The 43,631-nt window shown below is 56.1% G+C and carries 35 protein-coding genes; 21 read left to right on the top strand and 14 right to left on the bottom strand.

Annotated elements, in window-relative coordinates; genetic code table 11:
* Positions 1-643 precede the first annotated feature (643 nt).
* From IM300_RS21100 to IM300_RS21085, 4 genes are read left to right on the top strand one after another with little or no spacing between them, the layout of a single operon-like run.
* Positions 644-1,225, top strand: coding sequence for a fimbrial protein (locus IM300_RS21100; RefSeq protein WP_107534203.1), 582 nt, complete (start codon positions 644-646; stop codon positions 1,223-1,225).
* A 30-nt stretch (positions 1,226-1,255) separates the two neighbouring features.
* Positions 1,256-1,930, top strand: a complete 675-nt coding sequence (locus IM300_RS21095) for a molecular chaperone (RefSeq protein WP_193038202.1) — start codon at positions 1,256-1,258, stop codon at positions 1,928-1,930.
* Positions 1,887-4,415 carry a fimbria/pilus outer membrane usher protein gene (locus IM300_RS21090; protein ID WP_226842395.1) on the top strand — a complete coding sequence of 843 codons (2,529 nt, stop codon included), beginning with the start codon at positions 1,887-1,889 and terminating at the stop codon, positions 4,413-4,415. Before IM300_RS21095 ends, IM300_RS21090 begins: the two co-directional genes overlap by 44 nt.
* A gap of 9 nt (positions 4,416-4,424) precedes the next feature.
* Positions 4,425-5,519 carry a fimbrial protein gene (locus IM300_RS21085; RefSeq protein ID WP_112792494.1) on the top strand — a complete coding sequence of 365 codons (1,095 nt, stop codon included), beginning with the start codon at positions 4,425-4,427 and terminating at the stop codon, positions 5,517-5,519.
* A gap of 32 nt (positions 5,520-5,551) precedes the next feature.
* Here IM300_RS21085 and IM300_RS21080 read toward each other — a convergent pair whose 3' ends face one another.
* The 4 genes from IM300_RS21080 to IM300_RS21065 form a co-directional block, all read right to left on the bottom strand.
* The gene (locus IM300_RS21080) at positions 5,552-5,914 is read right to left on the bottom strand and encodes a YibL family ribosome-associated protein (protein WP_063449976.1); all 363 of its coding nucleotides are present in this window, start codon (positions 5,912-5,914) and stop codon (positions 5,552-5,554) included.
* A gap of 58 nt (positions 5,915-5,972) precedes the next feature.
* Positions 5,973-6,563, bottom strand: coding sequence for a mannitol operon repressor MtlR (gene mtlR / locus IM300_RS21075; protein WP_063865860.1), 591 nt, complete (start codon positions 6,561-6,563; stop codon positions 5,973-5,975).
* Entirely contained in the window at positions 6,560-7,708 is a 1,149-nt protein-coding gene (mtlD, locus tag IM300_RS21070) for a mannitol-1-phosphate 5-dehydrogenase (protein WP_193033440.1), read from the bottom strand. The genes mtlR and mtlD overlap by 4 nt, the downstream gene beginning before the upstream one ends.
* Positions 7,709-7,810: 102 nt before the next feature.
* Positions 7,811-9,718 carry a PTS mannitol transporter subunit IICBA gene (locus IM300_RS21065; RefSeq protein WP_063865856.1) on the bottom strand — a complete coding sequence of 636 codons (1,908 nt, stop codon included), beginning with the start codon at positions 9,716-9,718 and terminating at the stop codon, positions 7,811-7,813.
* Between the two features lie 436 nt (positions 9,719-10,154).
* Here IM300_RS21065 and IM300_RS21060 point away from each other — a divergent pair, with 436 nt between their 5' ends.
* The 3 genes from IM300_RS21060 to selB all read left to right on the top strand — a co-directional run bounded on the left by IM300_RS21060 (position 10,155) and on the right by selB (position 14,087).
* Positions 10,155-10,763: a glutathione S-transferase gene (locus tag IM300_RS21060; RefSeq protein WP_063449973.1), complete on the top strand. Its 609-nt coding sequence runs from the start codon at positions 10,155-10,157 to the stop codon at positions 10,761-10,763.
* 103 nt (positions 10,764-10,866) lie between these two features.
* The gene (gene selA / locus IM300_RS21055) at positions 10,867-12,252 is read left to right on the top strand and encodes an L-seryl-tRNA(Sec) selenium transferase (RefSeq protein WP_193038200.1); all 1,386 of its coding nucleotides are present in this window, start codon (positions 10,867-10,869) and stop codon (positions 12,250-12,252) included.
* Complete coding sequence (selB, locus tag IM300_RS21050) at positions 12,249-14,087, top strand: selenocysteine-specific translation elongation factor (RefSeq protein WP_193038198.1); 1,839 nt, start codon at positions 12,249-12,251, stop codon at positions 14,085-14,087. The genes selA and selB overlap by 4 nt, the downstream gene beginning before the upstream one ends.
* Positions 14,088-14,090: 3 nt before the next feature.
* Here the strand turns inward: selB and IM300_RS21045 are convergent, their stop codons facing one another.
* Complete coding sequence (locus tag IM300_RS21045; protein ID WP_063865848.1) at positions 14,091-14,975, bottom strand: ROK family protein; 885 nt, start codon at positions 14,973-14,975, stop codon at positions 14,091-14,093.
* A gap of 166 nt (positions 14,976-15,141) precedes the next feature.
* On the opposite strand from IM300_RS21045, the gene aldB reads away from it, so the two are divergent.
* The 4 genes from aldB (at position 15,142) to IM300_RS21025 (ending at position 18,194) form a co-directional block, all read left to right on the top strand.
* Complete coding sequence (gene aldB, locus IM300_RS21040; RefSeq protein WP_193038197.1) at positions 15,142-16,680, top strand: aldehyde dehydrogenase AldB; 1,539 nt, start codon at positions 15,142-15,144, stop codon at positions 16,678-16,680.
* A gap of 244 nt (positions 16,681-16,924) precedes the next feature.
* Positions 16,925-17,110: a type II toxin-antitoxin system HicA family toxin gene (locus IM300_RS21035; protein WP_057979982.1), complete on the top strand. Its 186-nt coding sequence runs from the start codon at positions 16,925-16,927 to the stop codon at positions 17,108-17,110.
* Positions 17,111-17,124: 14 nt separating this feature from the next.
* Positions 17,125-17,529 (top strand): type II toxin-antitoxin system HicB family antitoxin, encoded by a 405-nt coding sequence (locus IM300_RS21030; RefSeq protein WP_193038195.1) that lies wholly within the window; start codon positions 17,125-17,127, stop codon positions 17,527-17,529.
* 209 nt (positions 17,530-17,738) lie between these two features.
* On the top strand, positions 17,739-18,194 hold the full coding sequence (locus IM300_RS21025) for a 4Fe-4S dicluster domain-containing protein (RefSeq protein WP_193038193.1): 456 nt from the start codon (positions 17,739-17,741) through the stop codon (positions 18,192-18,194).
* 7 nt (positions 18,195-18,201) lie between these two features.
* On the opposite strand, the gene avtA is transcribed toward IM300_RS21025, so the two are convergent.
* Entirely contained in the window at positions 18,202-19,455 is a 1,254-nt protein-coding gene (gene avtA, locus IM300_RS21020; RefSeq protein ID WP_193038191.1) for a valine--pyruvate transaminase, read from the bottom strand.
* Between the two features lie 130 nt (positions 19,456-19,585).
* Complete coding sequence (locus IM300_RS21015) at positions 19,586-21,616, bottom strand: alpha-amylase (RefSeq protein ID WP_193038189.1); 2,031 nt, start codon at positions 21,614-21,616, stop codon at positions 19,586-19,588.
* Positions 21,617-21,929: 313 nt separating this feature from the next.
* On the opposite strand from IM300_RS21015, the gene IM300_RS21010 reads away from it, so the two are divergent.
* Positions 21,930-22,754 carry a protein bax gene (locus IM300_RS21010; RefSeq protein WP_193038187.1) on the top strand — a complete coding sequence of 275 codons (825 nt, stop codon included), beginning with the start codon at positions 21,930-21,932 and terminating at the stop codon, positions 22,752-22,754.
* Between the two features lie 35 nt (positions 22,755-22,789).
* Here the strand turns inward: IM300_RS21010 and xylR are convergent, their stop codons facing one another.
* From xylR to xylF, 4 genes are all read right to left on the bottom strand, one after another.
* Entirely contained in the window at positions 22,790-23,968 is a 1,179-nt protein-coding gene (xylR, locus tag IM300_RS21005) for a D-xylose utilization transcriptional activator XylR (protein ID WP_193038185.1), read from the bottom strand.
* A gap of 34 nt (positions 23,969-24,002) precedes the next feature.
* On the bottom strand, positions 24,003-25,184 hold the full coding sequence (gene xylH, locus IM300_RS21000; RefSeq protein WP_003860151.1) for a xylose ABC transporter permease XylH: 1,182 nt from the start codon (positions 25,182-25,184) through the stop codon (positions 24,003-24,005).
* The gene (locus IM300_RS20995; protein ID WP_193038183.1) at positions 25,162-26,703 is read right to left on the bottom strand and encodes a xylose ABC transporter ATP-binding protein; all 1,542 of its coding nucleotides are present in this window, start codon (positions 26,701-26,703) and stop codon (positions 25,162-25,164) included. Before IM300_RS20995 ends, xylH begins: the two co-directional genes overlap by 23 nt.
* Positions 26,704-26,775: 72 nt before the next feature.
* Positions 26,776-27,768: a D-xylose ABC transporter substrate-binding protein gene (xylF, locus tag IM300_RS20990; RefSeq protein WP_063865834.1), complete on the bottom strand. Its 993-nt coding sequence runs from the start codon at positions 27,766-27,768 to the stop codon at positions 26,776-26,778.
* A 371-nt stretch (positions 27,769-28,139) separates the two neighbouring features.
* Here xylF and xylA point away from each other — a divergent pair, with 371 nt between their 5' ends.
* On the top strand, positions 28,140-29,462 hold the full coding sequence (xylA, locus tag IM300_RS20985) for a xylose isomerase (protein ID WP_063449989.1): 1,323 nt from the start codon (positions 28,140-28,142) through the stop codon (positions 29,460-29,462).
* Between the two features lie 66 nt (positions 29,463-29,528).
* A complete protein-coding gene (gene xylB, locus IM300_RS20980; protein ID WP_193038181.1) occupies positions 29,529-30,983 on the top strand; it encodes a xylulokinase in 1,455 nt (484 codons plus the stop codon).
* A 54-nt stretch (positions 30,984-31,037) separates the two neighbouring features.
* Here xylB and IM300_RS20975 read toward each other — a convergent pair whose 3' ends face one another.
* Complete coding sequence (locus IM300_RS20975; RefSeq protein WP_193038179.1) at positions 31,038-32,033, bottom strand: acyltransferase; 996 nt, start codon at positions 32,031-32,033, stop codon at positions 31,038-31,040.
* 184 nt (positions 32,034-32,217) lie between these two features.
* On the opposite strand from IM300_RS20975, the gene IM300_RS20970 reads away from it, so the two are divergent.
* The 3 genes from IM300_RS20970 to glyS all read left to right on the top strand — a co-directional run bounded on the left by IM300_RS20970 (position 32,218) and on the right by glyS (position 35,674).
* Positions 32,218-32,523: a YsaB family lipoprotein gene (locus IM300_RS20970; RefSeq protein WP_193038177.1), complete on the top strand. Its 306-nt coding sequence runs from the start codon at positions 32,218-32,220 to the stop codon at positions 32,521-32,523.
* Positions 32,524-32,683: 160 nt separating this feature from the next.
* Positions 32,684-33,595: a glycine--tRNA ligase subunit alpha gene (gene glyQ, locus IM300_RS20965; protein WP_003860141.1), complete on the top strand. Its 912-nt coding sequence runs from the start codon at positions 32,684-32,686 to the stop codon at positions 33,593-33,595.
* A gap of 9 nt (positions 33,596-33,604) precedes the next feature.
* A complete protein-coding gene (gene glyS, locus IM300_RS20960; RefSeq protein WP_063449957.1) occupies positions 33,605-35,674 on the top strand; it encodes a glycine--tRNA ligase subunit beta in 2,070 nt (689 codons plus the stop codon).
* A 128-nt stretch (positions 35,675-35,802) separates the two neighbouring features.
* On the opposite strand, the gene fadA is transcribed toward glyS, so the two are convergent.
* Entirely contained in the window at positions 35,803-36,966 is a 1,164-nt protein-coding gene (gene fadA / locus IM300_RS20955; protein WP_063865822.1) for an acetyl-CoA C-acyltransferase FadA, read from the bottom strand.
* Positions 36,967-36,975: 9 nt separating this feature from the next.
* Positions 36,976-39,165 carry a fatty acid oxidation complex subunit alpha FadB gene (gene fadB, locus IM300_RS20950; protein ID WP_193038175.1) on the bottom strand — a complete coding sequence of 730 codons (2,190 nt, stop codon included), beginning with the start codon at positions 39,163-39,165 and terminating at the stop codon, positions 36,976-36,978.
* A 190-nt stretch (positions 39,166-39,355) separates the two neighbouring features.
* On the opposite strand from fadB, the gene pepQ reads away from it, so the two are divergent.
* The 4 genes from pepQ to hemG are packed head-to-tail and all read left to right on the top strand — an operon-like array spanning position 39,356 to position 43,350.
* A complete protein-coding gene (pepQ, locus tag IM300_RS20945) occupies positions 39,356-40,687 on the top strand; it encodes a Xaa-Pro dipeptidase (RefSeq protein ID WP_193038204.1) in 1,332 nt (443 codons plus the stop codon).
* A complete protein-coding gene (locus tag IM300_RS20940; protein WP_064910954.1) occupies positions 40,687-41,301 on the top strand; it encodes an IMPACT family protein in 615 nt (204 codons plus the stop codon). The genes pepQ and IM300_RS20940 overlap by 1 nt, the downstream gene beginning before the upstream one ends.
* Before the next feature lie 41 nt (positions 41,302-41,342).
* Complete coding sequence (gene trkH, locus IM300_RS20935) at positions 41,343-42,794, top strand: Trk system potassium transporter TrkH (protein ID WP_063865811.1); 1,452 nt, start codon at positions 41,343-41,345, stop codon at positions 42,792-42,794.
* Positions 42,795-42,804: 10 nt separating this feature from the next.
* Positions 42,805-43,350 (top strand): menaquinone-dependent protoporphyrinogen IX dehydrogenase, encoded by a 546-nt coding sequence (gene hemG, locus IM300_RS20930; protein ID WP_064910952.1) that lies wholly within the window; start codon positions 42,805-42,807, stop codon positions 43,348-43,350.
* Positions 43,351-43,631: the final 281 nt, after the last annotated feature.

Below are 43,631 nucleotides of genomic sequence, written 5' to 3'. Positions count from 1 at the left end.
AATATGTAGCAAAAAATTTTAATTAAGATAAATTTCACATATAGATTTTAACAGCGTATTACAAACGATCAATTGCTGATCAATAAGGAAATATCCTGCGTTTGGCTGATTTCGCAGAATAATGTCTAAGTATGGCATCCTGGTTCAACGTTTCCTTCTAATAATAATCCGAAATAAATTGATCAAACATTGATCAGTCAACTCTTTTTTTAATTTAGAAAGGGGATTAGAAGGACACTAATAGTGTGGTGGGTGAGGAAAACAGGTTAAATTTGTTGTTTTAATGTTAACTTTAAATGAGTTATAAGCGATGCTGCACGCCTTTTGGTGCGTAGACGTTATAAAGCATTTGATTTACTATTTATGAAGATGCTGCGTTACAAAAGAAATGACGTTCTTTTTTAACCTTAATGTATTCATTGTTATTTTCTGCCTGAAGCTATTCCTCTGTTGGGGAATAAATGCGTATGGCTCAAAGAAAATAAATGGATTACCACACCGGGATGGACCCCACGTTATTCTATGAGGTCGCGTCACCACCTCTATTTGTACCCTTTAGTGACGTTTTAATTCCTTATAGCAATGACCGTATTTGGCATGACAATTCTAAATCTGTTTAATGTACAGAGGGGTTTGCTTTCAAATGAAAATCAAAAATGTGGCGCTGGCGATTGCTGCGGCGGGGCTGCTTATTTCGTCTCAGACGGTACTGGCAAGCGGGGATTCAGGCGTTGATACTTCCCTTGATACCGGCGCAGGTACGCAGAGTACAGGCGGGGTGATTAATTTTACTGGAAAAATTACCCTTATTTCCTGTGATATTACTCCTGCCTCAAAAAGCAAAACGGTAGATCTCGGCGCGTGGGCGAAAAGCTACTTCGACGATCACACTGAAACGACGCCGCGTGAGTTCAAAATTAACGTGGAGAACTGCCCGGAGACGGTTGAATCGGTTGCGGTTCTGTTTGACGGAACCAAAGATACGGTGAATGACACGTTGCTACAGGTTACCCCAGGCCAGGGGATGGCGACGGGCGTCGGCGTGAAGCTGTATAACAGCGATCGCAGCACCGCCATTAAGCCGGGTACGGTATCAGAAACAACCGCACCGGATAAGGAAGGTAATGCTGAATTAACTTTCTATGCTGCTCTCAATAAAGATGGAACCGAAATCAACGCGGGCGATGTGAACGCCGTGTCTAACTTCCTGATGGTTTATAACTGATTTCCCTTTCAGCCACCTCCAGAGATAATAATGATGAAACGTTTATCGTATATTATGCTCACTGCATTAATGATTAGCTCTGCTTCAGTTTCCGCTGGCGTTGTAATGGGTGGGACACGGATCGTATACCCGCAAAACAGCAAGGAGGTGGCATTTTCTGTTTCTAATATGGAAAGTGCGGTTCCCTACCTTATTCAGTCGTGGGTTGAAGGCGATGTGCAGGATAAAAATAACGCCGCGCCCTTTATCGTCACGCCACCGCTGTTCAGGCTTGATCCGGAGCAGACCAACACGCTGCGTATTCAATATACCGGCGCACCGCTGCCCACCGATCGTGAATCCGTATTTTGGCTGGATATTAAAGCGATTGCGCCAAAGCCAAAAGAGAGCAATAACGAATTACAGGTTAACGTCAAATCGAAATTTAAAATTTTCTACCGCCCGGAAAACCTGAAAGGGGACGCCGCCACGGCCTGGCAGAAAATAACATTTTCGCGGACGGAAAAAGGGCTTAAGGCCTCCAACCCGACGCCATACTACGTCTCTTTTTATCGGCTGACCGTCGGCGGGCATAAAATTGAGCAGCCAGGCATGATCGGTCCAGGTGAAACCCGCGAATGGCCTGTGGCTGCCTCCGGTGGCGTAAGCTGGTCGGCTATTAATGATTTCGGTGCCATTACCGCCACCCGCTCTCAGCCGCTTTAACACCATGCCTTTTCGCCTGTTTCGTTACGCGCCCCTTTCGGTGCTGCTGCTCAGCTTCAGCCGCGCCGGGATGGCCGAGGATTATTTTGATCCCGCCGCGCTGGAGCTTTCCTCTTCCGAACAGAAAACGGCGGATTTGCACTATTTCTCTGAAAAGGGCGGGCAAATGCCCGGCACCTGGCTCGTAACACTGGAGATTAATGGACGCGAGGAGCGGCATCAGGAAATCACCTTCGTCAATGAGAAAGGCCGCCTGCAACCCGTTTTTAGCCTATCGCTGCTGGAAGCGCTTGGGGTGAACGTGAGTGCGATTCCGGCATTCTCCCGGTTGCACGAGAGAGAGACCTTCACGCATCTCGACGATTTTATACCGGCAGCGCGAACCTCTTATGATTTCAACCAGCAGCGCCTCTTTATCAGCCTGCCGCAGGCGGCGATGAAACACCGCAGCCGCGGCTACGTGCCGCAGTCGCAGTGGGATGATGGTATCCCGGCGGCATTTGTTGATTACAGCCTGTCGGGCGGCCAGGCCCGCCATCAGAGCGGCGTCACGACGTCCAGCTATCTGAGCCTGCGAAATGGCGTCAATCTGGGAGCGTGGCGATTGCGCAACACCTCGGCCTGGAGCCACAGCGACTCGGGTGGGGATCGTTTCCAGTCACAAAGCAGCTGGCTGACCCGGGATATTCGCAGCCTCAACAGCCAGCTGCGGATCGGCGATGCGTGGACCGCAGGCGACGTGTTCGATAGCGTGGCTTTTCGCGGGGTGCAGCTCTCATCAAGCGAGAGCATGTTGCCCGACAGCCAGCGCGGATTTGCCCCCACCATCCGCGGCGTCGCACACAGCTTCGCCAAAGTCTCCGTTTCGCAAAATGGCTATGTGATCTATGAAACCTGGGTGGCCGCCGGGCCATTCATCATTAACGATCTGTTCCCCGGTGCGCAAAGTGGCGATCTACAGGTTACCGTCACGGAAAGTGACGGCTCGACGCGCGTTTTTACCCAACCCTATTCTGCGGTGCCGTTTATGCGACGCCAGGGCAGCCTGAAATACAGCCTCAACGCCGGACGGTTTCATTCCGGCTCCAGCGATGCGCTTTCGCCCGAATTTGTTGAGGGCGCTTTCTTCTACGGTTTGCTCTCCAGGATGACGGTGTATGGCGGCTTTCGTACGGCAAACAACTATCAGGCCGGTGCGATCGGCATAGGCAGAGGGTTTGGCGCATTCGGCTCGCTGGGCATTGACGATACGCTGGCAAAAAGCCGTTTACCCAACGGCAAAAGCGCGATGGGGCAGGCGTGGCGCATTCAGTACCAGAAAGATTTCAGCGCTACCGGCACCGCCTTCAACCTGGCGAGTTATCGCTATGCCTCGCGCAATTACTACGAATTTAACGAACTGAATCAGTCCGACAGCCAGCAGCTGCAACTTAATAATCGCCGTAGCCGCTCGCAGGTCACTTTTTCACAGACGCTGGGTCAGTTCGGCAGCCTCAACGTCTCGGCGTGGATGCAGGATTACTGGCATACGTCCGGCCAGGATAAAACCATCCACATCGGCTGGTACACCAGCTGGCGGGGTATTTCCTGGGGCGCGGGGTATGACTACACCGACTCAGCGCTTGAGCAGCATCCCGATCGCACCGTGTCGTTTAACCTCAATGTTCCGCTAGGCAACTGGCTACCGGGCAGTTCGGTCAGTTACTACGCCAACCACAACAATCGTGGGATGACCACGCAGCAGGTGTCACTCAACGGCAGCGCGCTGGCGAACCGCAACCTGAATTACAGCGTTCAGCAGAGTAAGACCAGTGAGGGAGAGGCCGACAGCACCAGCCTGGCGCTGCAATACAACGGTGGCTACGGCAACGTCAGCCTCGGTTATGACCACAGCCGAAACGGTAGCAACGCCAGTCTTGGACTCGCCGGAGGCGTCATCGCCACGCAGTATGGCGTCACGCTCAGCCAGCCGCTGGGCGATACCGTCGCCCTGCTGCGTGTGCCCGGCGCGGCGAACGTTGAGCCGGAGGGCTACAACGGGATCCATACCGACAGCCGCGGCTACGCGGTCATGCCAACGCTCTCGGCCTACCGCAAGAATACCGTCAATCTGGATACGGCGACGCTTGGCGAGAACGTCGACGTCGAGCAGAGCGGTCTGACGCTCATTCCCACCAGCGGCGCGGTGGTGCTGGCCAATTACACAACCCACATTGGGTATCGCGTCCTGTTTTCCCTGCGCTATCACGGCGAACCGCTGCCGTTTGGCGCGCAGGCTGAAGTGGTGGAGCAGAACCGCCGTTCTGCAAACCGAAGCATGGTCGCTGACGGCGGTCAGGCCTACCTGAGCGGGGTACCGGAGCGCGGCACCCTGCGCGTCACCTGGTATGAGGGCGGGGAACAGCATCAGTGCCAGACACCTTTCAGGCTGGGCGAGGCTCACAAGGCCCCCGGCATCGCCACGCTGTCTCTTGCGTGTCATTAGAGGATTATCATGCGTCGTTTTATTCACTGGTTTTTCTATCTGAGCCTGCTTTCGCTTTTTGGCATGCTGAGTTTTCATGCCCATGCTCAGACCTCACCTTGTCGCACCACCCGCGATCAGTGGGTCGTTCAGGTGCCCTACGCCATAGGGTATGCGCCCGGCACGGCAGACTGGACGCCAGTTTCCGCGCCGATACAGTCTACCGGGGCGGATTTCTACAGCTGTGATGGCGGGAATGACGCCTGGCGTAGCATCGGCTTTGTCGATATGGATAACCCCGTCGGTACCGTGGTGGGTGAAGACGGCGCGGCGCGCCACGTTTACAAAACCCAGATCGACGGTATCGGCTACGCGCTGGGGTTCCGGGAGCAGCAGTACTGCGGCAGCGATGCGGTACGCTATATTGACGGCACCAGCCCGGTGGAGGGCAATGAGTCCCGGCGCATTTGCGACGCATCGCAAAACCCCGCCTTTGCCAGCGCCTCAACGTACAAGATGCAGTTCTGGGTGGTGTTTTACAAAATCCCGACGACCAGCGCCATGCCTGATGATAACGCCAACTCCCAGGAGCAAAATGTCGGATCGCTGATCTTGCAGGCGGGAGAAAATAAAGCCAGCGCTACCAACGTGGCGACACCGGTACAGATCCATCTCGCCAGCTTCACCGTCAGGCGTACCAGCTGTTCAGTAGGCTCTCGCAGCATTCTTGTTCCCATGGGAAGCGTGAGCCAGCGTGAATTTCACGGCCCAGGCTCACGGGCCGGAGGCGGGCGCTTCAGCATTCCGGTGACCTGCGAAAATAATACGGCGGTGAAGATGGGTTTCTTTGGCGATACCACACCGGCCAACGATCGGGCACTGGCACTGACGAAGCAGGAGGATAGCGCCAGCGGTGTCGGAATCGAACTGCTGTACGGTGACAATACCGGTTCGGTTCAGGGGCAGGTGGTACAGTGGAACACCCCGCAGGTATCAGCGCTTGGCCAGGTGGGGGATAACCAGACGCAGACCTTCTGGTTTGACGCGCATTACATTCAGACAGAAGAGAACGTCTCGGCGGGAAAAGCGGATGCGATGGCGACGTTTAACCTGATCTACAACTGAGATTCCCCTGCCGCAGTGGCAGGGGAGAGCGATCAGAATTCAGTCTTACAAAAGCCCGTCATCTCTTTCAGGCCCATTTCGCGGCCAAGCTCGGTCATCGGGTGCACCACCACCAGGCCACGGACGCTTTTCTTCAGCTTGCCCATGTCGGCCTGCTCTTTTTTGGTGATCGCGCGGCGATGCGGCATGTTCATCAGCTTCTGTGCTTCTTTACTCAGCTTCTGGCCTTTCACTTCGCGCAGGCGCTCGATTTCCGCTTCCAGCTTCACGGACTCTTTTTCCAGCTCGGCGTATTTCTCGGCGGAATCGACCAGGGAGAGACCGGCCATTTGATGGCGGACCAGATCCAGACGGTCGCTCAGGCGTTTAATTTCGTTCTTTTCGACTTCTTTCATGACAAATAACTCTGAAAACGGGGAATTTACAGGGAAGGATACACCAATGTGTGCGGGCTTACTTCTGAAACGCTTTTTTTAAGCTGATTTTAGAAATCAGCTCAGTCAGGGAAAGCACCATGGTGGAGCGGACAACCTGTTGATAACGCAGCTTTTGCATCGCGTACAGCTCAGGGTCGCTGTTATCAAACGGAGGTGCAGGAGGCAGCGCGGATACGCAGTGCAGCTCGCCGAAGGGACCGAGGATCTCATCATCGGTAAAGGTGTACTCGTTACCGTCATGATTGAGCTCTTCGCGCAGCGCCATTAACAGCTCGGCGTCTTCATACTCCTGGCGGTTGAGCACGCCAAGACCGTAGATCAGCTTCAGCCGTACCGATAAATCGCCCAGCGGTCCGTCTCCGTCCAGCAACGGTTCAACAGCATACTTTACCGCGTAGTCGTCTTTGCGAAACACCTGAAGCACCAGAATGTTCACCGCCTCGGTTAACAGCTCGACGGCGGCAATCAGAAAGCTTCGTACGGTTTTGCCAGCATTCAGACGCTCAAGCACACGATTTTCAAAGGCCTGGGTTTGTTCCATTGTTGCCTGCATATCTGACAATCTGTTATTCGGGCGCAGGCTCACCTGCGCCGGATTCTGCATCATTTGGTTGCGTTGTATGCGTTAACCGCCTCCGCAACCACGTCGCTGCTGGCATCCAGACCGGAGATCTGCGCCAGCGCAGCCTGCGCGCCTTTGTCATCAATCAGCTGAGCCAGCTCAATCGCCTGCGGGTCCTGCTCGCTGCGGTAGTGCATCGCGGCAGCAATCCCTTTCACCAGGTTGGCGTGCGGCAGGCCGTATTCCAGCGTGCCCAGCAGCGGTTTAATCAGGCGGTCGCCCGCGCTCAGCTTACGCAGCGGCTGACGGCCAACGCGCTCAACGTCATCTTTCAGATACGGGTTTTCAAAACGACCGAGGATTTTCTGGATGTATGCTGCGTGTTTATCAGCATCAAAACCGTAGCGTTTGATCAGCACCGCGCCGCTCTCTTCCATTGCGCCTTTGACCACCGCACGGATGTTCTCATCGAGGATCGCGTCGCGAATGGTCTGATGACCGGCCAATTTTCCGAGGTACGCGGTTATAGCATGCCCGGTGTTCAGCGTGAAGAGTTTACGTTCGACAAATGCCATCAGGTTATCAGTGAGTTCCATTCCCGGAATGGTCGGCAGCGCGCCCTTGAACTGGGTTTTATCGACGATCCACTCGCTGAAGGTTTCCACGGTCACTTCCAGCGGATCGTTGGTGGCGGATTCGGACGGCGGAACGATGCGGTCTACGGCGGAGTCCACAAACCCGACGTGCGCTTCAACCCAGGCTTTATCTTCCTCTGCAACGGCGGCAAGAACGTGGCCTTTCAGCTGCGTGGTGCCGCGCACCATGTTTTCACAGGCGATGATGTTCAGCGGTGTTTCAATGCCCTGTGCTTTACGCTTCGCCAGGCCTTTTGCGACCGCCGGGGCGATGCGTTCGAGCACTACCGGCCCTACGGCTGTGGTGACCAGGTCAACGTTTGCGATGAGGTCAATCACGTCGTCGCCAATGCTGCTCACCGCGTTCACGCCAGAAACCGTTTCAACCTGCTCGTTTTCACCGACTACATGTACCTGATAGCTATGACGGGCGTTCAGGGCATCCAGAACCACCTGATTCACATCGGCGAATGTCAGGGTAATGCCCGCGTCTGCCAGCAGTTTACCGATAAAGCCACGACCAATATTACCTGCGCCAAAATGTAATGCTTTCATAGTATTAACCTTCATCAATGTTTTTACCCGAGAGGGCTGGGGTGAGAAACGTTTTCCCCTCACCCTAGCCCTCTCCCCGTCGGGGAGAGGGAAGAGACGCTGTTATTTGTTGAGCAGCGCCAGCACTTCTTCAACGCTGGTGGTATTAGCCAGACGCTCGATGACCGTTTCATCATCCAGGGCGTTGGTCAGGCTGGTAATCACCTGAATGTGCTCGTTGTTGCGAGCGGCGATACCAATCACCAGACGGGCGATGTCGTCTTCTTCTTCACCGAAGCGCACGCCGTCAGGATACTGACAGAACACCACGCCGGTTTTCAGCACGCGGTCTTTCGCTTCAACCGTACCGTGCGGAACCGCGATGGATTCACCCAGGTAGGTTGGCGTCAGCTTTTCACGCTCCAGCATCGCGTCAACGTATTCAGGCTGAACGTAGCCACCTTTCACCAGCTGCTCACCGGCGAAGCGAATCGCCTCTTCTTTATTGGTCGCGGTGCGGCCGAGGAAGATGTTTTCCGCGCCCAGTCTGAACAGATGCGCGTTGCTCTCGTCAAAGCTGTCTTGCAGGCTGGAGCGCACCTTCACTTCGTTATCTTCATGGCGCTGGGCCGCAACCAGACGTTCGGTCAGGCTGGTGTACAGGCCGCTGTCCAGGAAGTTGGTCAGGGAAATGTGCTGCGCCTGCGGCACCTGACGCATAGCGCGCTCGGTCAGATCGCGGTGCGTGATCACCAGGTCAACGTCCGGCGGCAGGTTGTTAATCGCGCTGTTGGTCACGGAGATGTTGGTCAGACCCGCATCCTGCACTTTCTTACGCAGCACGCCAGCACCCATTGCGCTTGAGCCCATACCGGCGTCGCAGGCAACGATGATTTTACGCACGTGGCTCAGGTCGTTAGAGACATCGCCAGCCGCCAGCGGCGTAGCGCCTTTGGATTCAGCCTTCATGTCGTGCATACGGCGGGTTGCCGCTTCGATATCGTCGTCTTCCTTCACCTTGCTGGTTTTCAGCAGGATAGCGGATGCCACGAAGGAGACCGCCATCGCCGCACAGATCGCCGCAATGTTCGCGAAGTACGCGCCTTTCGGGGTCATCGCCAGCACCGCCAGGATAGAGCCCGGAGAAGCAGGGGAGACCAGACCGCCGCCCAGCACGCTCAGAGTGAACACGCCGGTCATACCGCCGAGGATAACGGCCAGGATAAGACGCGGGTTCATCAGCACGTACGGGAAGTAAATTTCGTGGATACCGCCCAGGAAGTGGATGATAGCCGCGCCGCCAGCAGACTGTTTCGCGCTGCCGCGACCGAAGAACATGTACGCCAGCAGAACGCCCATGCCCGGACCCGGGTTGGCTTCAATCAGGAAGAAGATGGACTTGCCGAGATCGTGAGACTGCTGAATACCCAGCGGGGAGAAGATACCGTGGTTGATGGCGTTATTAAGGAACAGGATTTTCGCCGGTTCAACGAAGATAGACGCCAGCGGCAGCATGTCGTGCGCCACCATGAAGTTAACGCCCGCTGCCAGCAGTTTGGACAGCACTTCAACCGCCGGACCAATGCCGAGGAACGCCAGAATCGCGAGGATCATCCCGATGATGCCCGCGGAGAAGTTGTTCACCAGCATTTCGAAGCCGGACTTGATCTTGCCATCAACCCAGACGTCGAATTTCTTAATCGCCCAGCCGCCCAGAGGACCGGCAATCATCGCACCGAGGAACATCGGCATATCCGCACCGACGATCACGCCCATGGTTGTGATGGCACCCACGACGCCACCGCGGTCACCGCCCACCAGACGACCACCGGTATAACCGATGAGCAGCGGCAGCAGGTATGTGATCATTGGGCCAACAAGTTTCGCCAGCGTTTCGTTAGGCAACCACCCTGTCGGAATAAACAATGCGGTGATAATACCCCACGCGATAAACGCGCCGATATTTGGCATCACCATGTTGCTGAGGAAACGACCAAAGCTTTGCACTTTGATCTTGAAATCGGATGACATAAAACACCCCTTCTTATGTTTACGCTTAGGCTTATGGCCCGAGGTTTATCGTTAATGTGCGGCGGCAGAGGTAGCCGGGCCCTGTTCTGATGCTGTGAAATCTGGCACTGAATCGTTCAACTGTCCAGACAGCGAAATTTTGTGTGATCGCAGTCACGTAAATGTAGGGGGTGTGGTGATTAATGAAGTGATGGTGATCACATAATGAGTGTGTAAAAAAAATACATCGCGCAAAATTACGCCAGATTGGCGTGCTTTTTGTGATAAATATCACATTTCTAAGTTGGCGGTTTGTTTCTGGATTGTGACTTGATTCACAAAATATTTTTATACGGATTCCTCCCGTATCGCCTGAGGTCAGGAATGCGATACGCATACCTGCCTTTTTTCACGACGTGATCCATACTGACCTCTTTGTGGGCATTAAGGATAAGCAATGAAACTCATCGGCAGTTATACCAGTCCTTTCGTGCGTAAGATTTCGATTCTCCTGCTGGAGAAAGGGATTGAATTTGAATTCGTGAATGAACAGCCCTACAACGCTGAGAACGGCGTTGCGCAGTACAACCCGCTGGGTAAAGTTCCGGCGCTGGTCACGGACGAGGGTGACTACTGGTTTGATTCCCCGATCATTGCGGAATACATCGAGCTGCTTGGCGTTGCGCCAGCCATGCTGCCGGCGGATCCAAAAGCGGCGCTGGCGGTGAAGCAAATTGAAGCGCTGGCCGATGGCATTATGGACGCAGCGTTAACGTCCGTGCGCGAGCAGGCGAGGCCCGCCGCACAGCAGTCAGAGGATGAACTGCTGCGTCAGCGAGAAAAAATTAGCCGCAGCCTGGATAGGTGTGAACAGCTGATCCGCGACGGTAAAATCCAAAGCGATAGCCTGAATCTGGCGACGATCGCCATCGCCTGCGCCATTGGCTACCTCAATTTCCGCCGGGTCTCGCCTGGGTGGTGCGTGGATCGCCCGCTGCTGGTTAAGCTGGCGGAGACGCTCTTCCAGCGCGAAAGTTTTGCCCGCACCGAACCACCAAAGGCTTGATGCGGGTTATAACACTTCCCGGCAGGAGGCGGTACAATCCCCCCACATGTTAACTCCCTCTCCCGTCGGGAGGGGGGAAGATATTTACTCGCCAGGCGCATTCATGACTACTCATCATTCCCTCTACAGCCAGATCCCCGCAACCGATCGTCTGCTTCGTGACCCGCGCATAGCCGTGGTGCTGGCGCAGTTTGGCCATACAGCAACGGTCGACATGCTACGCCAGCTTCAGGATGACGCGCGCCGTCATATTCAGGCTGAGAACGCGCTTCCTGGCTGGTGCATGGCGTGGGAGCAGGAAGTTGAACGGAGGCTGAATGAGCGCGCGCAAAGCGCGTTGCGCCCGGTCATTAACCTGACGGGCACGGTTCTGCACACCAATCTGGGCCGTGCACAACAGGCGGAAGAGGCGATACAGGCCGTCACCCGGGCCATGCGCTCGCCGGTGACGCTGGAGTACGATCTGGACGGCGCCGGGCGCGGGCATCGCGATCGCGCGCTGGCCGATCTGCTCTGCCAGATCACCGGCGCGGAAGATGCCTGCATTGTGAATAACAACGCGGCGGCGGTGCTGTTGATGCTGGCGGCTACCGCGAGCGGGAAAGAGGTTGTCGTCTCTCGCGGCGAGCTGGTGGAAATCGGTGGGGCATTTCGTATTCCGGATGTCATGCGCCAGGCGGGGTGCATGCTGCATGAAGTGGGCACAACCAACCGTACCCATGCGAAAGATTATTGCGCGGCGGTGAATGAAAACACCGCGCTGCTGATGAAAGTGCATACCAGCAATTACCATATCGAGGGGTTCACCAAAACGGTGGATGAAGCCGAGCTGGCTGCCATTGGGCGCGAGCTTAACGTGCCGGTGATCGCCGATCTCGGCAGCGGGTCGCTGGTGGATATGCGCCAGTACGGTCTGCCGAAAGAGCCGATGGTGCAGGAAATGGTTGCCGCGGGCGTAAGCCTGGTCAGTTTCTCTGGCGATAAACTGCTGGGCGGACCGCAGGCGGGGATCATCGTCGGCAGGCGCGAGCTGATTGCGCAGCTACAGCAACATCCGCTGAAGCGCGCCCTGCGGGCTGATAAAATGACGCTGGCCGCGCTGGAAGCCACGCTGCGGCTCTATCTTCATCCGGAGAAACTGGCTGACCGCCTGCCCACGTTGCGTCTGCTAAGCCGTAATGCAGCCTCCATCCGCGCGCGGGCGGAAGCGCTACTGCCGCAGGTTGCTCCTCACTACCCTGAATTTGATGTTCGTATCGAGCCCTGTCTGTCGCAAATTGGCAGCGGCTCGCTGCCCGTGGACAGATTACCGAGCGAAGCGCTGACGTTCACCCCGCGCGACGGACGCGGAAGCCAGCTTGAGGCGCTGTCGGCGCGCTGGCGTGCATTACCGACGCCGGTGATTGGCCGTATCGGTGATGGCCGCATGTGGCTGGATTTACGCTGTCTGGAAGATGAAGTGCGGTTTCTGGAGATGATGTTGAAATGATTATTGCCACCGCCGGTCACGTTGACCACGGCAAAACCACGTTATTGCAGGCCATTACGGGCGTAAATGCCGATCGCCTGCCGGAAGAGAAAAAGCGCGGCATGACCATTGACCTGGGATACGCCTACTGGCCGCTGCCCGATGGTCGCGTGCTGGGCTTTATCGACGTGCCCGGCCACGAGAAGTTTTTGTCCAATATGCTCGCGGGCGTGGGCGGTATCGATCACGCTCTGCTGGTGGTCGCGTGCGATGACGGGGTGATGGCGCAAACGCGCGAGCATCTGGCGATCCTGCAACTGACGGGCAGCCCGCAGCTGACCGTCGCCCTCACCAAAGCGGACCGTGTGGATGAGGCGCGTATCGATGAGGTGCGTAAAGAGGTGCTGGCGACGCTCGATGAATACGGTTTTAAAGATGCGTCACTGTTTGTCACCGTGGCGACAGAAGGCCGCGGTATCGACGCCCTTCGCGACCATTTGCAGCAGATCCCGTCTCGTGAGCATGCCAGCCATCACCGTTTCCGTCTGGCGATCGACAGGGCGTTCACCGTAAAAGGTGCTGGGCTGGTGGTGACCGGCACCGCGCTGAGCGGCGAAGTGAACGTGGGCGATACCCTGTGGCTAACGGGCGTAAATAAACCGATGCGCGTGCGCGGACTTCACGCGCAAAACCAGCCGGTGGAACGGGCCCATGCCGGGCAGCGTATCGCCCTGAACGTTGCCGGGGATGCCGGGAAAGAGCAGCTCAACCGTGGTGACTGGCTGATGGCTGACGCGCCGCCAGAACCTTGCGGGCGGGCGATAGTCTCTCTCCAGACCCACACGCCGCTGACCCAGTGGCAGCCGCTGCACATTCACCACGCGGCCAGCCATATCACCGGGCGCGTGTCGCTGCTGGAAAACGATCTTGCCGAGCTGGTGTTCGACTCCCCGCTCTGGCTGGCGGATAACGACCGCCTGGTCCTGCGCGATATTTCGGCGCGGGAAACGCTGGCGGGCGCGCGCGTGGTCATGCTTAATCCGCCCCGTCGCGGCAAGCGTAAGCCCGAGTATTTACAGTGGCTGGGCGCGCTGGCGAAGGCCCGCGATGATAAGTCTGCGTTAGATATCCACCTTGAACGTGGTGCGGTGGATCTGGCTGCGTTCGCCTGGGCGCGCCAGCTCAGCGGCGAAGGATTGCGGCTTCTGACGCAGGAGCCAGGTTTTATTCAGGCCGGTAACAGCCTGCTGAACGCGCCGGTGGCGGCGCGCTGGCAGCGTAAGGTGCTGAGCACGCTGGCCACCTACCATGAACAGCATCAGGATGAGCCAGGCCCGGGTCGTGAGCGTCTGCGGCGCATGGCGTTGCCGATGGAAGACGACGCGCTGGTGCTGCTGCTGATTGAAAACATGCGCGCCAGCGGCGCGATCGCAAGCCACCACGGCTGGCTGCACCTGCCGGAACACAAGGCGGGTTTTACCGTCGAGCAGGACGCGGTGTGGCAAAAGGTGGCGGCGCTGTTTGGCGATGAACCGTGGTGGGTACGCGATCTGGCGCGTGAAACCCATACCGATGAGCAGCTAATGCGTCAGGTACTGCGCCATGCGGCCCAGCAGGGCATGATTGTGGCGATCGTGAAAGATCGTTATTACCGCAACGATCGGATCGTGGCGTTTGCGAACCTGATCCGCGAGCTGGATCATGCGCGCGGATCGACCTGCGCCGCCGACTTCCGCGATCGGCTGAACGTGGGACGCAAGCTGGCGATTCAGATCCTGGAGTACTTCAACCGCATCGGGTTTACGCGTCGTCGCGGCAATGACCATGTGCTCCGCGACGCGCAGTTATTTCCGTAAGCGTTAAGCGCTGCGCGCCTGCTTCTGCTTAGCCAGCCAGACCGCACCCAGCCTTCCCGCCTGGTTGCCCAGCTCGCAGGGGAGGATGGGCACCCGGAGCGCCTCCCACTCCTCGAATCGCTGTAAGTATTTATCCAGCAGGAGATAAATTTTCTCCTGCTCGCTAATGCCGCCGCCAATCAGCACCGCCTGCGGATCGAACATAGAGATCACGCTGTAGATACCGCGCGACAGACAGTGCGCCCACTCTTCAATGGCTTCGCGCAGATGCACGTCGCTGTCCATGCGTTTAAACAGCTCCTCGCCGTCAGGCATTTCATCTTCCGACACGGCCAGAGCGCGGCGGCAGGCTTTCATCAGGCCGCTGGCGGAGGCCACTTCATGCATCGGTTCGCCCTCATTGCCCACGGGCAGCACGCCAAATTCACCCGCCCGATAGTGCGATCCGCGGTAGAGATCGCCCTCCATGACGATACCGCCGCCGATGCCGGTACCGATGGTGATGCAGACGAAATGCTCATAGTCCTTGCCCGCGCCCTGCCAGCGCTCGCCCAGCGCCGCGCAGTTGGCATCGTTTTCGATTGTCACGGGGAGATCGGTCAGCTGTGCGAACAGTTCGCACAGGTTTTCGCCGTCAAGATAGTCCAGCGCCCCGGCTTTGGCCGCTTCGCCGGTGTGGTGATTGATGTGTCCCGGAAAACTCACGCCAATGCCGGCGATCTCGTGCTCCTGGCAGTACTTATCCACCACCGCTTTCCACTTCTCTTTGAAGGTGCTTTCATCGTCCGGCGTATCATATTCATCGGATGTCAGTTCTTCGCCGTTTTCGTTAATTACGCCGTGTTTGATGTGGGTTCCACCCACGTCAAAGCCGATAAATAGCTGCATTGCATCGTTCCTCATGTGCCCCTGAACTATTAATTATGGCTCCGGCGGCAGAAACGAAACGTAAAGTACGGTAATCCGTGATGCGGCTCGTAAACCCGCTACCCGCTGGCGAGAAAATCACCAGCCGGAACTACCCTTGTTGTACACCTACTGCAAGGAGACGGTCATGACAAACAATCCTCCCTCATCGCGTATCCAGCCTGGCGAGTATGGTTTTCCCCTTAAGCTCAAGCCCCGCTATGACAACTTTATCGGTGGTGACTGGGTGGCGCCCGTCGACGGTGAATACTATTCCAACCTGACGCCCGTCACCGGCCAGCCGTTATGTAAAATTGCCAGTTCGGGCAAGCGGGATATTGATTTAGCGCTGGATGCGGCACATAAGGTGAAGGATAAATGGGGACAGACCTCCGTGCAGGACAGGGCGGCCATTTTGTTCAAAATCGCTGACCGGATGGAGCAGAATCTGGAGCTGCTGGCAACGGCAGAAACGTGGGACAACGGCAAGCCGATCCGCGAAACCATGGCGGCGGACGTCCCGCTGGCGATTGACCATTTCCGCTATTTTGCCTCCTGCATTCGTGCTCAGGAGGGTGGGATCAGCGAGGTCGACAGCGACACCGTGGCGTATCACTTCCACGAGCCGCTGGGCGTGGTGGGGCAAATCATTCCCTGGAACTTTCCGCTGCTGATGGCGAGCTGGAAAATGGCCCCCGCGCTGGCGGCGGGCAACTGCGTTGTGCTGAAACCCGCGCGCTTAACCCCGCTTTCGGTGCTGCTGCTGATGGAGGTGATTGGCGATCTGTTGCCGCCGGGCGTCATTAACGTGGTCAACGGGGCCGGGGGCGAAATTGGGGAATATCTTGCCACCTCAAAACGTATCGCCAAAGTGGCGTTCACCGGCTCAACGGAAGTGGGTCAGCAGATCATGCAGTACGCGACCCAGAACATCATTCCGGTCACGCTCGAGCTGGGCGGCAAATCGCCGAACATCTTCTTTGCCGACGTAATGGATGAAGAGGATGCCTTCTTCGACAAAGCGCTGGAAGGGTTTGCGCTGTTCGCGTTCAACCAGGGTGAAGTCTGTACCTGCCCGAGCCGCGCGCTGGTGCAGGAATCCATTTATGAGCGTTTTATGGAGCGGGCGATCCGGCGCGTGGAGTCGATCCGCAGCGGTAACCCGCTGGATAACGTCACCCAGATGGGGGCACAGGTATCGCATGGCCAGCTGGAAACCATCCTCAACTATATCGATATCGGTAAAAAAGAGGGGGCCGATGTGCTGACCGGCGGACGCCGTAAGGTACTGGGCGGCGATTTACAGGAGGGCTACTACCTTGAGCCGACCATCCTGTTCGGTCAGAACAACATGCGTGTATTCCAGGAGGAAATTTTTGGGCCGGTGCTGGCGGTCACGACGTTTAAAACCATGGACGAGGCGCTGGAGCTCGCCAACGACACGCAGTATGGCCTGGGGGCGGGCGTCTGGAGCCGTAACGGTAATCTGGCCTACAAAATGGGCCGCGGCATTCAGGCCGGTCGCGTGTGGACCAACTGCTATCACGCCTATCCAGCTCATGCGGCGTTTGGCGGCTACAAGCAGTCGGGCATCGGGCGTGAAACCCATAAGATGATGCTGGAGCACTACCAGCAAACGAAATGTCTGTTGGTCAGCTACTCCGAAAAACCGCTGGGGCTGTTTTAAACTTCCGGCTCAGGCCGTCGCGGATGGCCTGAGCCGGGTTAAAGCCGGGTGGCGGCTTCGCCTTACCCGGCCTACGATAGTGGCCGCATTTTTATTTGCAACATGACAATCTTCCCTCTTCTTTTCTCGATGCCTCTTCCTGTTTCGCTAAAGTCTGGCTGCGCTGCCGTTTTTAATGCGGTAGTCTCATTCAACCCAGTAGCGAAGGTGTGTATCATGTGTATAATCAGGGAAGGATTGGGATGTGAAAAGTGCGGATATCATTACTGTTCTGGTTAGCCATGGCTGGAAATGTGTAAGAACGAAGGGAAGCCATCATCAGTTTCGCCATCCAGTGCAAAAAGGATTGGTTACCGTCCCACATCCTAAAAAGGACATTAAACCAGGCACTCTCGCACAAATCTGGCGACAGGCGGGAATTAAACACTGATATCAGGAGTAGTTATGTTTTATCCGGCTTACATTCATTCTGATTCCGACGGTAGCGCCAGTGGTTTCTTTCCTGACGTTCCGGGGTGTTTTTTTGCGGGGGATTCACTGGATGATGCTTTTCAGGACGCACGTGATGCATTAACTGCCCATTTTGAAGCGTTGTTTGAAATGGATGAAATGTTGCCACTTCCGGGTATGGTTGAAGCGCATCTGGCAAGTCATCCGGAGAATTTCATTGGCGGGCAATGGTTGCTGGTGGATATCAATATGAAACAGTTTGAAGGCAAAGTAGAGCGCATCAATATTACGATACCTCGCCGTTTGCTGGTGAAGATTGATTCCTTTGTCAGCGAGCATCCACAATTTACTAACCGAAGTGCTTTTCTTGCAGAGGCAGCACGGCGTGTGCTGCCGTAGCATTCACCCTCTCCCGTGGGAGAGGGTTGGGGTGAGGGCAACAGGCCACAGTTAATTAGCTTTCATCCACCCATATCCGCATTTCCCCTAAGCTAAAAGTATCCGCGCCCGCTCTTTGACCCACAGCATCCTTAACGCTTCGCACGCAAGGTATGATGCGCTAACGATAATTTAACGGACTGACTTTTAACCTGCGCGAGGCGTTATCCATGAACCGATTTATCATGGCGGATCCTGAAAAATGCATCGGATGCCGCACCTGCGAGGTGGCGTGCATGATGTCGCATGAAAGCACCGCCGCGCCAGACGCGTTTACGTCACGGATCCGGGTGGTTAAGGGGAACGCTTTCACCACGGCTGTAGGTTGCCATCAGTGTGAAGATGCGCCCTGTGCCAATGTCTGCCCGACGCAGGCCATTCGCCGCGCTGCGAGAGCGTGGCTCGTTGAGCAATCGCGCTGTATCGGCTGCAAAAGCTGTATGGTGGCGTGCCCGTTCGGGGCAATGCAGGTTCGGGTCGTGGAAGGTCGCGTTCAGGCGCTGAAATGTGATTTGTGCGCGCATCGCGAGGGTGGGCCAGCCTGCGTTGAAGCCTGTCCTACCCACGCGCTGCGCTGCATCGATCCCGCCAGATTACGCGCGGAACGGGTGCGTAATCTGGCCTGAGGTCTTATTAACCCGCCTCGTGCCAGGCGTTCTCGATCTCTTCGGCGAGAATTTTCACTCCCGCTTCGATTTTTTCCGGGTCCGGGACGTAGTTCATGCGCATGCACTGGTGCGTGTGCGGCCACGGCTTATCCAGCCCCGGGAAGAAGTAATCTCCCGGCACCATCAGCACGCCACGCTTTTTCAGGCGCTGATAAAGCAGCTCTGTCGTAATGGGCAGATCCTTAAACCACAGCCACAGGAAAATTGCCCCTTCCGGTTTATGGATCAGGCAGCGTTCTTCCGGTAAGTAGCGGCGAAGAATGGCGATGGTTTCCTGAACGCGCTGAGCGTAAAACGGCTTGATCACCTCATTCGACAGGCGCAGCAGGTCGTTGCGTCTGATCATCTCGCACATCATGGCCGGGCCGATCCCGCCAGGCGAAAGGCTGATAATGCCGTTCATGTTGGTAATGGCGGTAATGATCTTTTCGTTGGCGATAATGATACCGCAGCGGCTGCCCGGCAGGCCCAGCTTGGAAAGGCTCATGCAGAGGATGATGTTCGGGTTCCACAGCGGACTCGCTTCGCTGAAGATAATCCCCGGGAACGGGACGCCATAGGCGTTATCGATCACCAGCGGGATACCATGCTGATTCGCCAGCGCATCCAGCTTCATCAGCTCGTCGTCGGTGATCACGTTGCCCGTCGGGTTAGTAGGGCGTGACACGCAGATCATGCCCGTCTCTTCACCGATATGCAGATGTTCAAAATCAACGTGATATTTGAACTGGCCCTCTGGCAGCAACTCGATATTCGGGCGTGCGGAAACAAACAGGTCTTCTTCGAGGCCGGCATCGGCGTAGCCGATATACTCCGGTGCCAGCGGGAACAACACTTTTTTCGTGCTGCCGTCGGCGCGGCGTCCGGCGAACAGATTAAATAAGTAGAAAAACGCGCTCTGACTGCCGTTTGTCAGTGCAATATTCTGTGGTTCGATATCCCAGCCCAGCGCTTCCCGCAGCATCGATGCCAGAAGCGTCAGCAGTTCTGTTTTACCCTGAGGGCCGTCGTAATTACACAGCGCATCGGTTGCTTTACCGTTTTCCAGCATGTCTGCCAGTAGCGCCTGGAAGTAGGTGTTCATCTCCGGAATCTGAGCCGGGTTTCCGCCGCCGAGCATGATAGCACCGGGGGTGCGCAGCCCGTCGTTGAGGTCCTCCATCAGGCGGGTAATGCCTGAATGGCGGGTAAATTTATCGCCGAATTGTGAAAACGTCATAGCAGGTGATCTGTCGGGCTTAATATGAAAGGCAGTAACCATAACGCCAGCACCGTGTTGGTGCAAATCGGCGGATGTGGTCGGATTTGTTGTTTTGTATGGCGGAGCGGGATTGATGTAGTGAATTGTTCTACTGATTACCCGCCCACACCACCATCACCTTATCGCCCTTATGCTCGCGTACAAATCCGTACCCCTCTTTCAGCGACAGCGTGGTTTGCTTGCCTTCACCCATTGCCGGATGACGGGCGCGGAACTGCCCCAGAAGCTGCCAGTGGGCGACAGTTAACGCCTGTTTACCCGTTACGTCCTGCCAGTTCATATCCGAACGGGTTCCCTGTAGCGGATCGGAGCCCGTCGGACCAAATGGACGCTCTGATTCATCGCCGTAATAGATTTGCACGCTTCCCGGCGCCAGCAGCAGTAGCTCAGCGGCGCGCTGGCCTCCTTCACGGAACAGTCGCGTATCGTGGGAGGAGAGATAGCTCAGCACGTTAAAGCTTTGCAGTTTTTCGGCCATTTGCTGCCAGGTCAGATCCATATCCGCCAGACAGTCCACCGCTTTCGCCGCCTGCTCCTGATAGTCAAAATTGATCATCGCATCAAAGCCGTGGCGATAATAATCGCTCTGCATCACGCCGTGACCCCAGGATTCACCGGTCATCCAGAATGGCGCATCGTCGAGTTTTTTGTCCGGGTTGGCGGCTTTCCACGCGACCAGCGCCTGGCTGGCCTGCTCCTTCAGCTGCTGCCAGGCTTCAGGCTCAACGTGTTTAGCGGTATCGACCCGGAAACCGTCGATGCCGTAGTCACGTACCCACTGGCTGAGCCAGTGGGTCAGGTAATCTCGCGGCGTGAAGTTCGTCATCACTATCGCGTTGGTGTCGGGTTTGTGTTGATAAAAGTTCGGCAGACCTGACGGGATCTTAGATTCCGTTTTCAGATCCGGCAGAAACGCCAGGGACATCGTTAAATCGTCAAAGCCGGGGTTGTCATAATCGCCGATATCGGTGCGGATCCATTTTTTTCCCCACCATTTTTCCCATGCAGCTTTATCACTGAAATTGATGTAATCATTGAAGCTGTGCCAGCTTTGACCCGCGCCTGGCTTCCAGTCAGTCCAGCGTTCGCCGAGCGTTTTCTTCAGCTCATCACCCTGCAAATACAACGCGCCAAACTGATACTCCTGCATATCGGCAAGAGTCGCATAGCCCGCGTGGTTCATGACAACGTCAAACAGGACGCGGATACCGCGCCGGTGCGCTTCGTCGACAAGCTGGCGCAAATCCTCTTCGCTGCCCATGTTGGCGTCGAGCTTCGTCCAGTCCTGAGTGTAATAGCCGTGATAGGCGTAGTGAGGGAAATCCCCCTTGGTGCCGCCGCCCACCCAGCCGTGGATCTGCTCCAGCGGAGAACTTATCCAGAGCGCATTCACGCCCAGTTGCTGGAGGTAATCCAGTTTGCTGGTAAGCCCTTTAAGATCGCCGCCGTGGAACGTCCCTATCTCCTGCATACCGTCTTTATGGCGGCCATAGCTGTTATCGTTGGCAGGGTCGCCATTCACGAAGCGATCGGTCAGCACGAAATAGACGGTGGCGTTTTGCCAGCTGAACGGCGCGGGTTTGTCCGTCTCGGCGCGCTCAAGCAGCAGCAGGCCATTGCTGTTGGCGGCTGGCTGAAGCGTGACGTTGCCATTTTCAACGGTCGCGGTCTGTTTGCTGTAAAAATCACGCACCACCGTTCCTTCCGGGAAGGTGTTTGCTACGTCGAGCGTAAGCGGTTTACCGTCCCACTTCGGGCACTGGCGGGTGACGTCAGCGACAGGCTGTGGCGCCGCGCTTTGTACCGTCAGCATCAGGGTTGGCGTTCCCGAGCGCGTATCAATACGCATCTGATAAACGCCGTCACGGAATAACCGCCACTGCGGCGGAGTGCCTTCGCACGGTTTGAGCGACAGCATCTCGTTGAGCTTAATGGCCTCTGTCGGCTGCCAGCACGCGTTGTCAAGACTCAACGTCAGTGGACGGGTACCCTTCGCAAGCTTTGCCTGGCTGGTAAAGACGCCGGTACCTTCAGCGTTAAACGCGTCAAATCCCGGCGATGACCAGTCGGCATGCGCGAGTGCGGGTAACATCAGAACAGCTAATGCAGTGCGTTTCATTCCATTTTCCTGTCGCGGCATTTTTGACCAGTGTGCCATTCGGCTCAGGGGAAAAACTCCTCCTATGAGGCTTTCTGCCAGGAGGACGCGAAGGGATGAGTGATCCCGCGCAAAATTAGGCTGTTATCTGCGATATCGCACACATTTTTCCGGTGTTGATGCTTTAATGAGCACGTTTCGAATGACATAGTTTCGGAATTGGACTATTTATATACGTGCTCTTGAAGACTATTTTTGGTACGATTTGAGATTCCGCTCTCAAATTTTGAAGAAAATAAGGTGTTGGAATGCTTATATCCGACCAGGAGACCTAATGATATCGACTCCCATTCGACGATATGGGGCCGCGATACTCATGTTACTCACCATGGCATTTTCAGGTGAGGTGCTTGCAAAGACGCACGCGGATACAACGAGTAAGAAAGCCCACGTAATAAAGACGACAAGCAGTAAGGTTAGCAGTAAACAAGAGTATTCTCGCAATAGTGCAAAGAGTAGTTCACTTCCTGATTTGCGAAAATACCCTTCCGGGACACCACGAAAGAAAGCGTTTCTCCGGACGGTAATGCCTTACATTAAAAGTCAAAATGCCGCGATTACTGCGGATCGTAACTGGCTGATTTCCAAACAGTACGATAGCCGCTGGTCGCCGTCTGAGCGCACGCGCCTGAAAGACATCGCCAAACGCTATAAAGTGAAGTGGGGCGGAAACACGCGTCGCGTGCCGTGGAACTCACTGTTAGAACGTGTGGACATCATTCCAGGCAGCATGGTGGCGACAATGGCCGCCGCCGAAAGCGGTTGGGGGACCTCGAAGCTGGCCCGCAACAACAACAATCTGTTTGGCATGAAGTGCGCCAAAGGTCGTTGTACCAATGCACCCGGCAAGGTGAAGGGTTATTCACAGTTTGAATCGGTGAAAGATTCCGTGAATGCCTACGTGGTGAACCTGAACACCCACCCGGCCTACTCCTCGTTCCGTAAGTCACGCGCCCAGCTGCGTAAAGCGGATCAGGAAGTGACGGCTACGGCGATGATCCACAAGCTGAAAGGGTATTCCACTCAGGGACAGCGTTATAACAACTATCTGTTCTCGATGTACCAGGATAACCAGCGTCTGATTGCCGCGCACATGTAATGAAAAACGCCTTCCACTGGAAGGCGTTCTCTTTTCTAGAGCAGGACTTCACTGTACCGTTCCCGGTACTCCTTCGGCGTGGTGTCATACTCTTTCCTGAACACCGAATAGAAATACTGTAGCGACGGGTAGCCGCACATCTGTGAAATCTCGTTGATCGACAGCGAGGTGGAGATCAGCAGACTGCGCGCTTTCTCCAGCTTTTCCGCATGGATCACGGCATGTATCGTCTCACCCACTTCCTCTTTGAAGCGCTTCTCCAGATTCGAACGTGAAATCCCGACCGAATCCAGCACCTGATCGACCTTAATACCTTTGCAGGCATGATTGCGAATGTAGTGCATCGCCTGAATCACGGCCGGATCGTTTAAGGAACGGTAGTCGGTAGAGCGGCGCTCGACCACGCGAACGGGCGGAACCAGCAGACGCTGGAGCGGCAGGGATTCGTTGTCTAACAGTCTGTGCAGCAGCTTCGCAGCCTGATAGCCCATCTGCCGCGTACCCTGCGCCACGGATGACAGCGCCACGCGCGACAGATAGCGCGTAAGCTCTTCGTTATCGATACCAATCACGCACAGCTTTTCAGGCACCGGAATATGCAAATGCTCGCACACCTGCAATACGTGGCGGGCGCGGGCGTCCGTCACGGCGATAATGCCTGTCTGGGGCGGCAGCGTTTGCAGCCAGTCAGCCAGCCGGTTTTGCGCGTGCTGCCAGTTTTCTGGCGCGGTTTCCAGTCCCTGATAAACGACGCCGCGATACTTCTCCTGGGCAACCAGCTGGCAGAACGCATACTCACGCTCCATTGCCCAGCGTTTTCCGCTGGTGGCGGGCAAACCGTAAAACGCAAAACGGTGTACGCCTTTCTCCTTTAAATGGAGGAAAGCGGTCTCGACCAGGGCATGGTTATCGGTGGCGATGTAGTGAACAGGGGGATAATGTTCCGGTGAATGGTATGAGCCGCCAACGCCCACGATAGGAACGTCGACGCCACACAGCAGCTGTTCAATGACGGGGTCGTCAAAGTCAGCGATGACCCCGTCTCCCAGCCAGTCCTTAATGTTCTCCAGACGGGTACGGAAATCTTCTTCGATGAAAATATCCCATTCGGATTGCGACGCCTGCAAATATTCACCAACCCCTTCAACCACCTGACGGTCATAGGCTTTGTTGGCATTGAATAACAACGTAATGCGGTGACGCTTTTCAAACATGGCTCACTTTCCCAAATTAGTCACGATACGGTTCTCAGGCGCGCCGCTTGGTGGCAGAGTCCATCCAGACTGCCAGCAAAAGAATGGCTCCCTTGACGATATACTGCCAAAACGTCGGCACGTCCATCATACTCATCCCGTTATCCAGCGAAGCCATAATAAATGCGCCCATCACCGCACCCGCCACGCTGCCAATGCCCCCGGCGAGGCTGGTTCCGCCAATTACGCAGGCGGCGATGGCGTCCAGCTCGGCAATATTACCGGCAGACGGAGAACCCGCACCCAGTCGCGAGCTGAGGATCAGCCCCGCGATGGCTACCATCAGCCCGTTGATGGCAAAGACGGCGAGTTTGGTGCGCTCCACGTTAATGCCGGACAAACGCGCGGCTTCCAGGTTGCCGCCGATGGCATAAATGCGGCGGCCGAAAGCGGTACGTGTGGCCATAAACATCCCACCTAACAGCAGCAGCGCCAGCAGCAGAACGGGCGTCGGGACGCCACGATAATCGTTGAGCAGCCAGATGGCACCCAGCACAATCACGGCGGTAAGCGCCTGACGGCCCACCACCGAGGTAGAAGCAGGGGAGGCCAGACCCAGCGCCTGGCGACGCATGCGCCCCCGCCATTGCCACGCGACAAACGCCATCAGCCCAACCACGCCGATCGTAAAACCGACGCCATCAGAGAGGTAGCTTTGGCCAATCTGGGACATAGAGGCGCTGGTGGGGGAGACGGTAGTGCCGTTGGTGATACCAATTAAAATGCCGCGAAAGGCCAGCATTCCCGCCAGGGTGACGATAAACGACGGAACTTTCCGGTAGGCCACCCACCAGCCGTTCCACGCCCCCAGCAGCAGACCCAGTACCAGCGTGACCGCAATCGTCAGCGGCAGCGGCCAGCCGAGCCAGACGTCAAAAATCGCCGCCACGCCGCCGAGCAGGCCCATCATTGACCCTACCGACAGGTCAATTTCCGCTGAGATGATCACGAAGACCATCCCCACCGCCAGAATGCCGGTGATGGCAGTCTGACGCAGCAGGTTAGAGACGTTACGTGCGCTCAGATAGGAGCCGTCGGTCATCCAGGTAAAGAACAGCATGATGACGATGATGGCGGCAATCATCACGAATACTTGTAGATTCAGCGATTTAAGTCCTGCGAACGCACCGGGCGTCGGAACAGCGACTTTGATATCAGACGGGTTGCTTTTCGACATGGCGTTCGCTCCTTAGGGCAGCTTCCATCACCTGCTCTTGCGTCAGGTTCTGGTTGTTCAGGTTGGCTTTGAGTTTCCCTTCATGCATGACCAGCACGCGGTCGCTCAGGCCCAGCACTTCAGGCAGTTCGGACGAGATAACAATGACGGCAATCCCTTGCTGCACCAGTTGATTAATCAGCTTGTAGATTTCGTACTTCGCGCCGATATCGATTCCCCGCGTGGGTTCGTCCAGAATTAAAATGCGCGGATTAAGCAGCAGGCAGCGCGCCAGAATCGCCTTTTGCTGGTTGCCGCCGCTCAGGCGTCCTATCGCCAGCTCTGGCGAGGACGTTTTCACCTTAAGCCTTGCGAGCGACTGGAGAATGCACTGCTGTTCTGCGGCATCGTCCAGGCTGCTCAGCGCGCCGGAAAACTGGCTGAGCGCCGCCAGCGTGATATTTTTTCCCACCGCCATAACCGGCACGATGCCGTCTTTTTTGCGGTCTTCGGGCACCATGGCAATGCCTCTGGCAATGGCCTGCTGGCAGTTGTCGATTTTTACCGGCTGACCGTCCACATAAATTTTGCCTTCCCAGCGCCCCGGCCAGACGCCAAACAGACACTGTACGGCCTCGGTTCTTCCGGCACCCACCAGGCCCGCAATGCCGAGAATTTCGCCTCGGTGCAGCGAGAAGGAGAGGTCATTCACGCGCTTGATATGGCGGTTAACGGGGTGCCACGCCGTCAGGTTTTCTACGCGCAGGATCTCTTCGCCAATCGCGTGCGGCTCGTTGGGATACAGCGCGGTGAGTTCGCGGCCCACCATCATGGTGATGATGTCATCCTCACTCATGCCTTTTGCCTCACGCGTGCCGATGTGCTGCCCGTCGCGGATGACGCAGATGGTGTCAGAAATGGCTTTCACCTCGTTAAGCTTGTGCGAAATATAGATGCAGGCGATACCGTGGTTTTGCAGGTCGCGGATGATATTGAGCAGAACGGCCGTTTCCTGTTCGGTGAGCGAGGCGGTTGGCTCGTCGAGGATCAGCAGGCGTACCTGTTTATTCAGCGCCTTGGCGATCTCCACCAGTTGCTGCTGGCCCAAACCTAAGTCGCCCACGCGCGTATCCGGTGAGATAGCCAGGCTCACCTGAGCCAGCAATTTTTCGCAGCGCAGCGTCATGGTGTCGTAATCCAGCACGCCGTGGCGTGAGAGTTCGGCCCCAAGAAAGATATTTTCCAGCACGCTTAGGTGCTTCACCAGCGCCAGCTCCTGGTGAATGATAGCGATGCCTTTACGCTCGGTATCGCGAATGTGCGTGGCCTGGAGCACCTCTCCGGCGAAGACGATTTCGCCCTCGTAGCTGCCGTGCGGGTAAATCCCACACAGCACCTTCATCAGCGTGGATTTCCCCGAGCCGTTTTCGCCGCACAGCGACATGACTTCGCCGGGATTCAGCCGCAGGCTGACGTTGTCGACCGCTTTCACCGTCCCGAAGGCTTTGGTGATGCTTTTCATTTCAAGTAAATAAGACATAACTGCTCCGCATAGCCCGACAGATGAACAGGGCAGGTCGATGCGCCCCCGCCGGGCAGGGGCTGCGCTGGATTACAGTTCACTCTTCTTATGGAAACCGTCTTTCACCACCGTGGCGTCAATGTTCTCTTTGTTGACTTCGATAGGGGTAAGCAGGCGAGCCGGTACGTCTTTCAGGCCGTTATTTAACGTTGCGTCTGCTTTAGGCTGTTGGTCATTGCCCAGCTCAACGGCAATTTCAGCAGCCGTATTGGCAAGCTCGGTAATGGGTTTATACACCGTCATGGTTTGGGTGCCCGCGATAATGCGTTTAACACCCGCAAGATCGGCATCCTGTCCGGAGATAGCGACTTTTCCGGCCAGACCCTGCGCGCTCAGCGCCTGAATGGCGCCACCCGCGGTGGCATCGTTAGAGGCCACGACCGCATCGATTTTATTGTTATTTGCGGTCAACGCGTTTTCCATAATTTTCAGCGCGTTTTCCGGTAACCAACCGTCAACCCACTGGTCGCCGACGACCTTAATTTTGCCCTCGTCGATATATGGCTTAAGCACCTTCATTTGTCCCTGGCGGAACAGCTTGGCGTTGTTATCCACAGGCGAACCGCCCATCAGGAAATAATTTCCTTGCGGCACCTTAGCGACCAGGCTTTTAGCCTGTAATTCACCCACTTTTTCATTGTCGAACGAAATATAATAATCAATATCCGCATTATTAATCATGCGGTCATAGGCCAGGACTTTTATGCCTTCCTGTTTAGCCTCTTTCACCACGTTGCTTAATACCTGGCCGTTATACGGGATAATGACCAGCACATCGACGCCACGGTTGATCATATTCTCGATTTGCGACATTTGCGTCTCTTCGTTGCCGTTAGCGGACTGAACGAACACCTCCGCGCCGAGGGATTCCGCTTTTTTAACAAAGATATCGCGATCTTTTTGCCAGCGCTCCAGGCGTAAATCATCAATCGCCATGCCGATTTTGACCTCTTTGGCATGGCCGGCAAAGCTTGCAAGCAGGAGAGTAGTGCAGAGCGTTAGGGTCAGGTTCTTTATCTTCATAATTATTAGGCCTTTTTGTAGGAGTATGTGTCGCTGAGATAAAAGAAACGTTCACTGCTGAGACGCAGCAAATTTTTAACGTGGAAAGGCCTGCTGGCAATTACAGATTTTTATCTTCTCATTACGATATTTGGTTTATTTCTGAATTTATGACCGCGATCGGATTTTAAAAAGCGTAACCTATTAATTACATTTGATTCTGGAATATGCGCCGAAAAATAGTTTGTCTGCACATTATTTTGCGAGCCAGCGCACAATTGTGCATTCTCTCAATAGCAGTGTGAAATAACGTAATTGAGCAACCCCCAATGTCTATTCACTATTACTCCAGAAGCAAGACCACGCCGCATACCCTGATTATGGAGCTCAATATGCAAGCTTATTTCGACCAACTCGATCGCGTTCGTTTCGAAGGCACGAAAACGACCAATCCTTTAGCATTTCGTCACTACAACCCGGATGAGCTGGTGCTGGGTAAGCGCATGGAAGATCACTTGCGCTTTGCCGCCTGCTACTGGCACACCTTCTGCTGGAACGGTGCTGATATGTTCGGCGTGGGCGCTTTTGACCGTCCATGGCAGCAGCCGGGCGAGGCCATTGAGCTGGCGAAGCGTAAAGCCGACGTCGCGTTCGAGTTCTTCCATAAGCTGAACGTGCCGTACTACTGTTTCCACGATGTGGACGTGTCGCCTGAAGGGGCATCGCTGAAAGAGTATCTGAACAATTTCGCGCAGATGGTCGATGTACTGGCTGAAAAACAGCAGCAAAGCGGCGTGAAGCTGCTCTGGGGGACGGCTAACTGCTTTACCAACCCTCGCTACGGTGCGGGTGCGGCAACCAACCCCGATCCGGAAGTCTTCAGCTGGGCGGCAACCCAGGTCGTGACTGCGATGAACGCCACGCATCAGCTGGGCGGCGAGAACTATGTTCTCTGGGGCGGTCGTGAAGGTTATGAAACGCTGCTGAATACCGACCTGCGTCAGGAGCGCGAGCAGATTGGTCGCTTTATGCAGATGGTTGTGGACCACAAACACAAAATCGGCTTCCGCGGCACGCTGCTGATTGAGCCTAAACCGCAGGAGCCAACCAAGCATCAGTACGACTACGATGTGGCCACCGTGTATGGCTTCCTGAAGCAGTTTGGTCTGGAAAAAGAGATCAAAGTGAATATTGAGGCTAACCACGCTACCCTGGCGGGCCACTCCTTCCATCACGAAATTGCCTCTGCGATTGCGCTGGGCATCTTCGGATCGGTGGATGCGAACCGCGGCGATCCGCAGCTGGGCTGGGATACCGACCAGTTCCCGAACAGCGTGGAAGAAAATGCGCTGGTAATGTACGAAATCATCAAAGCGGGCGGTTTCACCACCGGCGGCCTGAACTTCGACGCCAAAGTCCGTCGCCAGAGCACCGACAAATACGATCTGTTTTACGGGCATATTGGCGCGATGGACACCATGGCGCTGGCGCTGAAGGTGGCGGCCCGTATGATTGAAGACGGTGAGCTGGATAAACGCGTGGCGAAGCGTTACGGCGGCTGGAACAGTGAGCTGGGCCAGCAAATTCTGAAAGGTCAGTTATCGCTTGCGGAAATCGCGAAGTACGCTGAACAGCATCAGCTGGCCCCGCAGCATCAGAGCGGGCATCAGGAACTGCTGGAAAACCTGGTCAATCATTACCTCTTCGATAAATAACAGTATGCAGCATGCAGGCCCGGTAAGCGCATCGCCCCGGGCATTTCTGTCAAAGGAGCCACCACAATGTATATCGGGATCGATCTTGGCACGTCGGGTGTGAAAGCCATTCTGTTAAGCGAGCAGGGCGATGTGTTAGCAACCCAGACTGAAAAGTTGCAGGTTTCACGCCCGCATCCGCTTTGGTCGGAACAAGATCCGGAGCAGTGGTGGCAGGCGACGGACCGCGCGATGAAAGCCTTAGGCGAGCAGCACAGCCTGCGCGACGTGAAAGCGCTGGGCATTGCCGGGCAAATGCACGGTGCAACGTTGCTGGATAGCCAGCATCGCGTTCTGCGCCCGGCTATTCTCTGGAACGATGGCCGCTGTGCGGAAGAGTGTGCGCTTCTTGAAGCGCGTGAGCCCACGTCCCGCGACATTACGGGCAACCTGATGATGCCCGGTTTTACCGCGCCAAAACTCCTGTGGGTGCAGCGCCATGAACCCGATATTTTCCGTCAGGTAGCGAAGGTGCTGCTGCCTAAAGACTACCTGCGTTTTCGCATGACGGGAGATTTTGCCAGCGACATGTCTGACGCCGCGGGCACGATGTGGCTCGACGTGGCGAAACGGGACTGGAGCGAGGCGATGCTGGATGCCTGCCAGCTGACGCGCGACCATATGCCCGCGCTGTTTGAAGGCAGTGAGATCGCGGGCACGCTGCAATCCTCCATTGCTGAACGCTGGAATATGCCGGCCGTACCGGTTGTTGCTGGCGGCGGCGATAACGCGGCGGGCGCTGTTGGCGTGGGGATGGTGGAAGCAGGGCAGGCGATGCTCTCGCTCGGCACCTCCGGCGTCTATTTTGCCGTCAGCGACGGGTATCGCAGTAACCCTGAAAACGCCGTACACAGCTTCTGCCACGCGTTGCCGGGCAAATGGCATTTAATGTCGGTGATGCTGAGTGCCGCTTCCTGCCTCGACTGGGCGGCAAAGCTGACCGGAATGGCGGACGTACCGGCGCTTATCGCAGCGGCACAGCAGGCGGATGATAATGCCGGTGCGGTCTGGTTTTTACCGTACCTGTCCGGCGAGCGCACGCCGCATAACAACCCGGAAGCGAAAGGGGTGTTCTTCGGGCTTACCCATCAGCACGGCCCGGCAGAGCTGGCGCGCGCGGTGCTTGAAGGGGTCGGCTATGCGCTGGCGGACGGCATGGATGTCGTGCATGACTGTGGCCTGACGCCATCCAGCATTACCTTAATTGGCGGCGGGGCGCGAAGCAGCTACTGGCGGCAAATGCTTTCTGATATCAGCGGGTTGCCGCTGGACTATCGTACGGGGGGAGAGGTTGGTCCGGCGCTCGGTGCGGCACGGCTGGCGCAAATCGCGGTGAACCCGGATAAACCACTGAACTCGCTTTTGCCCCAGCTTCCGCTTGAACAGCAGCATCGTCCTGATGCGAAAAACCATGCTCGCTATGCTGAACGACGAGTCGTGTTCCGCAAAATCTATCAGCAGCTTTTACCGCTGATGTCCTGAACATCCGCCGGGTGGCGCTGCGCTGACCCGGCCTACAACTCCCCGTCCATCTGGCTAGCTTACAAACCTGCGCGTATCGATTCTTTGCAGCAACATGGACAGCAGCAGGCTGACAGCCAGCGTAGCGGTAAATATCCAGATAATATCCAGCACCGGCCAGCTTTTCAGCTCAACGCCGCGGGTGCGCAGGGCGTGGATTACCAGCGCGTGAAAACCGTAAATACCCAGCGAGTGGCGAGAGATAAACCCCAGCACCGGAAGTGGACGTTCGTTGAGGGTGTTTTTCACCAGGGTCAGCAGAGCAATCGCGCAGATAAAGACCATCGGGCCGCAATACAGATACCAGGTATCGGCAAAGTTGCCGCGCCATTGCAGCTCGTGCAGCGTCCCGCGAGAGATAATAAACACACCGGCGATAAACGCAGCCGCGCAAAGCCAGTTCATTCCTCGCTTTTGCGTCTCCATCATGCCGATGGCGCGCCCCAGCATGCCATACACCACATAATAAAACGTGTCGCCGTTGATATAGAGGTTGACGGGAAGCCATTCAAAGCCATCAACTTTTTGTGAGAGGGTATTCGGGTTTGCCACAATCCCGATGATCGCCATCAAGGCCAGCAGCATTTTACCGCTGACGTTTTTTACCTGAATTAACGGAGAAACCAGGTAAATAACGATTATCGCGAAGAAAAACCACAGATGATAGAACACCGGTTTTTGCAGTACATTGAGCAGGGAACGTTCGGCGTTAATGGACGTGCACAGGATGATATAGAGCAGCGAAATGGCGCTGTAAAACAGCAGACAAGAGACAATACGGATGAAATGTCTCGGCTGCGCGCTACGCTCACCAAAAAAGAGAAAACCGGAAATCATAAAGAACAGCGGGACGCTCACGCGGGAGGCCGAGTTCAGAATATTGGCGACATCCCAGTTAACGGGGCTGATACTGTGCGCGTTCGTGACATACCAGGTCGTTGTGTGGATCATCACCACCATCAGACAAGCTATTCCCCGCAGGTTATCAATCCAGTTAATTTTTGACTGCATCAGTTCCTCTGTATTCCTGATAAAGAAAGTGTGACTGCGGTAGCGTAAAACTTTTCCCTTGGAAAATTCTGAGTTTAGCCAGGCTGTCTTGTCGCGAGCTGGCGAGATTCGCAGAATGTTGAACATTAATCTATAAACGTGTTGCTACTAAAAATAACAGCCACTGACCGGGGCGGTAATAAAAATGATGATAAAGCGTGGGGCGTCACTCTTTCTGCTGCTTTTATTAGCAGGGTGCAGTGCTTCTCAGGAGGCCCCTGTCCAGAAAGCGCAGCAGGGGAAAATGAGCCCGGAGCGTTCCCTAAATATGGAACAGCTGTGCATAGGTGAGGCGGCTCATCGCTATAATTCCGAGGCGCAAAAAATTCATATTAACGGCTTCGAGCGCTTTCAGGGCAGCTATGAACTGAAAGGCTATACTGCGCGTAAAGAGGGCTTTGTCTGCTCTTTTGATGCAGACGGCCAGTTTTTACATCTCTCGATGCGCTAAATTGCTCGGATAATCAGCAACCAGAGCCTTCACCGGTTCTGGCGGTAGACCTTATTCCCCAATTTTCCCTAAACAACCCCGTTTCGTACTGTATATCTTGCAGCCAGCGGGTATACTGATCCCTTCCATTTAAAACCACACGTATCCAGCACGAAATACTATGCAAAAGTTTGATACCAAGACCTTCCAGGGCCTGATCCTGACCTTACAGGATTACTGGGCTCGTCAGGGCTGCACCATTGTTCAACCTTTGGACATGGAAGTTGGCGCAGGCACCTCACACCCGATGACCAGCCTGCGCGCGTTAGGGCCAGAGCCAATGGCAACCGCCTACGTGCAGCCATCCCGTCGTCCGACCGATGGCCGTTACGGCGAGAACCCGAACCGCTTGCAGCACTACTATCAGTTCCAGGTGGTGATTAAGCCATCACCCGACAATATTCAGGAACTGTACCTCGGGTCACTGAAAGAGCTGGGTATGGATCCAACCATTCACGACATTCGCTTCGTGGAAGATAACTGGGAAAACCCAACGCTGGGTGCCTGGGGTCTGGGTTGGGAAGTGTGGCTGAACGGCATGGAAGTGACCCAGTTCACTTACTTCCAGCAGGTCGGCGGTCTCGAATGTAAGCCGATCACCGGTGAAATCACCTACGGTCTGGAACGTCTGGCAATGTACATTCAGGGCGTAGACAGCGTTTACGACCTGGTCTGGAGCGACGGCCCGCTGGGTAAAACCACCTACGGCGACGTGTTCCATCAGAACGAAGTGGAGCAATCCACCTATAACTTCGAATACGCGGACGTGGACTTCCTGTTCACCTGCTTCGAGCAGTACGAGAAAGAAGCCCAGCAGCTGCTGGCGCTGGAGACTCCGCTGCCGCTGCCTGCTTACGAGCGTATTCTGAAGGCTGCCCACAGCTTCAACCTGCTGGACGCCCGCAAAGCCATCTCCGTGACTGAACGTCAGCGCTACATTCTGCGAATCCGTACCCTGACCAAAGCCGTTGCAGAAGCTTACTACGCGTCCCGTGAAGCCCTTGGCTTCCCGATGTGCAACCGAAACAAATAAGAGGCGGCCATGTCTGAGAAAACTTTCCTGGTGGAAATCGGCACTGAAGAGCTGCCACCAAAAGCCCTGCGCAGCCTGGCTGAATCTTTCGCTGCGAACGTCACTGCCGAGCTGGATAACGCTGGCCTGGCGCACGGTAAAATTGAGTGGTTTGCTGCGCCGCGTCGTCTGGCGCTGAAGGTGGCAAACCTGGCGGCGTCTCAGCCGGATCGTGAAGTTGAGAAACGTGGCCCGGCCATTGCTCAGGCGTTCGACGCGGAAGGCAAGCCGAGCAAAGCGGCAGAAGGCTGGGCGCGCGGTTGCGGTATCACCGTTGACCAGGCCGAGCGTCTGACCACCGATAAAGGTGAATGGCTGCTGTATCGTGCCCACGTGAAAGGCGAAAGCGCGGAAGCGCTGCTGCCAGATATGATCGCGACTTCGCTGGCTAAGCTGCCGATTCCTAAACTGATGCGCTGGGGCGCGTCCGACGTACACTTCGTGCGTCCGGTGCACACCGTGACCCTGCTGCTGGGCGATACCGTTATTCCGGCAACCATTCTGGGCGTAGCGTCCGATCGCGTGATCCGCGGCCATCGCTTTATGGGCGAGCCAGAGTTCACCATCGACAATGCCGACCAGTACCCGCAGATCCTGCTGGAGCGCGGTAAAGTTATTGCTGACTACGAACAGCGTAAAGCCAAAATTAAAGCGGACGCAGAAGAAGCGGCGCGTAAGATTGGCGGTAATGCCGATCTGAGCGACAGCCTGCTGGAAGAGGTAACTTCTCTGGTGGAATGGCCGGTTGTGCTGACCGCGAAATTCGAAGAGAAATTCCTGGCCGTTCCGGCAGAAGCGCTGGTTTACACCATGAAGGGTGATCAGAAGTACTTCCCGGTTTACGCCAACGACGGCAAGCTGCTGCCAAACTTCATCTTCGTGGCGAACATCGAATCGAAAGATCCGATCCAGATTATCTCCGGTAACGAGAAAGTGGTGCGCCCACGTCTGGCGGATGCCGAGTTCTTCTTCAACACCGACCGTAAAAAACGTCTGGAAGATAACCTGCCGCGTCTGCAAACCGTGCTGTTCCAGCAGCAACTGGGTACGCTGCGCGACAAGACCGACCGTATCGCGGAGCTGTCCGGCTGGATTGCCCGTGAGATTGGCGCGGACGTGAACCACGCTACCCGTGCGGGCCTGCTCTCCAAGTGCGACCTGATGACCAACATGGTGTTCGAATTCACCGACACCCAGGGCGTCATGGGCATGCATTACGCGCGTCACGATGGCGAAGCGGAAGACGTGGCGGTGGCCCTGAACGAGCAGTATCAGCCGCGCTTTGCCGGTGACGATCTGCCGTCCAACCCGGTTGCCTGCGCCGTGGCGATTGCCGATAAGATGGACACCCTGGCGGGTATCTTCGGTATAGGTCAGCATCCGAAAGGCGATAAAGACCCGTTTGCGCTGCGTCGCGCCGCGCTGGGCGTGCTGCGTATCATCGTCGAGAAGAACCTGAACCTCGATCTGCAAACGCTGACGGAAGAAGCGGTGCGTCTGTACGGCGATAAGCTGACCAACGCGAAGGTTGTGGATGATGTTATCGACTTTATGCTCGGTCGTTTCCGCGCGTGGTATCAGGACGAAGGTTACTCCGTTGACACCATTCAGGCGGTGCTGGCGCGTCGTCCGACCCGTCCGGCAGATTTCGACGCGCGTATGAAAGCGGTATCCCACTTCCGTACGCTGGAAGCGGCGTCTGCTCTGGCTGCGGCCAACAAGCGTGTATCTAACATCCTCGCGAAATCCGACGAGACGCTGAACGAGCGTGTAAATGCCGCGACGCTGAAAGAGCCGGAAGAGATTGCTCTGGCGATGCAGGTTGTGGTGCTGCGCGACAAGCTTGAGCCGTACTTCGCGGAAGGCCGCTACCAGGAAGCGCTGGTGGAGCTGGCGGAGCTGCGTGACATCATCGACGCCTTCTTCGAGAAAGTGATGGTAAACGTGGAAGATAAAGAGCTGCGTATTAACCGTCTCTCTATGCTCGAGAAACTGCGTGAGCTGTTCCTGCGCGTGGCGGATATTTCGCTGCTGCAATGATGTAAAAAACCCGCCCCTGACAGGCGGGAAGAACGGCAACTAAACTTTATTCTTCGTAGGCCGGGAAAGCGCAGCGCCTCCCGGCAAAAGCCCGATGGCGCGAAGCTTATCGGGCCTACGTTATAGCCTTACACTCTCTCAAACACCGTCGCGATCCCCTGACCCAACCCGATACACATCGTTGCCAGCCCGAACTGGGCATCTTTGCGTTCCATCAGGTTGATCAGCGTGGTGCTGATACGCGCCCCGGAGCAGCCCAGCGGGTGACCGAGGGCGATCGCGCCGCCGTTGAGGTTAATCTTCTCGTCGATCTGATCCATCAGGCCCAGATCTTTAATGCACGGCAGGATCTGTGCGGCGAAGGCTTCGTTCATCTCGAACAGATCGATATCACTTGCGCTCAGCCCCGCTTTTTTCAGCGCCAGTTTTGACGCCGGAACCGGACCGTAGCCCATGATCGACGGGTCGCAACCCACCACCGCCATCGAACGCACGCGGGCGCGTGGCGTCAGGCCTAATTCGCGGGCGCGGCTTTCGCTCATCACCAGCATCGCGGCGGCGCCGTCGGACAGGGCAGAAGAGGTGCCCGCCGTTACCGTGCCGGTGACCGGATCAAAAGCCGGACGCAGGGTAGAAAGCGCGTCGACCGTGGTCTCAGGACGGATAACTTCGTCGTAGCTGAACTGCTTCAGTACGCCGTCCGCGTCGTGTCCGCCGGTTGGGATAATCTCATTCTTAAAAGCGCCAGACTGCGTGGCGGCCCAGGCGCGGGCGTGAGAGCGCGCGGCAAACGCATCCTGCATTTCGCGGCTGATACCGTGCAGGCGGGAGAGCATCTCGGCGGTCAGGCCCATCATGCCTGCGGCTTTCGCCACGTTGCGGCTCATGCCAGGGTGGAAATCGACCCCGTGGCTCATCGGCACGTGGCCCATGTGCTCAACGCCGCCCACCAGGCAGGCCTGCGCATCGCCGGTCATAATCATACGCGCCGCATCGTGCAGCGCCTGCATCGACGAACCGCACAGGCGGTTGACGGTAACGGCCGGAACCGAATGCGGGATCTCCGCCAGCAGCGACGCGTTGCGGGCGATGTTGAAGCCCTGCTCAAGGGTCTGCTGCACGCAGCCCCAGTAGATATCGTCGAGCGCTGCCGGATCCAGCGCCGGATTACGCGCCAGCAGGCTACGCATCAGGTGCGCGGAGAGATCTTCCGCGCGCACGTTACGGAACGCGCCGCCTTTTGAACGGCCCATCGGGGTGCGAATCGCATCAACAATGACAACCTTTTCCATTGTGACTCCTTAAGCCGTTTTCAGTGCGCCAACCGGACGGGCTGGCTCAACTGCTGGGTAGTAGGGTTCGTTATGGCGCGCTTTGTTACGCAGGCCTTCCGGCACGTCGTACAGCGGGCCGAGGTGCTGATACTGCTGCGCCATATCGAGGTAGCGGGCACTGCCGAGCGTATCCAGCCAGCGGAACGCGCCGCCGTGGAACGGAGGGAAGCCCAGGCCGTACACCAGCGCCATATCCGCTTCTGCCGGGCTGGCGATAATGCCTTCCTCGAGGCAGCGCACCACTTCGTTGATCATCGGAATCATCATGCGGGCAATAATTTCGTCGTCGGTGAAGTCGCGTTTCGGCTGGCATACGTCCGCCAGCAGGCCATCCACCGCCGGATCTTCCTCTTTCTTCGGCTTGCCTTTGCTGTCTTCTTTATAACGCCAGAAGCCCATGCCGTTTTTTTGCCCGAAGCGGTTGGCGTCGAACAGGGCGTCAATCGCGTCGCGATAATCTTTCTGCATGCGCTGCGGGAAGCCCGCTGCCATCACCGCCTGAGCGTGATGTGCGGTGTCGATCCCGACCACGTCCAGCAGATAGGCCGGGCCCATCGGCCAGCCGAACTGTTTTTCCATCACTTTGTCGATCTTGCGGAAGTCCGCGCCGTCGCGCAGCAGCTGGCTGAAGCCGGCAAAGTAGGGGAACAGCACGCGGTTAACGAAGAAGCCCGGGCAGTCGTTAACAACGATTGGCGTTTTGCCCATTTTGCTGGCCCACGCCACCACTTTGGCGATGGTGTCGTCGGAAGTTTTTTCCCCGCGGATCACTTCGACCAGCGGCATGCGGTGCACCGGGTTAAAGAAGTGCATTCCGCAGAAGTTTTCCGGACGCTTCAGCACGCTTGCCAGCTCGCTGATAGGAATGGTGGAGGTGTTGGAGGCCAGTACGGTCTCAGGACGCACCTTCTCTTCCGTTTCGGCCAGCACCGCTTTTTTGACTTTCGGATTCTCAACGACCGCTTCAACCACCACGTCCACGCGGTCAAAGCCGCTGTATTCCAGCGTTGGCTGGATGGTGGAGATCACGCCGGAGAGTTTCATACCGTCAATTTTGCCGCGCTCAAGCTGTTTATTCAGCAGCTTGGCGGCTTCGGTCATGCCCAGCGTCAGGGATTTTTCGCTGATGTCTTTCATCACCACCGGCACGCCTTTCCAGGCCGACTGGTAAGCGATGCCGCCGCCCATAATGCCGGCGCCAAGCACCGCCGCGTGTTTTGGCGTTTCAACGTTTTTGGTCGGCTGCTTAGCCTTGCCCTTCACGAACTGATCGTTCAGGAAGATGCCAACCAGCGCGCGGGCTTCATTGGTATGCGCCAGCGGGACAAAGCTCTGGTTTTCAAGCTTCAGGGCTTCATCACGGCCCAGACGGGCTGCCGCTTCAATGGTTTTCACCGCCGTGATTGGCGCCGGGTAGTGTTTACCCGCCGTCTGCATCACCATGCCTTTGGCGATAGTGAAGCTCATGGTGGCTTCAATCTTGCTGAGCTTTAACGGCTCCAGCTTCGGCTGGCGTTTGGCTTTCCAGTCGAGGTCGCCGTTGATCGCCTGACGCAGAATGGCGAGTGCACCTTCAACCAGCTTCTCTGGTTTCACGACGCCGTCGACCAGGCCGATTTTCTGTGCCTGTTCTGCACCCACGTCTTTACCAGCGGCAATGATTTCCAGGGCGCTGTCGGCGCCCAGCATGCGTGGCATACGCACGGAACCGCCAAAGCCCGGCATGATGCCCAGCTTGGTTTCCGGCAGGCCGATGCGCAGGTCCGGCGTTGCCAGACGGTAATCGGTCGCCAGCACGCATTCGCAGCCGCCGCCCAGCGCGTAGCCGTTAACGGCGGAAATCGTTGGCACAGGTAAATCTTCCAGACGATTAAAGACGCTGTTGGCAAAGTGCAGCCACTGGCTCAGCTGCTCCTCAGGAACCTGGAACAACGACAGAAATTCGGTGATATCCGCACCAACGATAAAGGCCGCTTTGTTGGAGCGCAGCAGCAGCCCTTTTAAATCTGATTGCTTTTCAAGTACATCCAGCGCCTGGCCAAGACTGGCCACCGTCGCGGTATCAAGCTTGTTCACTGAGCCGGGGGCATCGAACACCAGTTCGGCAATGCCATCTTCCAGCCAGTCTACGTACAGGGTGTCGCCTTTGTAGAGCATGTCGGTCTCCTGAATCCAGCAATTGGATCTGGTCATACCAGATGAGACGGAGTGTGGAATTTATGTTAATAAAATGCAAATTACTCATTAAGAAATTGCAGCGCTGATCACGGTCGGTGGAAATCACGCAGCCGGAGTGAGGTGTGCTAAGATGCGATGACTTGAGGTCAAAAAAACGAAAGGAAGAATGATGGACTCACTGGCTTCGCTTTATAAAAATCATACCGTTACCCTACAGGAACGTACCCGCGATGTACTGGCCCGCTTCAAGCTGGATGCTCTGCTGATCCACTCCGGCGAGCTGATGAATACGTTTCTTGATGACCATGCTTATCCCTTCAAGGTTAACCCGCAGTTTAAAGCCTGGGTGCCGGTGACACAGGTTCCAAATTGCTGGCTGCTGGTGGATGGCGTGAACAAGCCGAAACTGTGGTTCTACCTGCCGGTCGATTACTGGCACAACGTGGAACCGCTGCCGACCTCATTCTGGACCGAAGAAATTGACGTGATTGCGCTGCCAAAAGCGGACGGCATTGGCAGCCAGCTGCCAGCGGCGCGCGGCAACATCGGCTACATTGGTCCGGTTCCCGAGCGTGCGCTGGGTCTGGATATTCCGGCAGATAAACTTAACCCTAAAGGCGTGCTGGATTATCTGCACTACTATCGCGCCTACAAGACTGACTATGAACTTTACTGCATGCGTGAAGCGCAAAAAACGGCGGTGAATGGCCACCGTGCGGCGCATGAAGCGTTCCAGTCCGGCATGAGCGAGTTCGATATCAATCAGGCCTACCTGACCGCGACCGGCCATCGCGATACCGATGTGCCTTACAGCAACATCGTGGCGCTGAATGAGCATGCCTCTGTTCTGCACTACACCAAACTGGATCATCAGGTTCCGGCTGAGATGCGCAGCTTCCTGCTGGATGCCGGCGCAGAGTACAACGGCTATGCGGCAGACCTGACCCGTACCTGGGCGGCGAATGCGGATACCGATTTCGCGCAGCTGATTAAAGACGTGAACGATGAACAGCTGGCGCTGATTGGCACCATGAAAGCGGGAACCAGCTATGTGGATTACCACATCCAGTTCCATCAGCGCATCGCGAAACTGCTGCGTAAGCATCAGATTGTCAAAGACATGAGCGAAGAGGCGATGGTGGAGAACGATCTGACCGGGCCATTTATGCCGCACGGTATCGGCCACCCGCTGGGTTTGCAGGTTCATGACGTCGCAGGCTTTATGCAGGATGATACCGGTACGCACCTGGCGGCACCGTCTAAATATCCTTATCTGCGCTGCACCCGCGTTCTGGCGCCGCGTATGGTATTGACCATCGAGCCGGGCATCTACTTTATTGAATCCCTGCTGGCGCCGTGGCGTGAAGGCCAATTCAGCAAGCACTTCAACTGGGAAAAAATTGAAGCGCTGAAGCCGTTTGGCGGCATTCGTATCGAGGATAACGTGGTTATTCACGAGAACAGCATTGAGAACATGACGCGAGATCTGAAGCTGGCCTGATGGAAAGCTGGCTGATACCGGCTGAGCCGGTCACCTTTGTTGAGGAAATCAAAAAAAGCCGCTTTATCACGCTGTTGGCGCATACCGACGGCGTGGAGGCGGCGAAGGCGTTCGTCGAGTCCGTTCGCGCGCAGCACCCCGATGCCCGCCACCACTGTGTGGCGTGGGTCGCAGGGCCGCCGAATGACTCACAGCAGCTCGGGTTTTCTGATGACGGTGAACCGGCAGGCACGGCCGGAAAACCGATGCTCTCCCAGCTAATGGGCAGCGGTGTGGGTGAAATCACCGCCGTCGTTGTGCGCTACTACGGTGGCATTTTGTTAGGCACAGGCGGCCTGGTTAAAGCCTACGGCGGTGGTGTTCAGCAGGCGCTTAATCTTCTGATAACGACCCGCAAAACGCCGCTGACAGAATATACTTTGTTATGCGATTACGCCCAGCTATCGGGTATCGAAGCACTGCTTAAACAGTTTAACGGCGTCATCGCACACAGTGATTATCAGGCAATGGTGCAACTACGCGTGGCGCTTCCTCAGGCGGAACTGGCTGCTTTTTCAGCAAAACTCGCTGATTTTAGTCGCGGTTCATTGCAATTACTGCCGATTGAAGAATAATCCCCACCTCATCATTTTGAATACCTAAGGAAGCGGCAGAGATGCATTTTCGTGCCATTACCCGAATCGTTGGATTGCTGGTCATACTTTTCTCCGGGACGATGATCATCCCCGGACTGGTGGCGCTCATCTACCGGGACGGTGCGGGGCGTGCATTCACGCAAACCTTTTTTGTCGCGCTGACGATTGGCTCGCTGCTGTGGTGGCCAAACCGTCGTGAGAAGGGTGAGCTGAAATCCCGTGAGGGTTTTTTGATTGTGGTCCTGTTCTGGACGGTACTGGGAAGCGTGGGTGCGCTGCCGTTTATCTTCTCTGAACAACCGAATCTCACCATCACGGATGCGTTTTTTGAATCGTTCTCAGGTTTAACGACCACCGGCGCCACCACGCTTGTGGGGCTGGATTCGCTCCCGCATGCGATTCTCTTTTACCGGCAGATGCTCCAGTGGTTTGGCGGTATGGGGATCATCGTCCTGGCGGTGGCTATCCTGCCGATTCTGGGCGTCGGGGGGATGCAGCTTTACCGGGCAGAAATGCCTGGCCCGCTGAAAGATAACAAGATGCGCCCGCGTATTGCGGAAACGGCGAAAACCCTGTGGCTTATATATGTTCTGCTGACGGTGGCCTGCGCGCTGGCGCTGTGGTTCGCCGGAATGCCCGCGTTCGACGCCATCGGGCACAGCTTCGCGACTATCGCCATTGGCGGGTTTTCTACCCATGATGCCAGCGTCGGTTACTTCGACAGCCCGACAATCAATACCATCATTGCCATTTTCCTGCTGATCTCAGGCTGTAACTACGGTCTACACTTCTCGTTGCTCAGCGGACGTAGCCTGAAGGTGTACTGGCGCGACCCGGAATTCCGGATGTTTATTGGCGTCCAGCTGACCCTGGTGATCATCTGTACCCTGGTACTGTGGTTCCATGATGTCTATAACTCGGCGGTCACGACTCTGAACCAGGCCTTCTTCCAGGTGGTATCGATGGCGACAACCGCCGGTTTCACCACGGACAGTATTGCGCGTTGGCCGCTGTTCCTGCCGGTGCTGCTGCTGTGCTCTGCGTTTATCGGCGGTTGCGCCGGTTCGACGGGCGGTGGTCTGAAGGTGATCCGTATTCTGCTGCTGTTCAAGCAGGGGAACCGTGAGCTGAAACGTCTGGTCCACCCGAATGCGGTTTACAGCATTAAGCTGGGGAACCGCGCGCTGCCGGAGCGTATCCTCGAAGCGGTGTGGGGATTCTTCTCCGCTTATGCGCTGGTCTTTATTGTCAGTATGCTGGCGATTATCGCCACGGGTGTGGATGATTTCTCTGCCTTCGCCTCTGTGGTGGCAACGTTAAACAACCTGGGGCCGGGGCTGGGCGTTGTGGCGGATAACTTCGCCAGTATGAACCCGGTGGCGAAGTGGATCTTAATTGCCAATATGCTGTTTGGGCGTCTTGAGGTCTTTACGTTGCTGGTGCTGTTTACCCCAACATTCTGGCGTGAGTAAGGAGACATAAGTGAAAACGTTAATTCTTTTCTCAACGCGTGACGGTCAAACGCGTGAGATTGCTTCTTATCTGGCTTCTGAACTCACAGAGCTGGGCATTTATTCTGATGTGGTGAACCTGAATCGCACAGAACAGATTGCCTGGCAGGATTACGACCGTGTGGTCATTGGCGCTTCAATTCGTTACGGTCATTTCCACCCTGCGCTGGATCGTTTTGTGAAAAAGCATACGGCGGAACTCGCGAAGCGGCCTGGCGCGTTTTACTCGGTCAACCTGGTTGCCCGTAAAGCGGAGAAGCGTACGCCGCAGACCAACAGCTATACGCGCAAGTTTTTGCTGAATTCGCCATGGCAGCCCGATATCTGTTCTGTCTTTGCGGGCGCGCTGCGTTACCCGCGCTATAGCTGGTATGACCGCTTTATGATCCGCCTGATCATGAAGATGACAGGTGGTGAAACGGATACGCGTAAAGAAGTGGTCTACACCGACTGGGCTCAGGTCGCCAGTTTTGCCCGTGAAATTGCGCGTTTAACGGACGATCCGCGGGTTAAATAAGCGTTAAGTTTGAAAAGTGAGCGAACGAAAAGTTTTTTGTATTTAGTGCTTGTCACTTCGGAAGAACTCCCTATAATGCGCCTCCACTGACACGGAACAACGGCACGCAAGCCGCCGGGTCAGCAGAGAAAAGCAAAATAAACGCTTGACTCTGAAGCGGGAAAGCGTAATATGCACACCCCGCGCCGCAGCGAAAACGTAGCGGCACTGCTCTTTAACAATTTATCAGACAATCTGTGTGGGCACTCAAAGTGACATGGATTCTTAACGTCGCAAGACGA

The organism is Enterobacter cloacae complex sp. I2, from assembly GCF_014896205.1.
GTDB classification, from domain to species: domain Bacteria; phylum Pseudomonadota; class Gammaproteobacteria; order Enterobacterales; family Enterobacteriaceae; genus Enterobacter; species Enterobacter quasihormaechei.
Note: the sequence above shows the minus strand (reverse complement) of the source record. Positions and strands in the feature narration are given on the sequence as shown.

Excerpts from the sequence above, each read along its gene's own strand:
- IM300_RS21100 (WP_107534203.1), top strand. The coding sequence starts at position 644 with ATGAAAATCAAAAATGTGGCGCTGGCGATTGCTGCGGCGGGGCTGCTT.
- IM300_RS21095 (WP_193038202.1), top strand. The coding sequence starts at position 1,256 with ATGATGAAACGTTTATCGTATATTATGCTCACTGCATTAATGATTAGC.
- IM300_RS21090 (WP_226842395.1), top strand. The coding sequence starts at position 1,887 with ATGATTTCGGTGCCATTACCGCCACCCGCTCTCAGCCGCTTTAACACC.
- IM300_RS21085 (WP_112792494.1), top strand. The coding sequence starts at position 4,425 with ATGCGTCGTTTTATTCACTGGTTTTTCTATCTGAGCCTGCTTTCGCTT.
- IM300_RS21080 (WP_063449976.1), bottom strand. The coding sequence starts at position 5,914 with ATGAAAGAAGTCGAAAAGAACGAAATTAAACGCCTGAGCGACCGTCTG.
- mtlR (WP_063865860.1), bottom strand. The coding sequence starts at position 6,563 with ATGATGCAGAATCCGGCGCAGGTGAGCCTGCGCCCGAATAACAGATTG.
- mtlD (WP_193033440.1), bottom strand. The coding sequence starts at position 7,708 with ATGAAAGCATTACATTTTGGCGCAGGTAATATTGGTCGTGGCTTTATC.
- IM300_RS21065 (WP_063865856.1), bottom strand. The coding sequence starts at position 9,718 with ATGTCATCCGATTTCAAGATCAAAGTGCAAAGCTTTGGTCGTTTCCTC.
- IM300_RS21060 (WP_063449973.1), top strand. The coding sequence starts at position 10,155 with ATGAAACTCATCGGCAGTTATACCAGTCCTTTCGTGCGTAAGATTTCG.
- selA (WP_193038200.1), top strand. The coding sequence starts at position 10,867 with ATGACTACTCATCATTCCCTCTACAGCCAGATCCCCGCAACCGATCGT.
- selB (WP_193038198.1), top strand. The coding sequence starts at position 12,249 with ATGATTATTGCCACCGCCGGTCACGTTGACCACGGCAAAACCACGTTA.
- IM300_RS21045 (WP_063865848.1), bottom strand. The coding sequence starts at position 14,975 with ATGCAGCTATTTATCGGCTTTGACGTGGGTGGAACCCACATCAAACAC.
- aldB (WP_193038197.1), top strand. The coding sequence starts at position 15,142 with ATGACAAACAATCCTCCCTCATCGCGTATCCAGCCTGGCGAGTATGGT.
- IM300_RS21030 (WP_193038195.1), top strand. The coding sequence starts at position 17,125 with ATGTTTTATCCGGCTTACATTCATTCTGATTCCGACGGTAGCGCCAGT.
- IM300_RS21025 (WP_193038193.1), top strand. The coding sequence starts at position 17,739 with ATGAACCGATTTATCATGGCGGATCCTGAAAAATGCATCGGATGCCGC.
- avtA (WP_193038191.1), bottom strand. The coding sequence starts at position 19,455 with ATGACGTTTTCACAATTCGGCGATAAATTTACCCGCCATTCAGGCATT.
- IM300_RS21015 (WP_193038189.1), bottom strand. The coding sequence starts at position 21,616 with ATGAAACGCACTGCATTAGCTGTTCTGATGTTACCCGCACTCGCGCAT.
- IM300_RS21010 (WP_193038187.1), top strand. The coding sequence starts at position 21,930 with ATGATATCGACTCCCATTCGACGATATGGGGCCGCGATACTCATGTTA.
- xylR (WP_193038185.1), bottom strand. The coding sequence starts at position 23,968 with ATGTTTGAAAAGCGTCACCGCATTACGTTGTTATTCAATGCCAACAAA.
- xylH (WP_003860151.1), bottom strand. The coding sequence starts at position 25,184 with ATGTCGAAAAGCAACCCGTCTGATATCAAAGTCGCTGTTCCGACGCCC.
- IM300_RS20995 (WP_193038183.1), bottom strand. The coding sequence starts at position 26,703 with ATGTCTTATTTACTTGAAATGAAAAGCATCACCAAAGCCTTCGGGACG.
- xylF (WP_063865834.1), bottom strand. The coding sequence starts at position 27,768 with ATGAAGATAAAGAACCTGACCCTAACGCTCTGCACTACTCTCCTGCTT.
- xylA (WP_063449989.1), top strand. The coding sequence starts at position 28,140 with ATGCAAGCTTATTTCGACCAACTCGATCGCGTTCGTTTCGAAGGCACG.
- xylB (WP_193038181.1), top strand. The coding sequence starts at position 29,529 with ATGTATATCGGGATCGATCTTGGCACGTCGGGTGTGAAAGCCATTCTG.
- IM300_RS20975 (WP_193038179.1), bottom strand. The coding sequence starts at position 32,033 with ATGCAGTCAAAAATTAACTGGATTGATAACCTGCGGGGAATAGCTTGT.
- IM300_RS20970 (WP_193038177.1), top strand. The coding sequence starts at position 32,218 with ATGATGATAAAGCGTGGGGCGTCACTCTTTCTGCTGCTTTTATTAGCA.
- glyQ (WP_003860141.1), top strand. The coding sequence starts at position 32,684 with ATGCAAAAGTTTGATACCAAGACCTTCCAGGGCCTGATCCTGACCTTA.
- glyS (WP_063449957.1), top strand. The coding sequence starts at position 33,605 with ATGTCTGAGAAAACTTTCCTGGTGGAAATCGGCACTGAAGAGCTGCCA.
- fadA (WP_063865822.1), bottom strand. The coding sequence starts at position 36,966 with ATGGAAAAGGTTGTCATTGTTGATGCGATTCGCACCCCGATGGGCCGT.
- fadB (WP_193038175.1), bottom strand. The coding sequence starts at position 39,165 with ATGCTCTACAAAGGCGACACCCTGTACGTAGACTGGCTGGAAGATGGC.
- pepQ (WP_193038204.1), top strand. The coding sequence starts at position 39,356 with ATGGACTCACTGGCTTCGCTTTATAAAAATCATACCGTTACCCTACAG.
- IM300_RS20940 (WP_064910954.1), top strand. The coding sequence starts at position 40,687 with ATGGAAAGCTGGCTGATACCGGCTGAGCCGGTCACCTTTGTTGAGGAA.
- trkH (WP_063865811.1), top strand. The coding sequence starts at position 41,343 with ATGCATTTTCGTGCCATTACCCGAATCGTTGGATTGCTGGTCATACTT.